Below are 57671 nucleotides of genomic sequence, written 5' to 3'. Positions count from 1 at the left end.
CTTCCAGTCCTGATGCGATAGGCAACGTCAAACGTGATAGACGTCGAGTACCTGACGGATATAGTCGTTCTTCAAAACGATCTTCTTGTTGGCGATCAACAGCGCATCGCCGGCCCGGCGCAACGTGACGAACATCGTGCCGAAGAATTGATCGGTCGCCCTGTAACGATGGCTGAGCGTGCTGAAGTTGTAGCGCACGTCAACCTCGTCATCGCGCTGCGCCAGCACTTCCACATTCGCGACCGTATGTGCGGTGCGGGGCTCGGGCATCGACGCGCTGCTACGCTCGGTCTTGATGCGGAACACGCGATCCTCCAGCCCCCCACGATCCGGGTAGTACATCAGCGAGATCTGGCTCTGCGGGTCGTCGGTCAGTCGATCGTCGTCGTCCCACGCCGGCATCCAGTACGTGACGTCGGCGGCGTAGCACGCCAGCCACTCGTCCCACTGACGATCGTCGAGCAGACGGGCTTCGCGATACAGCGCGGCGCAAATCGTTGCGTAATCGAAGCTCATGCCGTGGCCTCCGCTTGTTCTTTCTTCACGGCGTCGCGCATTACTTCGACCCAGTATTCGTGCTGGCAGACGAACAACCCTTCGTCTTCGCTGCGCTCGCCCGACAGGCGCGGCGTCAGTCCCATCTTTCTGGCGTTGTCGTCCGGTCCGTCGATCCAAAGCGGTGCGCCGCGCGACAGGTCATTCCAGAGTGCCGTGGTACCGGCATAACCCGCCTGGCAGGCGCGGAACTCTTCGAGGTCGTCGGCCGTGCCCATGCCCGTCACGTTGAAGAAGTCCTCGTACTGGCGGATGCGGTGGGCGCGCACTTCGGCACTTTCGCCCTTCGGCGCAAAGCAGAAGATCGAGACTTCCGTCTTGTCGACGGCGAGCGGACGCACCACGCGAATCTGCGTGCTGAACTGGTCCATCAGGAACACGTTCGGGTAGAGACAGAGGTTGCGCGTCTGGTTGACGATGAAATCGGCCTTGACGTCGCCGACGCGGGCCTTGATTTCGTCACGATGCGCGTAGACCGGACGAACTTCCGGATTCATCGTGTTGGTCCACAACAGAATGTGGCCATGATCGAAGCCATAGACGCCTGCCACCGACTTGCTCCAGCTGTTGGCGTCGACGGCCTTCGTACCCTCGTCCTTGCGTCGGCCCATGGTCGCCGCGTAGTTCCAGTGAACGGTGCTGACGTGATAGCCGTCGCAGCCGTTCTCCATCTGCATCTTCCAGTTGCCGTCGTAGACGTACGAGGAATTGCCGCGCACGACTTCCAGCCCTTCCGGGGCCTGGTCGACAATCTGATCGATGATCACGCGGGTCTCGCCGAGATAGTCCGCGAGCGGCATCGAATCGGGGTTGAGGCTGCCGAACAGGAAGCCGCGGTAGCTCTCGAAGCGCGCGACCTTGCGCAGGTCATGCGAGCCGTGCGTATTGAATTGCACCGGGTACTGCGTGGTCTTCTCTTCCTTCACCTTGAGCAGCTTGCCGGTATTGGAGAACGTCCAGCCGTGGAACGGGCAGGTGAAGCTGCCCTTGTTTCCGTGCTTGCGACGGCACAGCATGGCCCCCTTGTGCGCGCAGGCATTGATGACCGCGTGCAGCTCACCGTTCTTGTCGCGCGTGACAACCACCGGCTGACGGCCAATCCACGTCGTGTAGTAATCGTTGTTGTTCGGGATCTGGCTTTCATGCGCCAGATAGACCCAGTTGCCCTCGAAGATGTGCTTCATCTCGAGTTCGAACAATTCGGTGTTGGTGAAGATGTCGCGGCGGCAGCGGAAGACGCCGGCCTGCTTGTCGTCCTGGACGGCCGTGTCGAGCAGCGCGTCCAGTTGCGCTTGTGTTTGGGTGATGGAGGACATGGGGGCTCTCCCCGCGCGCGCACCCCGCCAGGGAGCGATCGCGCCGGTATCAAAGTTGGAACGATGAGAGAGGCGGCTGCGCGCCGGCGCCGCCGCCGTGGCGAACGGTTAGGCCGCCGCCGAAGCGCGCAGGCGATGGACGATCTGGTTGTCCTTGCCGTGCGTGAGCGGGCTCAACTGGATATCGAATACGATTTCCTTGTAGTCGTCCGCTTTCAGGCCGAGCTTGGCGCCACCGGTCTTCTCGATCACGTGCGGGATCAGATCCTCGCGCGTCGCGTACGCGAAGTCGTCCCAGATCAGCGGATCGCCTTCGATGTTGATCTGCGTCGTAAGCTTGCGATGCGGTTCGCTGGTCACGAAGAAGTGCACGTGGGCTGGGCGGTTGCCGTGCCGGGCCAATACGTCGAGCAGTTGCTGCGTGGCGCCTTGCGGCGGGCAACCGTAGCCCACCGGCATCAGCGTGCGAAATTCGTACTTGCCTTGCGCATCGGTGCGCACGGCGCCGCGCAAATTGAAAGGCGATTGCGCGCCGGTCGGATCGAAGTGCGAATAGAAGCCGTTCGAGTTGGCGTGCCAGCATTCGACGATGGCGTCCGCCACCGGTTGACCGTCAGGGCCGGTCACCGTGCCGCGAATCACCAGCGGGCCAGCGTCGGCATCTGCATCGAGGTCGATCTTCGACACCGCGTCGCGCAGCGGCGCACCGGCGACATAGAGCGGGCCTTCGATGGTGCGCGGCGTACCGCCTTCAATCTCGGCGGCCCGGTCCTCGGCGTCCATGCGCACGTCGAGATACTTCTCGAGGCCAAGACCCGCGGCCAGCAGTGCCGCCTCGCCATCCTGGCCCAGTTTGTTGAAATAGTTGACGCCAGCCCAGATCTCATCCGGCGTGATATCGAGGTCGTCGATCGCCTTGAAAAGGTCGCTCAGCAAGCGATGGACGATCTGCTTGGTGCGCGCATCGCCAGTGGGATTTCCGAGATTGGCAGCGGCGCTCAACAGCGCTTGCACTTCGCTCGTGTCGAATACTTTCACGCTCATGTCTTCTCCTACCTCTATTCGAATTTTGCTGGGGTTAACCCGTGCATCAAGCATTCATCGTCCATACGCGCTAGGTATAATCGAGCACTGATGCAGAGCATGAAGTCAGGATAATGACGGGGTATAGCACCGTCCAACACTGATTTAGTATCGGCGCGATATCTGAAAGGTATGAAATGAATATTGAGTTGCGTCATATGCGCTACTTCGTGGCGGTTGCCGAAGAACGCAACTTCACGCGCGCCGCCGCGCGACTGCATATCGCACAGCCGCCGCTCAGTCGCCAGATTCAGCAACTCGAGGAGTTGCTCGGCGTTCAACTGTTCGAGCGCGACTCGCGTCCGCTCAAACTGACCGATACAGGGCGCTTTTTCTATTCGCACGCCGTGCAGTTGCTCGCGCAAACCTCCGAACTCGAATCGATGACGCGGCGCGTGGGCAAGATCGATCGCAGTCTCTCGGTCGGTTTTGTCGGCTCGACGCTTTACGGCATGCTGCCGAAGATCATCCGACGTTTTCGCGAAGAGAACAGCACGGTCGCGTTGAGCCTGCACGAGATGTCGACGATGGATCAGATCCAGGCACTCAAGGAGGGTCGCATCGATGTCGGCTTCGGCCGCATTCGTCACGAAGATCCGAGCATTCGTCGTGTGGTGCTGCGCGAGGAACGCATGATCGTCGCCCTGCCGCTCGGGCATCCGTTGATCGAGAGCAAACTCGTGTTGTCGCTGCATGACCTCGTGTCGGAGACGCTGATCATTTTTCCTCAAGCCCCTCGCCCGAGCTACGCCGATCAGGTGCTTGCAGCCTTCCACGATCGCGCACTCAAACCGGAGCGCATCTACGAGACGCGGGAATTGCAGATTGCGCTGGGACTTGTCGCGGCCGGCGAAGGCATCGCCATCGTGCCGCAGAGCGTCAATGGCCTCAAGCGCGACGACATCGCCTATAAGGAACTCGACGATCCCAATCTCGTATCGCCCATTATCCTGAGCATGCGATTGCTCGACGAGTCGCTCGATATTCGCGCCATGCTCGAATTGATCTACGACCTCTACGCCGAGGGGAACATGGAGCACCTCCCGCCTTCGGACCTCGGCTCACCCTGATCGGCACCATACCCGGCAGGTATTGAACCAGACGCCATCGGTCTTGGACAGGGACATAACGCGGCTTGCATACTGCGATTCACTGTCCAACTGTACTTCCCGGGTATGAAACCAACCGTCAGCTCCATCGAGGCCATTCTGGTCGACCTGCCGACGATTCGCGCGCATCAGCTCGCGATGACGACGATGCAGAAGCAAACGCTGGTGATCGTCAGGCTGCGTTGCAGCGACGGCATCGAAGGCATCGGCGAGGCCACCACGATCGGCGGGCTGTCCTACGGCGAGGAAAGTCCGGAGGGCATCAAGCTCGCGATCGACACCTATCTCGCGCCAGCATTGAGCGAGGTCGACGCAACCAATGTGCACGCGGCCATGGTGCGTCTGGATAAGATCGCGCGCGGCAATCGCTTCGCCAAGTCCGCACTGGAAACGGCCCTGCTCGATGCGCAAGCGAAGCGTCTTGGCGTGCCGCTCGTCACGCTCCTGGGTGGCGCGGTGCGCGAGACGCTTCCGACGCTCTGGACGCTGGCCAGTGGCGATACCGCACGCGACATCGACGAAGCCGAGCGCCTGCTGGCCGAGCGTCGTCACAACACCTTCAAGCTCAAGATCGGGCGGCGCGCCGTAAGCGATGACGTGGCCCACGTTGCCGCGATCAAGCGCGCCCTGGGCGACCGTGCGCGCGTCACGGTGGACGTCAACCAGGCATGGAACGAAGCGGAAGCGGCCACGGGCATCGCCGCGCTCGAAGCCGCCGGCGTCGACCTGATCGAGCAACCGATCCCGCGCGAGCAGCGTGCCGGCCTGGCGCGCCTGGCCGCTCGCTTTGTCGTGCCGATCATGGCGGACGAAGCGATCCTCGGTGCCGAGGATGCCGTTGAACTCGTGCGCGGCGGTTGTGCCGATGTGTTCGCGTTGAAGATCGCGAAGGCCGGCGGCCTTTACGGCACGCTGCGTGCCGCGGCCGTTGGCGATGCGGCCGGTGTCTCGCTGTATGGCGGCACGATGCTCGAAGGCACGATCGGCTCGATCGCGGCGGCGCACTGCTTCTGCACGCTTCGCCAACTCGCCTGGGGCACCGAACTGTTCGGTCCGCTGTTGCTCAAGGACGATATCGTCGTCGAGCGGCCGACCTACCGCGAGTTCGCCCTGCATCTGCCCACCGGCGTGGGCCTGGGCGTCACGATCGACGAAGACAAGCTCGCTCACTATCGTCGCGACGCGCAGCGCGTCGTCACCGGCGCGCAATAAGCCGGGGGCTGCGAGCGACCTGCGCATTGCGGACCGTCAGGTGTTGCGACGGACCACACGCCTGCGAGCCAATGGCCTCCCATCCAAATCCTAAGGCGCATCGAATTGCGGCACACGGTTGCCGCAATTCGCGCCGATCCGAGAGAGACACCGTATGTCCGCCATCCTCGACACGGCGCGCGACACGCCTGGCGACACCCACATTGAAACGAGAAACGGCCGCTTTCGCGTCGCCATCTCCGGCCCGGCATCGGCACCGGTGCTGGTGCTGAGCAACTCGCTCGGCACGACGCTGGAGATGTGGGATGCGCAAGTGCCGGGTCTGGCGCGCGACTTCCGTGTCGTGCGCTATGACACGAGAGGGCATGGCGGCAGCGTTGTTACGCAGGGTCCTTACACGTTTGACCAATTGGGGGATGACGTCGTAGCGCTGCTCGACGCGCTCGATGTGCCTCACGCAAGCTTCTGCGGCGTGTCGATGGGCGGGCACACGGGCTTGTGGCTGGGGCTGCATGCGGCGGCGCGCTTCGATGCGATTGCCGTGTGCAACAGCGCGGCCCGGATCGGCACGACCGACGGGTGGACTACCCGCGCCACGCACGTCCGTGCGCATGGGAAGGCCGCGATGGCGGAGTTGGCCGCGTCCTCACCGTCGCGCTGGTTTACCGAGGGCTTCATCGCTCGCGAGCCGGAGTGTGTGACGCGCGCGCAGGCCGGGATTGCAGCGCTTGCACCGGAAGGCTACGCGTCATGCTGCGACGCTCTGGCGAGCTCGGATCTCAGAGATGAGATCTCGTCCATCAAGGTGCCGACGCTGCTGATCGCCGGCGAGTTCGATCCGGTGACGACGGTGTCCGATGCCGAGGCCATGCAACGCGCCATCGCCGGGTCGACGGTGGTGTCGGTGCCGGCTTCGCATCTGTCGAACATTGAAGTGCCGGCCCAGTTCGAGGCCGCGCTGTGCAAGTTCCTAGCCAAGGCGCTCGACTGACGCGAGGCGCATCGGCGGTCACGCCAAATTCGGGAAATGGATGCCACGGTCATCGCGGCGTGGCCCCACCTGTAACCGTCAAGGGCACTGCGCCCGCGATTCAAGGAGAGTGAAATGCTGTACCTGGTTCATATGATCGTTCGGATTCCCGATACGGTGCCGGCGGAAGAGGCTGCGCGTATCAAGGCGGCGGAAAAGGAGTATTCGCAATCGCTGCAACGCTCGGGCAAGTGGCCAAACATCTGGCGCGTGGTCGGGGAATATGCCAATTACAGCGTCTTCGATGTGGACAGCAACGACGAGTTGCACACGCTGCTGAGCCAGTTGCCCCTGTTCCCGTACATGGACATCTCGGTGACGCCCTTGGCTCGCCATCCGTCGGCGATTTGAGTCTGGGGCGGCAGCGCCGCCCCCTCCTCCTTCGGACAGGCCCCGGTATTAGGCTCGCTCGCCCAAGACCGTGGCTCGCGTGAATGCCTCGATGTTGTCCAACAGCGCATCGATTGCGTCGCCGGCACGTTTCACTTCGCCCGCGGCAATTGCTTCCGCGGCTTGCGCATGCAGGCGCGCCATCGTGGGTAGATCGGCCGCTTCCTTATAGTGGTAGTACCAGAACCGGCGCGCCAGTCCGTGCAACAAACGCATCGCGCCCTCGGCGAACTCGTTGCGCGCGGCGACCAGACACAATTCATTGAACTCGCGGTCGGCACGGATGAACTCCACATCCTTGCCGCCGCGCGCCGAACTCTTGAATTCCTTCGCCAGACGTGTGAAGTGCTCGCGCTGCTCGGCCGTGGCTTTCTTCGCGGCACTCCGGGCAATCAAGCGCTCCACCTCACGGCGCGTCTCCAGCAAGCGCAGTTGCTTGGCGACGTCCATCGGCGGAATGAGTAGCCCGCGCTGCGGCAGCACCACGATCAAGTGCTCACGGGCCAGGCGCTGGACGGCTTCCCGGATCGGCGTTCGGCCAAAGCCTGTCATCTCGCTCAGTTGCAGCTCCGACAAGGTCGAACCCGGTGCGAGCCGCAACGTCACGATCGCCTCTTCAATCCACTCGTAAGCCATGTCGACCATGCGACCTCGCGGGATGGATTCCCGCGCGTCATCCGGTGCGTTTGTCTCCGGCTTCCCCGTGCGTTGCGTCGCTTTTCTTGTCGCCATTTGGTCAATGCTTCAGAGCAAATATTAATTGTATATCACCTGCTCTCAAGCTTTCGATGGCGCACCGCGCTCAGCGCGCCCACGGTTCGGGCAGCCCTGCCCCTGCTCGACGCTTTCCCGCCCGCCCTCATCCCCCGAGTTTTCCCTCAGCCTCAGTGACTTGCTTCCATCGTCTGATATGCTATTATTAACCAACTAATATATTACTCACAGAGAGGGCACGCGGTGGATATTCGTCGGATAGGAAAGCCCGATGGCTTCCCGGTGGTTGCCCTGCATGGGATTCAAGGCACGAGCGACGCCTGGGTTCCGGTGGCAACCGCATTGGGGGACGCATTCGACTTCATCTTGCCCAACATGCCCGGTCGCGGCTACGCGGGTTCCCCAAGCGCCCCAAGCGCATGCAGCGCCGACGACTTCGCGCGAATTGCCAGCTTGGCAATTGAGCAGGAAGTCGGCGCACGTCCCTATGCGCTGGCCGGCTGGAGCATGGGCGTCTCGGTCATCCTCGCGTTGATGGCGCAGTTGGCGAACGGCACGGCGCGTCATTGCCCCCCAGCCGCCATCGTGCTCCTGTCCGGCACGGCGCAGTTGAACGAGGTTGCCTGGTTCAAGGCATCCGACGGGACAACCCTCATCGACGAAATCCGGCACAGGCAGATCCGTTTGGGCCTGACACACGCGGCTGACCCGCTCACTGTGTCATGGACATGGAATGCGTTGAAACGGATTTCCCATCTCCCGAATCTGGCGCACGTCGACGTGCCCGCGCTGCTGATCCACGGCGGCGAAGACGAAGACTGTCCCGTCGAACACGCACACCGCATGTGCGAGGGAATTCGAGGCGCAACGCTGCAAGTGATTCCGGGCGCGCGCCATTCGATCCTGTCGCAGAACACGCAAGAGGTCTGCATCGCCATGCGGCAATTTCTCACCCAATACAACACGGCATCCCGATGCCCGAGCACCCCGGAGAAGACTTCATGAGGCTGGACGATTGCATCCACTTTTGCGCCCCCTCCCGACTGATCATCGAACGTGGCTACCGTCAAAAGCTCCCGGGTCTTTTGCATAGCATCGGCTATCGGCGTGGATTGCTCGTCACCGATCGCTTCTTTGCCGAGCAGACCCCTTGGGTGAAGGATTACGTAACGGCGTGCGAACGCCTCGGCGTTCATGTCGAGGTCTTTGCCGGCGGTCAGCCCGACCCCACCACCGACCTGTGCGACCGTGCAACAGCCGAACTGCGCATCAAACTGGACGGTCGTCTGCCCGACCACATCGTGTCGCTGGGGGGCGGCAGCAACATCGATCTTGCCAAGGCGCTTTGCGTCACACTGGCGGCAGGTCGACCCGTTCGCGACTTCAGTGCCGGCATCATGAGCGATACACCGGTCATCGACCATATCTCAGTGCCCACGACGGCCGGCACAGGCTCGGAGCTGACACCCGGCACCATCCTGTTCGACACGAACACCGGCATCAAGATCGCCGTGATGGACAACCGGCTTCGCCCGGTCATCGCCGCCATTGACCCCGACCTCACCTTCACCTGCCCGCCAAAAGTCACGGCGGAATCCGGCATCGACGCCTTGACGCACGCCCTCGAGTCGTTTGTCACCCTTGACTCGAACCTGTTCGATCGGGGCGGCAGTGTCGACCCGGGCTACAGCGGCCGCAACAGCTTGACCATGATGTTTGCCCGCGAGTCGATCCAACTTTGCGTCCAATATCTTCTGCGTTGTTATCGGGACGGCAACGATGTCGAGGCGCGGGTCGGCATGTGCTACGCCAGCGTCTATGCAGCGATGTCCTATGGCAGCGCGGGTCTGAACGCGGTACATGGCATTGCCTACGGTGTGGCAGCGCTGACCCACAAGTCTCACGGCGCGACGAATGCCGTTGTGCTGCCCTATGTCATCGACGCCATGAGCGAGTCGCGGCACGCCGAACTTCTGGACGTTGCCCGAATGTTCGGCATTCAGACGACCGACGAAGTCCAGGCAGTGCGGGCGTTGCCGCACCAATTACGCGGCCTGGTCGGCAAGCTTGGGATTCCCACCGATCTCAACGCGTTCGGGATCGCACGGACATCTCTACAGAATTTGCTCACCGATGCGCTCGGCGTGACTCGGTTGGCGAAAGCGTTCCCGGTTGGGAATATTGAAGAAAGCTATGCGGACATCATCAATAACGCGTGGCATGGCCGTCTTCAAAACGAGACGACAGCGAGATTCGCGGCAGACTGAGCGCTTCGGCCCGGTGCTGTAGCGACGCAAAGACACTATTAGAATTCGGCCGGGCCAACCGGCCGCTTTGCGCCTCGATGTCTAACATGTTAGCTGATTATTAGCAGCATAGATTGGAGGAGACACAAACATGGATATGTCCACCGCCGCTTCGCGGCTGGGTGTTGGGGTCGCGGCGCGACTTGAGCGGCTGCCGATGACCCGCTACCAGAGAACCTTGTTCTCGATCATTGCCACCGCCTGGTTCTTCGATTCCATGGATCTGGGTCTGATGACCTTTGTCCTCGGGTCGATCAAGGCGGAGTTCGGCCTGTCGGCGTCGCAGACAGGGCTGCTGGCCAGCGCCAGCTTCCTTGGGATGTTCGCCGGCGCCGCGATCGCGGGCCTGCTCGCGGACAAGTTCGGTCGAAAGCCGGTATTTCAGATCAGCATGATTTTCTGGGGCGTCGGTAGTCTGATGTGCGGCTTCGCACACAACGTCGATTCGCTGATGCTGTACCGCGTGGTTCTCGGCTTCGGCATGGGCATGGAGTTCCCGATCGGTCTGTCGATGGTCTCGGAGATCGTGCCGGCCAAGAGCCGCGGCAAGTACGTGGCGATCCTTGAAGGCTTTTGGCCCATCGGGTTCATCGTTGCCGGCGCCCTCTCCTACTTCATGCTTCCGGTGATCGGCTGGCGGGGCATTTTCATCGCCTTGTCGGTCCCGGCCGTGTTTGTGTTCGTCATCCGGCGCATGGTGCCCGAGTCGCCGCGGTGGCTCGAAGACACCGGGCGTATGAAAGAAGCCTCGGATGTGATGAACAGCATCGAAGCCAAGGTGGAGAAAGCCTACGGACGCAAGTTGCCAGCGCCCACCCTGACGCAGAGCGCGCCTCGCGCCCAATCTGGCAGGAAGGCGCTCTTCGCCGAGCTTTGGACCGGCATTTATGCCAAACGGACTGTCATGCTCTGGACCACCTGGTTCTTCGCGCTGCTCGGCTACTACGGACTGACGACATGGCTAGGGGCCCTGCTGCAACAGGCCGGCTATGCGCAGACCAAATCGGTGCTCTACACGGTCTACATCTCGCTGGCGGGGATTCCCGGGTTCATGTTCTCGGCGTGGTTGCTGGAGAAGTGGGGCCGTAAGCCAACGTGCGCGCTGATGCTGCTGGGAAGTGCCGTGGCCGCCTATCTTTACGGTCAGGCCGCTGGCACCAAGGCCCCTATCGAACAATTGATTGCCGCCGGGCTGATGATGCAATTCTTCCTGTTCGGCATGTGGTCGGTGCTGTATGCCTACACGCCGGAGCTTTACCCGACCCGCACGCGCGCGACCGGCTCCGGCTTCGCGTCGTCCGTCGGACGCATCGGATCCCTGGCGGGTCCCTTTGCCATTGGCGTACTGCTTCCCACATGGGGCCAGGCGGGCGTTTTCACCATGGGTGCCCTCTCCTTCGTCATTGCAGCGCTCGCCGTGTTGCTGCTGGGCGTGGAAACCAAAGGCCGATCGCTTGAAGACGTTTCGCACTAACCCGCACTAGCCCGCACTGAACGGCGGGCTGCTCCTCGCGCCGATTCGCAGAGTCGCGCCCACCGTAGCGTTGCGTGACCGGCGGCCAGCCGACGCAGGCCGCCGCGTCTCCTCGCATATCGTCGAGCGGATCGCGGCCCAACTGAAAGGCGTTCACCGATTCCATCGCCATTCCGAACCATGCACGCAATCCGGTTGACTTTTATTTTCCGATAACTAATATGTTAGTTGTGTATTTGATGATTTCCATTCATTCAGACGCAGGAGACAAGCCATGATTACCGAGCGCCAACTGAAATTCCGAGAGCAGTACAAGTCCGACATCAGTCCGATGTACAACGGCCTGTTGCACATCGTCGTGATGTATATCGTGGCCATCGGCGCGGTCGTCTATGCGGTCAGCCGATTGCAGCACCCGACGTGGGAATGGCTGTTGATGATTCCCGTCTTCCTGGCAGGCAACTTCGTGGAGTGGTTCATGCATCGCTTTGTGATGCACCGCCGCGTGAATGTCTGGGGGTTGCGCGAGATCTACAATCGCCACACGCGCCAGCATCACCAATACTTCAGCGATCAATTGTCGACGATCGACACGACGCGCGAGTTCCGCATCGTCTTCTTTCCGTGGCGCGTATTGATGACGCTGGGCGTTGGCGGCGGTGCCCTGGGCTATGCGACTTCACTGTTCCTGGGCACGAACGCCGGCTGGATGGTCTTTCTCACGATGGTCGGCCAGTATTTGATTTATGAGACGTTCCATTACTGCTGCCACTGCCATGAAAATTGGTTCGTGCGCAACATGCCGTTCATCAATACGATTCGTCGGCATCACACTGCCCATCACAACATGGGCATCATGATGAAATACAACATGAACCTGACGTTCCCGATCGCCGACTGGTACATGGGGAGCAGCGACTTGCGCCGAGGCTTGCTTGGCCACTTGTTCAACGGCTACAGCGAAAAGCACATCAAGAGCGAGCTGAAGCCGATCATTGCGAAGTTCAAGGACGACCACTCGCAAGTTACCCTGGATGGTCCCATTCTCACGGCGGAAGAGCGAGAAGCGATGACGGCGATTTGACGTGTCGATGCTTATGGGGGGTTGTCCCCCGTCGTTTGATATCTGAGAACGGCTCGTCGCACGTCAACGTTTGACGAGGGCGACCACGTGGCTTGCCGATCCGCGTTCGGAAGTCCTTTGTCGTCACCCTCACGCATCAATCAATTCGGCATGTCAAAGCCATAAAGCTCCGCCGGATTATCGACAAGAATGCGATGCGACACAGCCGTGTCGGTAAACCACTCGCCGACAAGATCGAAAAGCCGGGCATCGTCCGGCTTGCGATCATGCTCCGTCGGGTGCGGCCAATCGCTGCCCCAAACGATTCGGTTTGGCGCAACGTCAACAAATGATTGAGCGATGGGTCTAGCATCCGCGTAATCAGGGGCACCCTGTTTTGAATTCAGATAGGCGCCTGACACCTTCACCCAGCAACGTCCTTGCTGTAGCAGCGACAGCATGACTCGATGAGCTTCGCTGCCAATGACCGGGTGGGGCAGTCGCCCCATGTGATCGATAACAACGGGGCAAGCCAACGTGCTGAGCATGCGTGCGTTCGCCACAATCAAATCGGCCCGCATCTGTAACTGAACGTGCCACCCCAGTGCCTGAATTCGCGGTGCAAGCGCGCCGATCATGTCGACATTCGTAATTGCGCCCGTTGGCTGAAACAGCGAGAACCTGACGCCACGAATGCCGCCATCATGCAGATGCTGAAGTTCTTCGTCGGTGACATCCGGCGTAACCACCGCAATGCCCCGGGTATTCTTTGCGCCCAGCGCCGAAATTGCTGCCAATGTCACGCGATTGTCCGTCTTGTAATTGGCGGGCTGAACGACGACAGTACGAGTCGTCCCCAGCCGCGCCTGTATCCTGCGGTAGGCTGCAACGTCCGCGTTCACGGGTTTGGCCGCTGCCGTGTTGAGCACGGGAAACGCGTCATCGTAAATGTGCACATGAGAATCGCACGCCAGTGCCGGCGCCTTGCTTTTAGGACGCTCGGCGCCGGCTGAATTTGGAAACTCCTCTGGCTGAGCCGCAAAGCCGAGCGGCGTCACGCCCACTCCCCCTGCGAGCGCGAGTCCCGCAACCAGTCGGCGTCGAATCACATTCACCATGATCTACTCTCCACGTACAGATAGGCCAAATTGTGAGCTGCCCTCAGGGAAGTCAGCCCAAGTATCGAAATGCCCGCGTTACTGCTTCGTCCAAGAGACGCGACGCGCAAACTTCGCAATTTCATCGGCCATCGCCTTCGGTTGCTCCGGCGCAAACGCATGACCGGCATTCGGCACGACCACTACGGTTACCCGATCCCCCAACATGGACTTGAGCACCATGGAGAAACGACGGGGAGCCACAGGATCGCTCTCTCCCTGCAAATCGAGAATCGGTGCACTGCCGGCCGCAAAGTAGTCATCCACCGGCGTGACGTTTCGCGCGTGCGATTCAGCCTCGTGGGTATCGTGATGCCAACCGTCCAGCCAAACGGTCGGGTCATTCCCCGGCGCAAAAAATGCTTCCTTCAGGTAAATCAGGCGCTGGGCACGCGATAGCCGAAGGTCTCCCGCACCGTCAATCGCCTTGCGCATTTCCGGACCAATCGGCTTCTCGGTCGAACCCGGCGGAACCTTGCCGGCGGATGCTGCGACGAGTACGACACCGCGAACCAAATCCGGGCGATCCGTCGCCACCTGGCGAGCCGGGAAGTTGCCCCATGCGTGCCCAACGACGACAGCTGGACCCGCATGCTCGTTCTCGATCACGGCAGCGACGTCACGCGCAAAGTCGTGCATGTTCAGAGATTCCATCGGGCCCACGCTTCGCCCAATTCCGCGCGGCTCAGGACGGACTACGCGGAAACCGTCTGCAACGAGTCGTGCCGCAACATCGTCGTAGTCGCGTGCCGAGCGGCCAAGCGATGGCAACATCACGATCAACGGACCCTTACCCTGGCGCATGACGTCAATCTGCACGTTGTCATGCTTGACGAGGGTGTGTTCCACGTTAGCGGCAAGCGCCCCAAAGCTCACGCCCAAGGCAACGACGGCAGCAGAGATGTTACGGATGCAGTTCATTTTCCAAATCCTCAGTGAATGGTCTGGCAGTCAGAATGAATAACGATGGGTGGCCTGGCGCTCCGGCCCAATTGCCCGAAGCGACAATAGAAACACCGTGTGCGACCCGCGGCGCAGGCTCAACAGCCGGGGCCATACTTTGACGTAGTGAACGGGCGAGTGACCCACGTCCGAATGGGCGCCCCCCCCCAGGCGATCAGCGATCGCACAGTTGAATGTTGCGCATGCGTCGTCTCGATGGCCGTTGAATCACCCGATCCCGCCGTTGCTTCGAGCAACGTGGGCAACAGCCAGCGAAGCGTGTCCGGCTGACCGGCAACGCCGAGAATGCGTGGGGGAGCCGCCTACTTCGCGATCGGGTCCAGCCCACTGCGCGCCATCAGGGCACGCGCTTCGGGCGTTCGCAGATAGTCGATGAACGCCTGACCCGCTGCGCGTTCTCCAGCGTGCACGCCAATGGCCGCAGCAATCACGCTGGCCTTCTGCACTTGCGCAGGCAGCGGCCCTACGTACTGAATGCCGGAGATAGCGCGCAACTCGCTGATTTGCTGCAGACCCAGCTCCGCGTCGCCGCGGGCCAGTGCCGTGCCGACGAGTTCCTTGCCGCGGATAAGCACGCTCTTCGATTTCATCTGCTGTGCCACCCCAAGTCTCTCGAACAACGTTTGCGTGATGTAGGTGCCGCTCGCACCTTCCGAGAACGCCACCGACTTCGCCGCCAACAACGTCTTGCGCAGATCGTCGACGGTGACCACGCTCGGCTTCGCCACACCGGGGGCAACGGCAACACCAATGCCGCTACTCATCAGATCCACTCGCGACGCGGGGTCGAAGTATCCTTGCTTGACGTGATCGGTAAGCGCTGCGCCGATCATGAAACAGACATCCATGGGCTCGCCGGCGCGAATCCGCGTCGGCAGTGCATCGGCTGACGTGCCGTACGATGGCCCCCACTCGATATCGACGTGATTGCCAGTCTCACGTTCGAACGCCGGTACGACCTGTGCAAAGGCAGCTCGCAACGCGCCGGTGGCGAGCACATGGACTTCCGCAGCCTGAGCAGCCACTGATGCCATACACATGGCAAACCCACAAATGCCAGAGGCAATAGCCGCGCGAGCGAATGGACGACGAATCATCAAGTTGTCTCCTACGTATCTCTTTTCTATTTATCGGTGGTCGGCGAGTCTGCTAGAAATCAGGTCATTCCGCGTGTGTTGATGAACAGGGAATATAGCGACGACGTCGCCGCCATGAAGAGACGATTGCGATGTCGACCACCGAAGCACAAGTTGGCACAACGCTCAGGCAAGTCGATGTGACCGATCGGCGATCCGTCAGGCGCGAATACCCGCACCCCATCGAGTTCGGCACTGCCTGTCCCCCACCCACACCAGAGGTTGCCGTCAACATCGACACGGAAGCCATCCGGCGTTCCGTCCTTCGCATCGATCAACACGCGCGGATGACGCAATGCCGCTCCACCCACTACATCAAACGCCATGATCGTTCGCGGACGCGCGCGTGACGCCACCACGTAAAGCATCGTCTCGTCGGGAGAGAACGCGAGCCCGTTGGGGCCCGGAATGTCGTCCGCCATACACGCGAGCTCACCGCTCTGCGGGTCCAACCGGTAGAGGCCCCCCGGCAGTTCGGCTTCCGCAATTTGCCCCATGTAGTCGCTTACCAGACCGAAAGGCGGATCGGTGAACCACACAGCGCCGTCACGCGAGACGACCACATCGTTGGGCGAGTTCAGTCGCTTACCCTGGTAGCGTTCGGCGAGCACCGTGATACTGCCGTCGTATTCGGTGCGCGTTACGCGACGCTCGCCATGCTCACAGGCAATCAGGCGTCCTTCGCGATCACGCGTCAGCCCGTTGGCCTTGGTCGATGGGGCGCGATAGGCGATGACGCTCTCGGTCACTTCGTCCCACCGCAGGATTCTGTCGTTGGGCAGATCGGTCCAGTACAGTGCGCGGGCGTCCCCAAACCAGACGGGGCCTTCCGCCCAGCGCGCGCCGGTCCACAAACGCTCGACGCGCGCGTGAGGCAAGCGGTAATGCGCGAATCGCTCGTCCAGGATCCGAATCGCCGGATCGGGGGTACGCAAGTTGGGCTGCCACGTATCGATCATGGTGTGTCAGGCCTCCTTGACCTGTGTTTTGAGATAGGCCGAGAGCAGCGTCGCGAGAACGAGCATCCCGCCCATCCCCGTCAAGCCGGCATTGAACGATCCGGTTACGTCCTTTTGCCAGCCGACCATGGCCGGCCCGACAAGGCCGCCCAGACTGCCCACTGCGTTGATGAATGCGACGCCACCGGCCGCTGCCTGCTTGTCGAGGAAGGTCGCCGGAATGCTGTAGAAGCAGGTCCGCACGGACGACAGGCCCACAATCGCCACTGTCAGGCCGAACATGGCGGGCAACAACGAGCTGGACGCCACCGACGCGAAAAAGCCGATGGCCGCCACGGCGCACGTCAGCACGAGATGCTTGACGTAGCGACGCTTCCTGGCGAGCACGCGCGCCCACGCCAGCATTGCCAGGCTGCCGACAATGTACGGAATGGCAGTTGCAAGGCCAACCTGCATGTCGGTGAGATGATGTGTTTTGAGGATCGTGGGCATCCACACGCCGATCCCCAGAATCCCGATGATGTAGCTGAAGAGAATCGCGGCGAGCAACCAAACGCGCGAATCCTTGAGCGATTTGCGGAAATCGCGCTCGTGCGTCGTTGAACGCTCGCGCTCCAATGCGTCCTGCAGCGCCCGCTGCTCGTCATCGGTAAGCCACTTTGCGTGCGCAGGCCCGTCGGGAAGCGCGAACAGACACACCACGCCAAGCACGCACGCGGGCAGACCTTGCAGAACGAAGAGCCACTGCCAACCGTGTAGTCCGAGCACGCCGTCGAGTTGCAGCATCGAGACGGAAAGCGGGCCGCTGAACACCGACGACAACGGAATGGCGGCTAGAAAAATGGCCATCATTCGTGTGCGAAACTGCGACGGAAACCAAAGCGTCAGATAGAAGATCACGCCGGGGAAAAAGCCGGCTTCGCCAATGCCGGCCATCAATCGGATAAAGGCGTAACTTGTCGGGCCGACGGCGAAGCTCGTGGCGGCCGCGAACAGCCCCCAAGTAATCATGATGCGAGCGAGCCAGCGACGCGCACCGTACCGATAAAGCGCCAGGTTGCTGGGCACTTCGAACAGGCAGTATCCGACGTAGAAAATCCCGGCGGCCAGTCCGAAGGCCGATGCACTCAGGCCCAGGTCCCGGTTCATGGTCAACGCGGCAAAGCCAACGTTGGTGCGATCCAGATAGTTGATGAAATAAGCAAACGCCAGCAGCGGGATCAACCGCCACGCGGCCTTTCGGCATGCGCTTTGCTCAGCGCTGTCTCTCGACGTGGAATTCAGAGCAATCGGTGTGGACATCGATATTCTCTCAGGCGTACAACTTCATCGGGTTATCGCAGAGCACCGCCTGCGCGGAAGCCTCGTCGGCGCACACCAGGCGAACGAATGCCAGTAGCGCAGCGTCGTCAGGCACATCCCCCCTAATATTCGGATGCGGCCAATCCGAGCCCCAGATCGCCCGATCGGGCGCCGCCGCGAGAAGGCGACGCGCGAGCGGCAAGGCGGCATCCCACGGAGGTGTCGCGCCTTGCATCAATCGGTCGACACCGGAGAGTTTGACCCAGCGCATTGGGTTTTCCAGGTGTCGTTCCAACGCCTTCATCGCGACTTCGTCGATCGGCAGCGTAGCGTCCTGCCGCCCCATGTGATCTACGACGATAGGAATATCCAGATCCGACCACGCGTCGAGCACAGGAAGGATCTGATCGAGACGACCGTGAACCAGAACGTGCCAATTCAATGCCTTCACACGCACCGCGGTCTCACGCAGTCGAGCGAAGTTGCGCTCGCCAGGCAGGTGCCCCATGAAGTTGAAACGAACGCCGCGCACGCCCCCTTGGTCGAGACGATGCAGTTCGGCGTCCGTGGTGGCATCGTCGACGAGCGCAACGCCGCGATACCGCCCCCCCCGTCATGGCGATACCGTCAAGCAAGGCGCTGTGATCGCGTCCATAACAAGCCGCTTGTACCAGCACGCCATGCGAAACGCCAATGCGGTCGTGCATGGCCAATAGATCGTCCATGGGCGCGAGGGCCGGCAGATAGGCGGCACCCTCAGGCAGCGGGAAGGCTTTCCAAGGTCCGTAGATATGGGTATGGCAATCCCAGACGCCGCGATGTGTCGACATACGTCTGCGCTACCTCAATCGCAACGTGCGGTCATGCCGCCGTCGACCACAAGTTCGGTTCCCGTCACAAAACGGGCCTCGTCGGAGGCAAGGAACAATGCGGCATAAGCGGTATCTCGACCGTCACCCATGAAGCCCAGCGGAATACGTGCAAGGCGGGCTTCCAGCAGCTTGTCGATATCGCCGCCCGTACGCTGACCGGCCAGACGGACTTCCACCATCGGCGTGTGCAATTGCCCAGGAACGACGGTATTCACACGAATGCCCTTCTTCGCATATTCGACCGCGACAACCTTCGAGAGCTGGATCACGCCAGCCTTGCAAGCGGCGTAGGCCACTTGCGCGGAGCCCGTCCAGCGAATGCCGGACGTCGATGCCGTATTGACGATGGCACCGCCCCCGGCACGTTCGAGTTCTGGAATAACGTGCTTACATGCCAGGAAGACGCTCTTCAGATTGAAGGCGACTTGGGCTTCCCACTTCTCTTCAGGCAGATCTACCGGACCACCGGAGGCGGAGCCGCCCACGTTATTGACGAGTACGTCGACCTTGCCGTAGGTTTCGACACACGCCGCCACCATGGCCTTGACGGCCACGGAATCGGTGACGTCACACGTGTAAGGCGTCACCTCTCCGCCGGCCTCACGCACGCGGCGAATGGTTTCCTCCATTGCGTCGAGACTCTTGTCGACGGCGAAAACGCGTGCGCCGGCCATTGCAAACAGCACGGTCACCGCACGACCGTTGCCCCAGCCCGGCCCGACGCATCCGGCGCCAGTCACAATTGCCACCTTGCCTTGCAGACGACCATTAGCAAGCGCGGCTTGCAGCTCAGTATTCGATTGCACGATTGATCCTTGTTACAGAGAAATGGGCAGTTCAGGCGCGGCACCAGCCGGCGCCGGCACGTTGAAGACCTTGATAGTCATGGAGATGAGCGTGTAGTAGCCCGCGATGCCGACAAGATCCACCAGGCCGTCCTGACCGATCTCATCGATCAGCGCGGCATACAACGCATCTCCGATGCTGCGTTGCGCGTGAAGCTGCGTCATGAATTCGTAGATCAGCGCCTCGTCCCGATTCACGAACTGCGGCGCCTTGCCGTCACGCAACGCATCAAGCACCTCGGGCGCAACCCCGGCTTCCAGCGCGAACGGCTTATGGGCGGCCCACTCATATTCGGCAAGCCAATATCGGCCCATGCACATGATGGCAAGCTCGGAGAGTCGCGGCGGCAGGCTGCTGTCATAACGGCAGTAGCGCCCCAATGCTTGCGCGCGATCAGCCAGAAGCGGTCGATGCAACCAGACCGCGAGCGGACCACGCACGCCCTTGCGGGGACCCGAGGCAATGGCGTCGTAGACGATGCGCTGCTCCGGCGAGAGTTGCGTCGGGTCGATGGCGGGAAGACGAAGTTCCATGATGATCAGTTCCGGCAGAATCAATTCGCCTGCGCAGCGGCTACCGAATCCGGCGCGCCAGCAGACAGTTTCAGAAGCGAGGGACGCACGTGACCGCCGGTTTCTTGAGCAAACGCGTCGGCATCGAATGCGCCTTCCCAGCGGGCGATGGCGAATACGGCGACGGTGTTGCCGACCACATTCACGAGCGCTGTGGCGATAGCCATGATCCGGTCAATCCCGAAGAGCAGGCCGAGGCCAGCTACCGGCAGCGTGCGCATCGATTGCAGCGTGGCTGCGAGCTTCACGAAAGCACCGCCCGCGACGGTGGTACCGCCCTTGGAGGTCAGGCTGAGAATCGCCAGCAGGCCGAGCTGCTGCCAGAGAGAAAACGGCGTATCAGTAGCCTGCGCAATGAAACCAACAGCGATAGCCATGTAGATGGAAGTGCCGTCGAGGTTGAAGCTGTAGCCCGCCGGCAGGACGAAGCCGACCACTGCCTCGTCACAGCCCGCACGACGCAGCTTCTCAATCAGTCGCGGGAAGGCCACTTCACTAGATGCAGTGCCGAAAATCAGCAGGATCTCGTCACGAATCAGGCGCAACACGCCGAAAAACGGCAGACCAATACCGGTGCTGATCGCGCCAAGGACGCCGAAGACGAAGATCAGGGATGCGGCGTAATACAGAATGATGACCTTGAGGAGGTACAGGAGCGTCGCGCCGCCGTAGCTGCCCACCGCTGCGGCCATCGCACCGAAGGCGCCGAGCGGGGCCAACTTCATGATGAAGCCGAGCATGCGGAACAGCACCGACGTGGCTTCGTCAATTCCGCGCAACAGCACCGAATCCGCACCGACCGACAGGTTCAGAGCCAAGCCGGCCAGCACCGAGATGATCAGCACCTGCACGATATCGCCCTTGGCAAATGCATCGACCAGCGTGTGCGGAATCAGGCTAAGCAGGTAACTGACTGCGGAGACGTTGTGCGCACCGGAAGTGACCTTGGCGGCGTCGGCGGCTTCGGCCAGATTGCTCGCGTGCAACCCGACGCCCGGTTGAAAGACGTTGACCAACACAAAGCCGAGCACCATCGCGATCGTGCTCACCACTTCGAAGTAGATCAGCGATTTGATGCCCATGCGTCCAAGCATGCGCAGATCACGCACGTGGGCCAACCCCTGGACGAGGGTGCAGAAGATGATCGGCGCCAACATCATCTTGAGCAGCGCGATAAAGGCAGTGCCGATCGGTTTCATGGCGATTGCCCACGCGGGCGCCACCAGGCCGAGCGCGATCGCGCACGCAAGCGCAATGAGGACCTGAATGTGTAGCTTCTTGAGATGCTTCATGTTGTCTCCTGAGCCGACAGTACGTTCTCGCGCAGCGATCGCTGCAAACGCCGTCCGACTTCTCATATCGTTAGGTGCGATCCGACCATCAAGCCAGGATCACTGCGGAACAGCGTCGTCAGCTTTGTGAACTACCACGCTGCTCGCCATTCTCGGTATTTGTTAAAAGCATAGTTCCACGTAGATCTGCTGACAAACACCGTATAATCATAAGAAGCTATAACATACGGGAATACCTTAGACGCTATGGAAATCAGGGAGCTGCGTAGCTTTATTCGGGTGGCCCGTGCCGGCAGCCTGAGCCGAGCGGCCGCCGAGCTTTATGTGGCTCAGCCAGCCCTCAGCCGACAGATCGCGAAGCTTGAGGCCGAAATTGGTGTTCCCTTGTTCGTGCGCCACGGTCGTGGGGTTCGGATGACAGCTGCCGGCGCTCGATTACTTGAGCGCGCAGAGATGATCGCGCACCTGCTCAACGAAACGGCCGAGGAGGTACGGGCAAGTGCCGATGAGGAGCGAGGTCACTTGGCAGTCGGCCTGCCTCCGACGATGAGCGCGCTGATCGGCGCAGAACTGACGCGCGAATTTCGCACGCAGTGGCCTAATGTGTCGTTGCATGTTCGCGAAGGGTTGAGTACTTCGTTGCAAGAGTGGGTAATGGACCGACGTGTAGATCTTGCCGTGGTCTACAACCAGCCGCCCCTTGAGGCATTTCAGATCCAGCCTCTCTATAGCGAACCCATGATGCTTATCGGACCGCCTGGAGACGGCGGCGGATCTCGCAGCTACCACATTCGAGATCTGGCAAACACGCCACTAATTCTTCCCGGCATGCCCCACAGCAACCGCCTTCTGGTTGAACAGGCAGCGGCTCAGCATGGCGTGAGGCTCAGAGTTGCACTCGAAGTGGACAGCGTTGCCCTTACCAAGCAGTTGGTGAAGTCTGGCGAGGGGTATTCGATACTTGCCTATATCGCGGTTCAGCAGGAAATAGCGTCAGGCGAGCTCGTTGCGCATCGCATTGAGCGACCGTCCATTCGGTCCAGCGTTGCCGTGACAACCCTGAGGGATACGTCTGCGTCGCGCTTCGCGCTGGCCTGGATCGAGTTGCTTCAGCGACACTTGAAGCGTTTTTTGGCGCTAGCACCGTGGGGTACGGAGGTGCAGTGGATGGGCGCTCCCCTTGAGAAGTGAATCAACACGGCATATGTCACCACTGGCGGGCGGGCTTCACAATGCTCCCAACGCCAAAGTCATCGCACGATCCGGGGGCGAACGTCGCGAGTCCTGGGGGTCGGAAAGCCGAAATACGGACACGGCTTCCCTCAGGTTTGACGCTTGCTCCTCAAGCGATTGTGCCGCCGCGGCGGCCTCTTCGACGAGAGCGGCGTTCTGCTGGGTGCTTTCATCCATCTGCATGAACGCCTGATTGGCCAGTTCTATGCGCTTGCCCTGATCCGACGAGGCGGCGGCGATCTCTCCGACAATATTGGACAACTCGTTTATCGCTTGCCTTACGCGCCCCATTGTCGTGCCGACGTCGTGCGCCTGCCGCGAGCCGTCTGCGACGAGCGTTGACGAAGTCTCTATCAGCGCTTTTATGTCGCGCGACGCACACGCGGCGCGCTGTGCCAATGCTCTCACTTCAGATGCAACGACGGCGAAGCCACGCCCGTGGGCGCCGGCGCGGGCCGACTCGACGGCGGCGTTTAGCGAAAGAATATTGGTTTGAAACGCAATCGCTTCTATCATTCCCGTAATCTCCGAGATCTTCGCCGAGCTTTCGCTGATTCGCCCGATCGTCTGGAGCATCGCGGCCACGGCCTGATCACCGGCATCAGCCAGACCGGCCACATTCGCAGCGAACATATCGGCGCGGCAGGCGTTATCGGCGTTATGTCTGATCGTACCGGCCAACTCGGCCATGTTGGCGACAGTCTGGTTGAGCGAGACTGCCTGCGCCTCGGTTCGGATCGACAAATCGATATTCCCGCCGGCGATTTCGTGTGCGGCAACAGACACCGACTCAGCAGACACGTTGATGACGCGAATCGTTTCCGCAAGGTGGTCCCGCATCCGCTTCATCGAGTGAAGCAAACTGCCGCTGCCCGCACGCTCGTCTTGCACTACAAACGCCAAGTCGTTTTCCGCGATGCGCGTGGCGATCTCAGCCGCGTACTTGGGCTCTCCGCCAAGCGAGCGCCATATCCCGCGGTTCACCCCGACGACGGCGATGCTCAGAAGCGTGCCGATGACGGCAAATACACCCAGGCTCCGCACGAGCGACGCGTAGAAAGCGGCATTGATGTCGTCGACATATACGCCCGTCATCAATATCCATTGCCATGGCCGATACGCGTCGTTGTAGGAGATCTTCGGAAAAATGCCGGTCGCGCCCGGCTTGCCGAAGGCGTATCGGGTAAAGCCGCTACCGTCCCGGTGGATCTGGTTCAGCACGTTCTGATTGAATGGTTCGCCATTTCGATCTCTGAAGCCACTGACGTTTCGCCCTTCGTCCTCCGGTTTCGTGGCACTCATGAGCAGGACACCGTCCGGGTTGAGGATCGTGAAATAGCCTTTCCCCCCGGCGTAACGCATCTTGCGGATCACACCTATCGCGCTGCGCTTGGCTTCATCGATCGTCAACGTCCCGGTGGCTGCCTGGTCCGCGTAGCTTTGGATGACGGACTTTGCAAGCTCCATCGCGTGAACGAGACCGGATTGCCTCTCTTCGAGACGAATTCCCCGACTACTAATGGCATCCGATATCGAAAGGCACGCAAAGCACGCGAGACTTAAAATCAGCGGCAGCCACAACTTCTGCGAAAACGACAACTTCATGTCTTCTCTCGAAAGGGAGTTTCAATCACAGAAGCAGGTCAGTCCTGCACCTTCGTGAGTCGTCGCTGCATGCGCACGCGAAAGCGCATGAACAATGAATCGGAACCCCACGCGAGATATGAGCCAGCCTGCCAGAACACGATGATTGCGCCGATTCCAAGGACGGTCGCGCTGATGGGGCGATTCACGAAGACTCCCAGATCTCCATGCGACAGCAGGAGCGCGCGGCGTACATTCGATTCCAGCATTGGGCCGAGCACGAAGCCCAACACAATGGGCGCGATGGGAAAATCCAGGACCATGAACAACGCGCCAATGAGACCAAACGCGGCAACGGAAGCGACGTCGAACAAGTCATTGCGCATGCTGTACACGCCGACGCAAACGAAAAAGACTGCGGCAGGATAAAGAATCCGGTAGGGGACCTGCAGCAGCTTGACCCACACCCCAATGAGCGGGACGTTCAAAATCATCAGGATGGCATTGCCGATCCAGAAGCTCGCGATCAAACCCCAGAAGATGTCGCGATGCTCGGTAATCAGCAATGGTCCGGGTTGGATGCCTTTCAGGATCAAGGCTCCCATGATCAGCGCCATAACGGCGTCGCCCGGGATACCCAGTGTCATCGTGGGGATGAAATCCACCTGTGTCTTTGAGTGCGAAGCTGCCTCCGGACTAGCGACGCCTTCAATGGCGCCCTTGCCGAACCGACTTGGATCCTTCGCGATCTTTCGTTCCAGCGCGTACGCGATGAAGGTCGTGATTGTCGGCCCCGTTCCCGGCATGCCACCGAACAGAACACCGACCAGCGTGCCACGAAGCGTAGGCGCCACCGCCTTGCGCAAATCGGCAAGCGAGGGGCGCATGTCACGCGCACGTACCTTCGCCCGCGTCACGACAATCTTCTCCCGATTAACGTGCATCAGAAAATCGGCGATAGCGAATACCCCCATGCAGATCGCGCCAAGTTCCACGCCGTCGTATAACGAAGCGCTGCCGAAGGTAAACCGGAACGTGCCTGTGATGAGGTCAGTCCCAACCGTTCCACACAGCAGCCCGAACAGCGTCATGGCGATACCCTTGAGCGGCGAGCCCCGCGACATGGTCGAGCCGGAGATCAGTCCGAGAACCATGATTGCGGCAATCTCGGTGGGGCCAAACTTGAATGCCACACTCACCAGCAGCGGGGACAGGAATATCATCACCAGAATGCCAACGGTGGCGGCAAAGAATGACGACAGCATGGCGACACCCAAGGCGGCGCCGCCCTTACCTGCACGCGTGAGCGGATAACCATCGATGCATGTGACCGCGTGAGGCGGATGACTTGGCAGATTCAGCAGGATTGCGCCAATTGCCCCACCGTACTGAGATCCATAGAAGATCCCGGCGAGCATGATGATCGATGGCACTGACGCCATAAAATAAGTCAGCGGCAGGAGGATCGAGATCGCGGTAATGGGCCCCATTCCAGGCAGCACGCCGATCAGGTTTCCCAACAGCACCCCAACGACAGCCCACATTAAATGAGTCGGCTGCAACGCGACGCTGAAGCCGTACATGAGATCCATGATGGTCTGGTGCATGATTACCACTCCCAGCGAAACGCCGGAAGTTGCAGGTGCAGCCCCCAACTGAAAACGACAAAGCAGAATACGGTAAGCACCGCGGCCATCAAAAACACGTCGCGCACGGGGTTACGCTGATCGGCAAAGCCCGCGATCACAACGGAGATGAACGTCGCCGGCAGCAAGCCCATGTGCGCGGCAACGCCAACAAATGCCAAAACAGACAACAACACAAGCCCGGCGCCTCGCCATGCCTTGGCAGACGGCTTCGCCAGTACTTCGGTGTTTTTCGACGTCGCTGCAATCAGCGTTCCGATCAGCAGCAACAGGACGCCCAGGGTGGCGGGAAAGAAGCCCGGCCCCATCTGACCAAGCGTGCCGAAGCCATAGCTCTTGCTCTCGAACAGTACCGCGCCCCCCAATAGAACGAGCAGCAATCCTGCCCACAAGTCCCGCCTTATCCACGCGTGTCTAGTCATTTGGTGTCTCCAATCTGTTCTGTATTACTATTCGGCACCAGGCCCTCGATCGGGGTCTACGGCGAAATTCAGGTATTTGACGCAATCGTCACCGAACCTATTGCGGCCGCGTTGCCGACAACGCGTGACGCGTTTCGCCCGACGCTTAAGCGCCCCCCATCCCAGCGACGTCGGGTCGATCTTGAAGCCCCCACAACTGGCCCAGCAAATTGCGGGCCGACACCGCGCCAACGACAGGCGACACCAGTTCCATGAACTTCGCGTTCAATTCTTCGTCGCTGAGCGGTAGCTCGGGATCTCCCCTACGGTGGCGCTGTACATGAACCAAACGCTCCCCCCCTTCCAACGTCACTTCCACACGTGCTGAACGCTCGCCCGGAAACGCGGCGTCCAATTCCGGACTCACGGTGACTTGTGTACAGGTCATCAACCGCCGAACAGTTGGGTCTGTCAGTTGCGCGGGCGAAAACGCCTGCTGGCGCACACTTCCATTGATCAGTGCTGATGCGACCATGTAGCGCATGCTGAAGCGGGCTTCATTGGGCGTCAGCGGGTTGACGTGGCACGCGATCTCGACGGCGGGGCGATACGTCTCGATGGCGATGCTGCGAACCTCATCAACGGCGAAGGACGCATTCCGGCGCAGTTCGATTGCCGCGTCCACTGCTGCAAACGTGTGACCGCACCCGACGTGGTTTTTGATCGTGAGTCGAGCGATGTGAAAATCGCGTCCCAAGGTCAGCGCAATGTCGGACCAGTCCGCCTGACCGCTCATTGCCACCCCAAGACCACTCTCCCCTTCCAGCACGTCTCGTCCGCCCGTAACACCAGCAGCGGCGAGCTGCGCTGCAAGATATCCCCCCTCGGCGGCCCGGCCGGTATGGAGGGGTTTTGACATAGAGTCTGTCCGGAACGCCTGCTGCAGTCCGGCTGCAAAGGTCGCAGCCGTCGCGAGTGCATGCCCATGGCCAGCTTCACCAAGCGACAGAGCGACCCCGGCGGCAGTCGCTGCGCCGAAGGTTCCCACTGTTCCGCTGTTATGCCAATAACGATAATGGGCACGTCCCAGCGCAACGCCGATGCGCGTCGATATCTCGTAGCCTGCAATCACGGCATGCAGAAAGCGCAGTCCGCTGCATCCTGACTGTTGAGCGGCGGCCAGTGCTGCGGCCACCGTCGCCGCACCGGGGTGATACATGGCATCCCGGAAGCTGTCGTCCACCTCTGCCGCGTGCGCTGCGGCGCCGTGAATCAATGCGGCAGCACGTGCCGTTGCCTTCCCGCCGTTCAGCAAACATGCTCTACCATGCCCGAGGTCATCCGCCAGGACCTGCGCGAGCATCGGCGTCGGCGGCGTGTCCAACCCCGCGAACGCGGATGCAAACCAATCGACAACGGCACGTTTCGCGTGATGGACGACCGCTTCCGGCGGGGGCGAAGTTTCCAGTGAGCTGGCATAGCGCGCCAGGGTTTCCGTCACCTGCATACAATCATCTCCTGCTAATCTCGATGCGCTCGCGCAACCGGCGCGGGGCGCAAAACCATTGCCGGCCGTGCGACACGCGTATGGAACGGTCGGATTTCACACGCGTTCGACGATGACGGCCACACCCTGCCCTACGCCGATGCACATGGTGCACAACGCATAACGCCCTCGAATTCGATGCAACTGTCTGATCGCGGTGGTCGCGAGGCGTGCGCCGGACGCGCCCAGCGGATGCCCCAGGGCGATCGCCCCACCGTTCGGATTGACACGCGGATCGTCGTCGGCAAGTCCCAAGTCACGCAGGACCGCCAGACCTTGTGCAGCGAATGCTTCGTTGAGCTCGATCACGTCAAGATCGTCCAAACGCAAGCCCGTCGCCTCAAGTACCTTTCGCGTGGCCGGGGCCGGCCCCATCCCCATGATTCTCGGAGGAACGCCCGCGGTCGCCATTCCCACGACACGTGCCAGCGGCGTGAGTCCATGCATCGCGGCGGCACGCTCGGTTGCGAGCAGTAGGGCGCAGGCACCATCGTTCACCCCTGACGAATTGCCCGCAGTCACAGTTCCATCCGAAGCAACCACGCCTTTAAGCCGCGACAACGCCTCCAAGCTCGTTTCCCGCGGATGCTCGTCATGCTCCACAACCACGGAGTCCCCCTTGCGCTGCGGGACAACGACCGGTGTAATCTCCTGGGACAGAATGCCCGACGCGCGGGCCGACAGCGCTTTGCGTTGTGACGCCAAGGCCATACGATCTTGGGCATCACGCTCAATGCCAAACTCTCGCGCTACGTTCTCCGCCGTCTGCGGCATCGAATCGACACCGAACCGCGCTCGCATCGCGGGATTGACGAACCGCCACCCAATCGTCGTATCTTCGATCGAGTTGGCGCGCGAGAACGCGGTGTCGGCTTTTGGTAGAACGAACGGCGCCCGGCTCATGCTCTCGACGCCGCCGGCAATCATCAGTCCCGCTTCGCCGGCCCTGATCGCTCGTGCCGCAGTTCCCAATGCGTCCAGCCCCGATCCGCACAGCCGGTTAATCGTCGACGCGGAGGTCTGCTCTGGCAGCCCGGCAAGCAGTGCGCTCATGCGCGCAACATTGCGGTTGTCCTCGCCGGCCTGATTGGCGCATCCGAAAATCACATCGTCTATGGCTCCCCAATCGACGTTGGGATTGCGCTCCATCAACGCCTTGATCGGGACCGCACCAAGGTCATCGGCGCGGATTGAGGCAAGTGCCCCGCCATAACGGCCGAAAGGGGTTCTAATTGCGTCGCAAATGTAGGCTTGCATGAGATTGACTCTCGCTCAATGGGGATGGGTGGATTGAAGCGGGCACCGAGGGCGCGCCAGTGTCGTTCTCCCGCCCCTTCAACTCTGCAAAACCGCGACGCCATCCACCGCACGCACGCCCCGCCCTGCCGGCAATACGATGACAGGATTGATCTCAGCCTCAACCAACCGTTCGCCCAGCTGCGCTACCATGCGCGAGAAGGCGACAATTGCCGCGACCATCATGTCGACGTCGGCTTTCTCAGCGCCGCGGTAGCCATCCAACAGCGGCCAGGTCTTGAGTTCGCGCAGCATGGCGCTGGCGTCTTCTTCCCTGAGTCCCCCTTGCGGCGGCATCAACCGAAGGGTGGTGTCTTGAAGCAATTCGGCGCCCGTGCCACCCGCTCCCAGCAGGATCGCCGTACCAAGCGCGTCTCGATGCATGCCCAGGATCAATTCGACACCACCACTCACCATCTCCTGCACGAGGAAACGCTCGGGGCGAAAACCGGCTCGTCGTTCCACTTCGGCGCGCATCGTTTCGAGGCGCCCTCCCACCTCGGTCGCACTCAGGTTGAGCGCGACGCCGCCGACATCACTCTTGTGCGAAGTCTCAGATGCCAAGAGCTTGAGTGCGACACGTCCGCCAATCTGCGCGGCGGCCTCCGCGGCCTCCGCCGCATTGGTCACCACGACTTCGCGCGGACCGGTAATCCCAAATTTGGCGAACAATGCCTTGGCCTGGGATTCGTCCAGCGCCCCCTTCGGCAGATCCTCAAGCGCGATGGGTTCGAGCGCCGGTTCGTCGTCGGCTCCCACCCACTGCGCATGCTGCAACATTGCGCCAAGCGCTGCCGCGCATCCTTCTGCGGTGGTGAGCGCGGGAACACCTCGGCGGTTAAGCAGTGCGCGAATCTCCGGCGCGTGCGGACTCACATACGCCAAGACCGGCTTGTCGGACGTGTGCATGCAATCCTGGATCGCACCGACCACCAGCTCGGGCATCGCCAGCGCCGACGACCCGACGATGCTGATGAGAGCGTCGTAGCTCGCGCTTTCCAGCAACGTGCGAATGGCCCCCCGCAGCAGATCGGGGCGCAATCCGGCCAACGTCACGTCGATGGGATTGCGATCGAGCACGGCGTGGTCGCCGGTCTGAAGCGCGCGCAACGCCTCGCTCGTGGGTTCGTCTGGGGCCGGCGTCTCGAACGCCGCCACACCGAGTTCGTCGGAGACCAAGGTCCCGGCACCGCCCGTCGAGGTCAGAACGGCCACGCGGCGGCCTTGCAATCGGCGCCCAACGGCCAACGCGGCGGACACGTCGAGGAGGTCGTCAAAACTCTTGGCTCTGATTATTCCGACTTGCTTGAACAATGCGTCATACATGCGATCGGCACCGGCCATTGCGCCGGTATGCGACACGGCCGCCTTTGCACCTGCCTCGGAACGGCCAATCTTGAACGCGACGATCGGTTTGCCGGCGTGGGCTGCGCGCAAGGCGGCCATCCGGAATTTGACCGGATTTCTTACCGTTTCCACGTACAGCGCAATTACGCGCGTCGCGTCGTCGTCAACGAGATGATCGATGAAATCGGCAAGCTCCAGATCGGCTTCGTTGCTCGTGGAGACCAATTTGGACAGTCCGATGCCCCGTGCCGCGGCGCGCGACAGGAACGAACCCAATATCCCGCCGCTTTGGGACACAACGCCAATGGACCCGACCGGGAATTGTTCCATTTCCAGCGCCCCCGTGGCCGATAGCACGATGCTGTCGGTCAGGTTGACGAGGCCAATCGTGTTGGGCCCGAGCAAGCGCATGCCACCGGCGGCATCCAGCAACTCCTGCTGCCGACGCTCCCCCTCTCCTCCCGCCTCCCTATAGCCGCTAGCGAGCACGATTGCCGCCGCAGTACCGCGACGCGACAGGTCGCGCACCGCTTCAAACGCGCGCTCGGCCCCGAGCAAAACGATGCCGACATCCGGGACGGCGGGAAGCGCGGCAATAGTCGGATAGCACGCCAGGTCTCCAATGTGGCTGACCTTGGGGTTTACCGGATAGATATCTCCAGCAAAGCGGTGCTTGAGCAAATAAGAGACCGGGCGGCCAGACGTCTTGGCGGGATCCGCCGAGGCACCGATGACGGCAACGCTGCGCGGCTTCAACAGGCGATCAATCGCATCCATGGTGGGTCATTCCTTAGTGGCGGTTTTAGAGAGAAATGCTTGCACCGCCTCTCTGTGTTCGGTACTCGTGTAGCAAATGCCTTGCGCCTGGCTTCCTTGCGCAAAGATTTCGTGCACGCCAGACTCATAAGACTTGTTAAGAATCCCCTTGGCCAAGGCAAGCGCGGTGGGGGACGCGGCGCTAAGCTCGGACGCCCAGGCCTTGGCGTCGGCCAGCAAGGTGTTGGCGCCCGACACACGGTCGGCAATGCCGAGCCGAAGCGCCTCGTCGGATGACACCTTGCGCCCCGTAAACACCAGTTCCTTAGCTTTGGCAGGCCCGACGCGACGCGGCAGGAAATACATCCCACCGCCGTCGGGAATGATTCCGCGAAGCGCGTACGACCACGCAAAGCTCGCATACTCGCTGGCCATAATGAAATCGCACGCCAGTGCAATATCGGCCCCCAACCCTGCGGCCGCGCCGTTGACGGCTGCAATGGTCGGCTTGGGCATCGAGTAGAGCAGCGTCTGCGCGTGATGGACACGCTGTTGACGGTGCCAGCCGTTGAACCCCACTTCGCCGGACGGCGCACTCATGCGACGTTGCATGCCGGCAATGTCCCCGCCAGCACAAAAGCCCTTGCCCGCGCCAGTCAGGATCAATGCCCGAATGCTCTTGTCGTTCGCCACCGCTTCGAGGGCGTCGATGAACTCGCTTCGCATTTCGTCGCTCATCGCGTTTCGCTTATCGGGACGATTGAACGTAATGGTGGCGACCGAAGCGTCGCACTGATAGTCAATGAGTTCGTAGTTCATGAGATGCTCGGCGATTCGACGCCGTCAGTTGGATTCGATGTGGTTTTCAACGATGACCTTGTGCCAACGTGCTTGTTCGGCTCGTACGAAACTCTCGAGCTCCTCGGGGGTACTCGCCGTAATGGACAACCCTTCATGCTTGGTTTTCTCGGCAAACTCGGGCGTGTGCGTGGCTTGCGCCGCCGCGGCGCGCAACTTTTCAACGACCTGGGGCGGCGTACCGGCCGGGGCGAACAGTCCGTACCAGGCCTCGATCGAATAGCCAGGGACCGTTTGGGCAACCGTGGGAATTCCCGGGAATGCAGGCGATGGACTGGGGGTCGTCACAGCCAACGCACGCAGCTTGCCGGCTTTCACCAGGTCGGATACTGCGGCCGCAGTGCCGAACATGATTTGCACGTGTCCGCCGAGCAGGTCCGTCAGTGCCGGACCGGCACCCTTGAAAGGCACCTGGGTCAACGAAACTTTGGCGAGGTTTTGGAGCAACTCGCCCGCCATGTCTGCCGATGTACCGATACCTTGCGTCGCAAATGTCACGCTGCCCGGATGCGATCTGGCGGCATCAACGATATCCTTCACCGACTTGAACGGACTGTTGACGGGAACCACAAGCACCGTCGGTCCACGGGCAATCAACGAGATCGGCGCGAAGCCTTTTTCGGTCGAATACGGCAACTGCTTGTGCAGACTGGGATTCACAACGAACGCGAACGTGTGCATCACGACCGTGTAACCGTCCGGCTTGCTGCGCGCAACCTCATTGGCGCCGATGATGGTGCCTGCCCCGGGACGATTGTCGATGACGACCGGTTGACCGAGCGTGCTTGCCATGCCGACACCGAGTGCTCTGGAGATCAAATCGGTGCCTCCGCCCGGAGAGAACGGTACGACGATGTGCACCGGCTGATCCGGGTACGCCGCGTGAGCCAAGGGAATAGCGACGCCGGTAGAAACGACCACGGCGCCCAGGCCAATCAGGGCCTTGCGCATCAATGCAAACATGCTTGTCTCCTATCTACGATTCGGTCTTATGCCTAAAGCCCCTCACGGTTCATGCACAGGCATGCCGAGTTGGGTAAAGCCAGTCTAGCTGCGGAGCCCACGAAATCCGATGGGTGATTTTCAAAGAGTGAAATTACAATGCAGTGTCGATGCTGTTGGGGCAAAATGCCGTTCAGGCGCGCAGAAGCGCAACAGTGACGCGCGGCACCAAAAATTGCGGGAGCCAGGATGCCTTCTGACGCCAACATCCACATCGATCCGTCGATCCGAGGCCGACGACGCTTCTTCCGATAAGGGATTGCCATCCATGACACGTCAGATCTCGCAAAGCGGGGCAAAGTCGCTCCAGCCCGGCAAGCCGGGGCGCTCACCGGCGAACCGCTCGCTTGAGCGCGGTATCGAAATCCTTCGCGCCTTTCGCCCGGGTTCTGAAGTTCTTGGCAATGGCGAACTCGCGGAGCGCACCGGGTTGTCGCGCGCGACGGTGACCCGCCTGACGCAGACACTGACCGGTGCCGGCTACCTGCAACTCGATCGCCATGCTCGAGCGTACCGACTGGCGCCCGCCGTCCTGAGCCTTGGACATGCAATGAAGACCGGCTCTGGGCTACTGAAGATCGCCGCCCCCTTTATGCGGACGTTAGCGGAAAGTCAGCGCATCAACGTGGGCATCGCAGCACCGGATCGTGACGAGATGGTCTATCTCGAGTCCATTCGGTACAGTCGCAGAGTGGCATTGCGCCAGGTGGTATCGGGCCAACGCGTGCCAATGGAGCTCACATCGCTCGGGCGCGCGTATCTGGCGACGCTCACCGACACGGAACGTCATGCGCTCCTTGGGTTCTTCGAGCGCAAGTGCGGAGCACATTGGTCAACGATTTCCAAGGGGATCGACTTGGCGGCCGAGCAAATTGCCGCTCACGGATACTGCGCGGTTTCGTGGCAACCCGAAGTCATTGCGGTGGCAAGTCCAATACGTTTGTCTGGCGCCATCTATGTGCTCAACGTCAGCACGTCCACCAGCGATGCAATGCAGCCTGAAATCGAGCGCCTGGCTTTTCATTTGTTGAAACTCATGCGGGACGTGCGCCAAGGACTGGAAATGGAGCATCCGGGAGACATCGGATGAAGGACGCCCCCCCATTCCGGAGATCGGGAAATGATATTTCCCGGCCGTTTTAGCCGGCTTGAACGCCCAAGACCCACACCGTTACCTCCGCCGCTTCCAGACGCCGGATCTGCCGAGTCAATTTCAATGTATGGAATTGATCTCTTGTAGACCGCCGCGCAGACGAACTAATAATGATCATGTGCGCTAAGCACATGACTCAAATAATGACGGAGACAAACGATGCACCCACCCAATTCCGGATCATCACGGCGAGCAATCCCATTCGTCCGTGCTTACCCCTCCATGGACAAGGCACACGCGCAGATGCGTGCTGCCACGATTCGCTGAAGGGGCTCCCATGAAAAACACGACCCGGTCTAGGATTCCGGCAATACTCCGCGTGGCGAGCGGAAACTTCATGGAGATGTTCGATTTCTTTCTCTATGGTTTTTACGCGCGATACATATCTGCCGCTTTCTTCCCTAGCGAAAATCACTACGCGTCGCTCCTTCTTACGTTCGCTACATTTGGCGCGGGATTCCTGGTTCGACCGATCGGCGCCATCGTACTTGGCAGTTACATCGACCGCGTGGGGCGCAGAAAGGGGTTGACCGTCACACTCGGCATCATGGCGATTGGCACTATCTCAATCGCCGCCGTGCCCAGCTATGCCAGTATCGGGATCATTGCGCCGATCCTTGTGGTGCTCGGACGGTTGATCCAGGGCTTTTCAGCAGGGGTGGAACTCGGCGGCGTGTCCGTCTACCTTTCCGAGATCGCACCGCCGGACCAAAAGGGATTCTATGTTGGCTGGCAAGCGTCTAGCTTGCAGGTCGCGACGATGGCCGCCGCAGGACTCGGTTACCTCTTGAACACGCTCCTGTCGCCCGAGATCATTCACGCGTGGGCTTGGCGCATCCCCTTCTTTATCGGCTGTCTGATCGTCCCGCTGATCTTTGTGCTGCGACGCTCGCTGGAAGAAACAGAAGCGTTTCTGGCCCGCAAGCGTCCACCGACGTTCGCGGAGATTACAACTTCGCTGATCACGAACTACCGACTGATTGTCATTGGGATGATGCTGGTGGTGATGACGACTGTGACGTTCTATCTGGTCGCTGTCTACACCCCAACGTTCGGGCGAAGTGTGCTTGGGTTGAGCGCCGCCGACAGCCTGCTCGCCACGTTCTGCGTCGGGTTGCTTAGCTTCTTTTGTGTCCCCGCCATGGGAGCGCTCTCCGATCGAATCGGCCGTCGACCGCTGCTGCTCGCCACCACCGGTTTGGCCATCGTGACGGCATACCCGCTGCTGTCGTGGTTGGTCTCGAACGTTAGTTTCGGCAATCTGTTGATGACGGAACTCTGGTTCGCGTTCCTCTACGCGGCCTACAACGGCGCCGCGATGGTAACGCTCACGGAAATCATGCCGCCGGAGGCCAGAACAGTCGGTTTTTCGTTTGCTTTCAGCCTGGCCGTCGCCATTTTCGGGGGATTCACTCCGTTGATTTCGACCTGGTTGATCCATGCGACCGGCGACAAGGCTTCGCCCGCGTATTGGCTGATCTTTGCGGCGATTTGCAGCGGCATCGCAACGTTCATGCTACCGAAATCGAAAGCCGCGGCCGTTACGCCGAATGATTCATTTTCCCAGTTGATTCCTTCCGCATCCCGGTCGGAAGATTAATCTAACGGAACAAGGCAACTCGACCGGGCTTTGCTCGGTCGCTTGCCAACTTCCGCCTTTTCCCGATCACACAATAATGAGCGACACTCTCGAGAACGAACTGAAGGTTCTGACAACCGGAATCCTCAAGCAGCCTTTACGCGAACTTGCAAAGCAATTCGAAGCCGATCACGGATGCCGGGTTGCGGCTTCCTGGGGACCCTCCGCCGGTAACTCTCCCGAGGCCAACCAGGTTCGAATCAGAAATGGTGAACACGTCGATGTCCTGTTAATGGTCACCACTGGCATGAACAATCTGATCCGAGAGGGCTATTTCACGCCCATCGTCCGCCAGGACGTAGTGACGTCGAAGATTGGTGTCGCGGTACGTCAGGGACATCCGAGCGTGGATGTCAGTAGCGTGGAGGCACTACGGCAGCTGCTTCTGAACGCACACTCCATCGGGTATTCCGAGGGCGCGAGTGGGAGCTATGTCGAGAACACGCTATTCAAGCGCCTTGGAATTCAGGCGGAACTTGCCGGCAAGATGCATCTCGTCTTGGGGCAGAAATTCGTCGGAGAAGCGGTCGCGAGCGGTGAGGTCGAAGTCGGAATACAACAGATCAGTGAATTGAAGCTCGTATCAGATATCACTATCTTGGGGCCGTTGCCCGACGCGGTTCAATACACGAGCGTGGTTTCCGGCGCGGTGTCGTCGAAAGCGCGCTGTCAGGACCTTGCCACGCGTTTCCTCGATTTTCTCTGCTCCGACGCCGCAACCGATACGTTGCTCAAAGCCGGGCTCGAAATTGCGCCGCGCCAGATCGCTCCGTAAGCGTCAGCGGGGGCGAATGTGATTTGCCGCCCCGCGCTTAGGGGCTCCCGGCCCCCACTGGGTTGACACGGCAACATGGCCCCAGCGAGCATCGCGCGAAATCACCCACTTGTCGGACGTATGCCGACGCCCACCGCCGGGGTGACGATCTAACCGTCATCCCGTATGCAGCAGGACTCCCCACGACCATGGATTCCAAAAATCTGATCCGTCATTTGGCTCAGCATGTGCACTCGACACGCTTCGAGGACCTGACGACAGCCGAAGTCGATCGCACTAAGCAATGCCTTCTCGATTGTCTCGGCAATATGCTGGCCGGGCGATTCAGCGGTAAAGCGGACGGATTTCTTCGACACGCTGCCAGTAGCATCCAGCCTGATGGCGCGACCATCTTCGGGTTCCAGAAAGTTACCCTTGAGAAGGCAGCCTTCTGCAACGCTGCCTTTTCCAGAGTCATGGACCTTGACGATGGACATCGCCGCGCAATGGGACATCCGGGTGTCGTCATCATTCCCACCGTGCTCGCCGTGGGCGAAGTACTACACGCCACCACCCAGGAAGCCATTTCGGCCATTGTTGCTGCCTACGACGTGTATATCGAAATCGGTATGGCGATCAATCCTTATTCATACACCGTGAAGGGCTTCGATACCACGGGTGTTGCTGGAACCGTTGCCGCTGCGGCGGCCATTGCGAAGCTGAAGCACCTCGATATGGAGACGACCAAGCACGCCATGGCCATCGCGGCCCTGCATAGCGGTGGCTTTATCGAATATCTAAGTGACGGCTCTTCGGGCAAGTTGCTTTGCCCTGCGTGGACCGCGGCAACCGGGCTCAGAAGTGTCGAAATGGCGGAATGCGGCTTCACTGGCCCCGACAGTGTGCTGGAGGGAACGCATGGGTTATTCCGATGCTTTTCCGAGAATGCCGACCTATCGAACTTCGGCGCGACGTTGGGTACGACGCGACACATCATGACGGCTTACTTCAAGGCACATGCGTGCCTGCGACGCCTTCATGCCGCAATCGACGCGCTGCTGGCCGCACGCAAGCAGCATGCGCTTTCACTGGAGAACGTTCGGCGAATTGTGGTTAATGCCGGCGACTTCGTCCTTAAGGCGGATGCACGGCGGCCATCAACGCTGGTGGCCGCGCAAGGCAGCATGCCATTCGTACTTGCGGTGGCGTTGAAACATGGCAAGGTATCGCGTGAGTCGCTACAGTCGTCCATGGGCGACCCCGAGCTTGAAGCGGTCCAGGACACTATCTCGCTCAAATTCTCGGAGGCAATCGCGGCGCGCCAGGCTTCCGATTCCAGTCTATGGGGGGAAGTTCAACTGGAGATCGAAACGACGGACGGCCTCGTCGTTACTCAACATGCGGCGTTCGGCTCGGGAGAACCTGAGGCCCCCATGTCATGGGACGAATTGCAAAGGAAGTTTGTGGATCAACTCCAGCGCACGCCCGCGGCGTCTGAAGCGCTCCGACTGGCGTCGTTTGTCGCCCGGTTCGACGCCATTGACGGCGTCGACACATTCGTTCAGACGATTTCGCTTGCGTGCCTCACCCCGAACGCTGCGAACCCGGCCATGGCGCAGGGCAGTTGACGACGTCAGTGCCCGCCGTCGACTTGCGTTGGCGATCATCGGGCGCGGGAACGTGACGACCGACGCTATCGCGGCGTGCTGAACCGCACGCCGCGACGAACCATCAACGCATCAGGACAGATTCGAGGTCGCCCAGGACGAATCCGTGCCCGGCCTCTTCCGCCAGTGCCTTTAGTTCCATTTCCATCGCTGTGCGGTCTTGCTGCTGAGCCCAGAATACAGGCCCACCTTCCCATCGAGGAAAGCCATAACCCTGCACCATCACCACATCGACATCGCTCGGGCGGCTTGCGACGCCTTCCGCCAGCAGCAGGGCAGCCTCATTCACCATCGATAGCAAGGCGCGCCGCTGGATTTCGAGCGGCGATAGTCCCCTACGGACAATGCCGCGCGCTGCGCTCGCCCGCTCAATCAGCGCTCGAACGTGACTATCGACCGTTCTCGATTGCTTGCCGTCAACGTAAGTGTAGTAGCCTGCCCCCGCCTTCCGACCGATGCGCCCCGCTTCGCACAGCTGGTCTGGAACGGTGACGTAGCGCTCGCGCGGATCGCGCGTCGATGCCCGTGCCTTGCGCATGCGCCACGCAATATCAAGTCCGGAGAGATCCGCGACCGCAAACGGTCCCATAGCAAAACCCATCGCCGTCAAAGCGTTGTCGATGTCCTCCGGCCATGCACCGTCCTCAAGCATGAACTCGCACTGTCGCCGATATGCACTGTAGATACGGTTGCCGATAAAGCCGAACGCGTTGCCTGTCATTACCGGGATCTTCTTGAGGGCAACGGCAAAATTCATACCGGTAGCGATCACGTCAGCAGCGGCGTCGCTGCCACGAACCACCTCGACCAGCTTCATAACCTGTGCGGGACTGAAGAAGTGCAATCCAAGCACGTCCCGAGGGCGCGATGTCACCGACGCGATCGCATCAACGTCCAGGTACGATGTATTTGTCGCCAGAATGGCGCCCGCTCGCGCGTGGGCGTCGATCTGGCGGAATACTTCCTGTTTGACTGCGAGATCCTCAAAGACCGCTTCTATCACGAGGTCTGCCTGCTCCAGCAGTGTCCATGACGTACTCGTGGAAAGTCGCTGTGCATTCGACGTCGCGGTCTCGCTCAGAAGTTTGCCGGCAACCACGCGCGATTCATAATGTTGGAGAATGCGCTCGCGGCCACGTGCAAGCGCTTCGTCATTCTGCTCAAGCAGTAGCACATTCAGACCGCAATCGAGTGCCGAGATCGCAATGCCGGAACCCATCGTTCCCGCGCCAATTATCGCAACACACTTTATCGGACGCGCAGTAACCTGAAGGTCAGGCGGTAGCCTTGCTGCGTCCCGTTCCGCCTTGAACTGGTAACAAAGCGCTTGCGCGGCGGTCGTTTGCATGAGCGCAAGGAACAGTTCGCGCTCCCGGTTCATGCCCTCATCGAAGGGCAATGACGACGCACTGAGCGCGTCAAGCAGCGCAGCGTACGCCGGCTGTAATCGTTGCCGCACCGTCAATTTTTCCCGCTGCGCCTCGATGACGTTCTGGACTACACACACATCAAGTGGGCGATCGCGTGCGCGCGGATAAGGGGTTCCTCGTTCGGCCATTTCGCTGGCCAGCGCAATGGCCGCGTCAATGACGTCGCTTGCCACAACCTCGTCAAACAGGCCGATGTTCGCAAGTTGACGAGCCAACCTGGGAATTCCGCTGGATACCAGCGCGTGAGCCTGTTCGATGCCAATCAGGCGAGGCAACCGTTGCGTCGCACCCGAGCCAGGGATAAGCCCCAAGTTAATCTCTGGCAAGCCAATCCGCGCGTTCTCTTGAGCGACGCGACCGTGACACCCGAGGGCGAGCTCCAGTCCACCGCCCAACGCCACGCCAGCGATGGCGGCAACGACGGGCTTCTTGCTCGTTTCGACGCGCGCAATCACCGTGCGCAGGATCGGTGCCTTCAGTTGAATTGGCTTCCCAAACTCACCAACGTCCGCACCCGCGGAGAAAGCCTTGTCATTGCCCGTCAGCACGATTCCACGAATCGCGGGATCTGCCAAAGCGGTGTCAAGTTCGTCGAGAATGCGCTGGCGCAGCGTGTGGGACAGACAATTGACAGGTGGATGATCGAGCGCGATGACCGCGATGCCGTTCAGGTTGTTGTACACGCTTACGCCCTCGTCATCGTGCGGAGGTGATGGCGCTCGCTTGCTCGCCCTCCATGTGGATCAAGTGCAGTCGTGGTGTTAGACGCGATAGTCATGAACCGCACGCGCGTGTCGGTTTTCCCATCGACAAGCAAACGCCCCACGCGAATTAAGTGCTGAGCGGTTTCAATTCCGATTTCGCCGGTTTCTATGGCAAATGGCATTACGTCTCCTTGTGAACCCAACGTATTCTTCACCCATCGATTCGACTTGACAATTACAAGGATCGTTAACAATATGTTCAAAATTTTTTACATATAGAGATGCGATGGATGCCCACTCGCTGGTACTTTTTGTCGCGATCGTGGAAGCGGGTAATCTCAGCCTTGCTGCGCGAAACATGAAGATGACGCGCGCCAATGTCAGTTACCACCTCACTCAGCTCGAGAGATCGGTCGGCATGCAATTGATGCGACGTACCACGCGGCGAGTGGAGCTCACGGAAGTCGGTCAGCGGCTTTATCAGCACGGCTTGGTCATTCGTGACGAAGTGTTGGCCGCCAAGGAGTCCGTAGCGATGTTTGGCAAGAGCTTGCATGGATCGGTGCGCCTGAGCGTGCCGACCGGATTCGGTCACGTCGTGATGTCGGCATGGTTGATCGAATTCAAACGTCGCTACCCCGAGATCTCGTTGGATTTGCTGTTCGACAACCGCGTTGACGACCTATTGCGAGAAGAAGTTGATATTGCCGTTAGAGTCATGTCGGAGCCGCCTCAGAACATGGTCGCTGTCGAGCTGGTGCAGGTCCGTCACATCATATGTGCCTCTGCGGATTATGCGCATGCACATCAAATGCCAGTTCGCCTGGACGACCTCCGCAACGTTCCTCTGATCACTTCATCCGTCGCCGGGCGCGACCTGCGAGTGTCTGCGTATGAGGGTGAAGAACGACGCGAATTGACGCTACATCCCACGTTGGCTTCCGAGAATTTTCAGTTTCTGAGGGAGGCGATCCTTGCCGGGCTTGGCATAGGGCTAGTCCCCGACTATGTCGTCGAGCCTGACGTGAATGAGGGGCGGATGGTGATAGGGCTGCAGAAATGGCGTCTCAGTGTATTCGGCGCTCGTATGTTCCTGCTTCGGATGCCGGGTAGATACCAGACACTTGCCGTTCGAACACTGATCGACTTTGTCGTTGAAAAGGCCAGGGCCTGGGGGAAGGGTAACGGTCCAATGAGTCCTGACACGGATTAACGCGAGAATGCTCGCCGAAAGTCACTGGCATACGCCATTTCGCATAGCAGATGACAGCATCTGCAATTACGATAGCCGAATTTGGCATTGAAACATATGAGCAACACCTTTATATGCCGATGGAGCGAACTGGAGCGTGTTAATTTCGCTGTCAATCGATGCGATCCGCGCCACCGGCAATTGGCGCAATGGTCGCACGTTCTACGTGCCGAAAATCGCGGACACAAGTAACGCATCGCAAACCGAAGTCCGCACAATCGAATGAAATTTCAAGGGAAACTGGCCTGCCCAGAGGGATTCGAACCCCCGACCGTCGGCTTAGAAGGCCGATGCTCTATCCAACTGAGCTATGGGCAGTGCGTGATGACGGCGACAAGACGTCGCCGCCGGCGGGACTTGCTGTGACGAGATAACCCATCACGTCCAAGCAATCAAAGATTATAACTCACGCGCATGCCAATTCCAGCGGCGCTGCTTCAGGACATGTTCCCCTTTGCGTGCCGTCTCGTTCGCCTTTAGACTGGTGACGTGGAGGAGCACGAGCATGAACGAAATCGAACGCGAACAACGCTTTGGTGCCCACAACTACGCGCCGCTGCCCGTCGTGCTCTCGCACGCCAAGGGTGTCTGGGTCTGGGATGTCGAGGGCAATCGCTATCTCGACATGATGAGCGCCTACTCCGCCGTCAGCCACGGCCACGCGCACCCTCGCCTGGTCGCCGCGCTCACCGCGCAGGCACAACGCCTCGCCGTCGTCTCCCGCGCCTTTTACACCGACCGGCTCGGCGCGTTCCTCGAACGGCTGTGCGACCTCACCACGCTCGGCGGCGCCCTGCCGATGAACACCGGCGCGGAAGCCGTCGAAACCGCCATCAAGGCTGCTCGCCGCTGGGGCTACAGCACCAAACGCATCCCCGCCGACAAAGCCGAAATCATCGTCGCCGACGGCAACTTCCACGGACGCACCACCACCATCGTCGGCTTCTCGTCCGAACCCGCCTATCGCGCCGACTTCGGCCCGTTCGCCCCCGGGTTCGTCCGCGTGCCCTTCGGCGATATCGACGCCGTGCGCGCCGCCATCACGCCCAACACCTGCGCCGTGCTGTTCGAAACGATCCAGGGCGAAGGCGGTATCGTGGTCCCGCCCGACGGCTTCCTGCGCGCTCTGCGACAGCTCTGCACAGAACACAACGTGCTAATGCTGCTCGATGAAATCCAGTCGGGCCTCGGACGCACCGGCCGCTGGTTCGCCTATCAACATGAAGACATCGTGCCTGATGGCGTCATGCTCGGGAAAGCGCTCGGCGGTGGCCTGCTGCCCGTGTCCGCCTTCGTGGCGCGACGCGACATCATCGACCTGTTCGAACCCGGTAGCCACGGCTCGACCTTCGGCGGCAACGCGCTCGCCGCAGCCGTCGCGCTCGAAGCGCTCGACGTCATGGCCGACGAAGACCTGCCAGGGCACAGTGCGGAGATGGGGGAATACCTGCTCTCGCGATTGCGCGCGATTCACTCGCCGCTCATTCGCGAAGTCCGGGGCCGCGGCCTCTGGGCCGGGATTGAAATCGATCCTGCACGCGCGGACGCACACGACCTGTCCATGCGCATGCTGCGCCGTCGTGTGCTCGCCAAGGAAACGCGCGCGACCGTGCTGCGCCTTGCGCCGCCGCTCGTCATCGAGCGCGCGGAGATCGACACCTGCATCTCCGCGCTCAAGGCCGTGCTGGCCGAAGCCGAAGACGAGTCCTGACACAAGGCCCGACATGAGGCCCGGCATTGGGCCCGGCCAGGTGCATGAGCGCTGGAGCACCTGAGCACCTGAGCATCGCGCCCCGTCAATGCGCCGATGACTTCGACCAGAGATTCATCACGAGGACGCCCCCGATGATGAGCGCCATGCCGATCACCGCGGGGGCGTCGAGCTTCTGACCGAATAGCACGCGCGCGGCGATCGAGATGAGCACGATGCCGAGCCCCGACCACATTGCATAAGCGACGCCCACGGGAATGGTGCGCAGCGTGAGCGACAACATATAGAACGCCACGCCGTAGCCCACGACAACCAGCGCCACCGGCCCAACGCGCGTGAATCCCTCCGAGGCCTTCAGCGCCGACGTGGCAATCACCTCCGCCACGATCGCCACCAGCAGGTACAGGTACGCCATCGACTCTCCTTTTCCTCGAACTCGCGGCCGACCATCATAACCGACGGGCTTTCCACATAGCCCCGCAAAATTCACTTGCCCAAGCGCCCGGCGTCGCGCTACAGTCACCGTCACGGTGTGGCCAGCACACCGGCGTCGCTCGGACGGTTCCGGGCGCTTACGTTCCAGGATTCTCATGTCCAGCTCTCAGGGCTCGCGCAGCTTCGCGCGCATCAATCGTCTTCCCCCATACGTTTTCAATATCACCGCCGAGCTGAAGATGGCCGCACGCCGACGTGGCGAGGACATCATCGATCTCTCGATGGGCAACCCCGACGGGGCCACCCCGCCGCACATCGTCAGCAAGCTCGTGGAAGTCGCACAACGCCCCGACACGCACGGTTATTCGACGTCGCGCGGCATTCCGCGTCTGCGCCGCGCGATTACGCGCTGGTACAAGGATCGTTACGACGTTGACCTCGATCCCGAGCGCGAAGCCATTGTCACGATCGGCTCGAAGGAAGGTCTCGCTCACCTGATGCTCGCCACGCTGGATCAGGGCGACACGGTGCTGGTGCCGAATCCGTCGTACCCGATCCATATCTACGGTGCCGTCATCGCGGGGGCGAACATTCGCTCCGTGCCGATGACGCCCGGCATCGACTTCTTCACCGAACTCGAGCGCGGCATTCGAGAAAGCCATCCGAAGCCGAAGATGGTGATCCTCGGCTTCCCCTCGAACCCCACCGCCCAGTGCGTCGAACTCGAATTCTTCGAGCGTGTGGTTGACCTCGCGCGCAAGCACGATATTCTCGTCGTGCACGATCTGGCCTACGCCGACATCGTCTACGACGGCTACAAGGCGCCCTCGATCATGCAAGTGCCCGGCGCACAAGACGTAGCGGTCGAATTCTTCACGCTCTCGAAGAGCTACAACATGGCCGGCTGGCGCATCGGCTTCATGGTCGGCAATGCCGAACTCGTCGCCGCGCTCGCCCGCATCAAGAGCTATCACGACTACGGCACGTTCACGCCGCTGCAGGTCGCCGCCATCGCAGCGCTTGAAGGCGATCAACACTGCGTCGAAGAAATTCGCGCACAGTATCAGCGCCGCCGCGACGTGCTCTACAAGGGGCTGACGGAAACCGGCTGGGACGTCGATCTGCCACGCGCGTCGATGTACATCTGGGCACGAATTCCCGAACCGTATCGCGCGCTCGGCTCACTCGAATTCGCCAAGAAGCTGCTCGCGCAGGCCAAGGTCTCGGTCTCGCCGGGCATCGGCTTCGGCGAGTACGGCGACGAGTATGTGCGCTTCGCCTTGATCGAGAACGAGTCGCGCATTCGTCAGGCCGTGCGCGGCATCAAGCACATGTTCCGCGAAGACGGACTGGTCCACCCGACGGTCGCCTGACCCGCGTCGGAACACGCCACAAAGCAACGGGGAGTCCGAAGACTCCCCGTTTGCCTTGCCCTGATCGATGCCTACGACCTCTATGCTGGCAACCACTCCTGCAACGTCACTTCAATGGTGATGAACGAGAGGTTGCCGCCGCGCACGAAGCGCCCGGCGAACATCCGCCCGTCGGTATCGGCGACCATGCCGTGCAGCGTGGGAAGCTCGCTCACGACATCGGACCGTACGTCGACCTCACCGAATACATTGAGGATTTCCACCCCGGGGCCGCTCACCCGCTGTTCGCGCCAGCCGTCGCCCGCGCGAAACGCCAGACGCGCGTCGACCAGGCTTCCCACGGCACCGCGCACGATGGCGCGCGAGATGGCATGCTCCGCACATAGCGCTTCGATGCTTTCCGTCAAGTCCTGATTGGGTTTGAGACGGGCCACGACCAACCTGCCCAGCGTGCCGTTCTCGATGTCGACCGAGATATCCAGTGCGGCGCTCATGAGAGATCTCCCGCGATGGGATGGAGCAGACGGAAACGCGTCTCCTCGTCATCCGCGCTCACGTAGCCGCCGCGCTCGAATAAACATAGGCGAATCACGACCGGCTCGTCGCCGGCCCATGTGTGATCGAGAATCAGATGGCCGCCATGCAACTCGCCGCTCGGGTCGGAAAACCCCGCATGGCAATGCAGCAGCGTGGCGCCGTCGGCCGTGCGGCCCACCGTGATCGCGCCGCCGATCAGATCCACCTCCCGGATTTCGTCCACCGGCGCCCCATAGCCAAAGGGTCGCTCCGAGTCCGCGGTGGTCTCGATCATGTGATACCGCAGACCACGCGCGGTGCCCGCGCAGAAACGGCCGACGCCGCCACCATACGCATAGCGGGATAACGCTTCGCGTAAGGACTCGCCGAGATTCGCACCCGACCGGATCGTGACGCGCAGTTCGTGCTGCCCGCTCAACACGCAGTCTTCCACACGGGGTAACGTGGGGGCGCCTGCATGTCGATAGATCCGTGAAAGCGCAGGTTTCATAGTCGATAGTCTCCTTGCTCTTCGAGCATCGTCTTGATTTGCTTCTTCACGATCTTGCCGTAGCCCGACTTGGGCATGGCATTCCAGAATACGAAGCGCCGCGGCCACTTGTAGCGGGCGATACGCGCCTCGAGATGTCCGAGTAGTTCATCGGCCTGAGTGGCCATGCCTTCCCGGGCGACCACCACGGCAAGCCCGCTCTCGCCCCACTTGGGGTCGGGCACGCCAAGCACCGCGCACTCCGACACGGCCGGGTGCGTGAGCAACGCTTCCTCGATCTCGCGCGGATAGACGTTCGAGCCGCCCGAGATGTACATGTCCGACGCGCGGCCCGTGATGTACAGGAACCCCTGCGCATCGACATGTCCGAGATCGCCGGTGTGAAACCAGTCGTCCTTGAACGCCTTGGCATTCGCCTCCGGATTGTTGTGATATCCCATGAAGACGGCCGGACCGCGCACGCAGATCTCGCCCGACGCGAACGGCGGCTGACGCTCGCCACGCTCGTCGAGAATCGCCACTTCCATACCGGTACGCGGCACGCCGCAGGTGCCCACGCGCGCGTCGGGTGCGTCGTCGTCATCGGTGTGCAGCCACGGCGGCAACACGGTGATGTTGCCCGTCACCTCGCCCAGCCCGTAGTACTGCACCAGTACCTTGCCCAGCTTATGCAGCGCGTATTTCTGATCGGCACGATACATCGGTGCTCCGGCGTAAATCACGAAGCGCAGCGAGCGATGGTCGTAGCGATCCACCGCCGGGTCTTCGACCAGCATCTTGACGATAGTCGGCACCGTGAACATGTTGTCGACGCCATGGCGCTCGATCGCCTGCCAGACTTGTTCGGCATCCATCCTCTCGCCCGGCAGCAGCACGCTGGCCGCCCCGCGCGCCGTATTGACGATGGCGTGAATGCCCGCGCCGTGCGAGAGCGGCGCCACCACCATCGAGCGGCTGCGATAGGTAATGCCCGGCATCAGGTCGGCCAGATGATTCGTCACGACGAACGCCATCTGCCCATGCGAGAGCACGCCCGCCTTCGGATGCCCGGTCGTGCCCGACGTGTAGAAGAACCACAATGGATCTTCGTACTCGACTTCCGCCTCGTAGCCGGGCGCGCCGCGGTGATCCGCGATCAGCGCCTCGTAATGCAGCTCCCCTGCGCGCGGCTCGCCCAGCGCAATCACATGGCGCAACGCGGGCGACGCGGCACGCACGGCGTCGACGTGTCCCTCGAAGCCGGCGTCGTAGATCATCACGCACGCACCGCTCGATTGGCCCAGATACGCCGCTTCCGGTGCGGTAATACGGAAGTTCGTCGGCACCCACACCGCGCCCAGCCGAAAAGCGACCCATGCGCTCTCGAAGATGGGCAGGTTGTTGCGCGAGTGCACCAGCAGCTTGTCTCCCTTGCCGACACCGAGCTTGCGCAGCGCATCGACGGCAGCGTTCACGCGCGCATCGATCTCGCCCCATGTGCTGACCTTGTCGCCGACGATCAGACCGGGCTCGTCCGGATGACGTCGGGCAACGTCGGCCAGCAGGCGGCCGAGATTCATGACCTTCTTGAGCATGTCGCTCGTCTCCTCGTTCTTTTCGCTCAGTCCCGCCCGGCAAATGCCGGGCAGCCTGCCTCACCACCGTTCAAGCGAAGCATCAGCGCGCTTCGAGGATGCTCACGTAATTGGCCACCGCCGCGCCGCCCATGTTGAACACGCCCGCGAGCCGCGCATTGGGAATTTGCATCTCGCCCGCGGTCCCCGTCAGTTGCATCGCGGCCATCACGTGCATAGACACGCCTGTGGCGCCGACCGGATGGCCCTTCGCCTTCAGGCCACCCGACGGATTGACCGGCAGCAGACCGTTCTTCTCCGTCACGCCCTCGGCCACCAGACTCGCACCCTGCCCCGGTTTGGCCAGGCCCATCGCCTCGTACTCAATCAGCTCGGCGATCGTGAAGCAATCATGCGTCTCGACCAGCGACAGATCCTTCAACGAGACACCGGCCACCCCCAATGCCTGACGCCACGCATGCTGGCCGCCTTCGAACGCCAGCGGATCGCGACGCGAGAGCGGCAGGTAGTCGTTGACCTGCACCGCCGCGCGGAAGCCGACCGCCTTGGGCATCGTGCGCGCCACGTCGGCCTTCGAGATCACGAGCGCCGCGGCGCCGTCCGACACCATGGAACAGTCGGTGCGCTTGAGCGGCCCGGCCACGAACGGATTCTTCTCGGAGACGTTGCGGCAGAAGTCGTAACCGAAGTCGCGGCGCATATGCGCGTAAGGATTGACCGACCCATTGCGATGGTTCTTCGCCGCGATGCGTGCCAGGGCATCGGACTGATCGCCATAGCGGTCGAAATAGGCCTGCGCGATCGTGCCGAAAACGCCGGCGAAGCCGCCCGGAATGTCCGCCTCTTCGCGTGCGTACGAACACTTGAGCAGGACTTCGCCAACCTGCGGCGTCGCCAACTCGGTCATCTTCTCGAAGCCGATCACGAGCACGTGGGTGGCCTTGCCCGCCTCGATGGACTGCAAACCGCCGTGCACGGCCGCCGACCCCGTTGCGCACGCATTTTCGTAGCGCGTGGCAGGCTTGAAACGTAGTCCGGGAATGCGATTGAAAACGAGCGACGACGGAAAGTCCTGGTAAAGAAAGCCGCCGTTGAACGTACCGACGTGAATGGAATCGATCTGCTCGGGCGCGAGGCCCGCGTCGTCGAGCGCGGCCTGGGCGATATCGGCCAGCAGAACTTCGGCATCGACATTATCGAGTTTTCCGAACTGGGAGTGAGCCCAGCCGGTGAGGCATGCAGCAACCATGAAGTGTCTCCGGAAAAATTAGGTCATTCAGACTCCGGTGAGCAATTTCGATGCCAGACCGATGCCGCACCGTCTCGGTGTGCCCGCCGCACGAGCGCCCACGGCACAGTGCCGACTCATTGCGTCCTCATCGCCTTGTCCGCTCGCGTGGCGCACTCGCCGTTGACGTAAGCGTAAAGCCGCCATCGCCGGCCCATCAAGCAAACTTGTCGACGCGCGGGGTCGCCACGACATGCTGCACCGCAACGCGATATCTCGCCCCTGAAGCCCAGCGACACCTGTCGCATCGTTGTCGTCCGCCGCATGCGACAGGTGTCGCAGCACGGGCAGCCGATGCGACAGGTGTCGCACGATCTGTCGGTCAACCAAGCAATGCCCACGGCGCGAGAGCTCAACAATGCTTAATAACGTAAGGGTTTTCCCGTCCGGACGGCGAACTGGCACTCGATTTGCGTAAGATAGCCAAGCCACTTGCGAGCCGCGTCACGCTCGCCTTACGAGATGGCCGAGGCGTTGCAGGGCAACACGTCCGCCCACCTCGCGCTTCAGACGCAGTCACCAAACCTAAAATCAGGAGACATGCAGTATGAGCAACATGGATCGCCGCCACTTCATCAAAGTCGTGGCCGCCACGTCGGCCGCCGCCGCCACGGGCTTGTATCAGACGCAAGCGCACGCTGCCGAATTCACGCTGAAGTTCGCCAACAATCTTCCCGTCAGCCACCCGATGAACGTTCGCGCCAAAGAGATGGCGCAGAAGATCGCGGAGCAGTCGAAAGGTCGCATCGACTTCCAGATCTACCCGAACAACCAGTTGGGCAGCGACAGCGACATGCTGAGCCAGGTTCGCTCGGGCGCCATCGACTACTTCACGCTCTCGCCGCTGATTCTCGGCACGCTCGTGCCCTCGGCGCAGATCTCCGGCGTGGGCTTCGCGTTCAAGGACTACGGTCAGGTATGGGCCGCGATGGACGGCGACCTGGGCGCCCACGTACGCAGCCAGATCGCAAAGACCTCCGTGTTCGCCTTCGACAAGATCTGGGAAAACGGGTATCGCCAGATCACCACCAGCAGCCGCCCGATCAATTCGCCGGCCGACCTCAAGGGCCTGAAGATCCGCGTGCCGACGAGCCCGCTGTGGACGTCGATGTTCCGCGCGTTCGACGCCGCGCCCACGTCGATCAACTTCTCCGAAGTGTATTCGGCCCTGCAGACGCACATCGTCGAAGCCCAGGAAAATCCGCTGGCCATTCTGACCACGGCCAAGCTGTACGAAGTGCAGAAGTACGTGTCGATGACGAACCACATGTGGGACGGCTTCTGGTTCCTGGGCAACAAGCAGAAGTGGGACAAGCTGCCGAAGGACCTGCAGGCGATCGTCACCGCCAACGTGAACGCCGCGGCGCTCGCGCAACGCGACGATGTGCGCAAGCTCAACGACAGCGTGACGACTGAACTCAAGCAGAAGGGCCTCGTGTTCAACGCACCGAACAACGAGCAGTTCCGCGACAAGCTTCGCGCCGCCGGGTTCTATGCCGAATGGCACAAGAAGTTCGGCGACGAGGCGTGGTCGATGCTCGAAAAGTACACCGGGAAGCTTGCGTAAATGGAAACGTTGACGATGACGGCCGAGCCGACGCACGCGCTTGCCCGCCTCTTCTGCCACGTCAACCGCGCGGTGATGAAAGTCACCGAAGCGGTTGCCGTGCTGCTGGTGGTGGCCGAGACGCTCATCCTGCTCGCGGGGGTGATCTCGCGTTATGGGTTCGATAATCCGCTCACCTGGTCGGACGAACTGGCGCAGATCCTGTTCATCTGGCTATCGATGCTCGGTGCCGTGCTCGCGCTCGACCGGGGCGAGCACATGCGGCTGTCCGCCATCGTCAACAAACTCCCGGCGGCATGGCGTGACTGGTTTCAGACCATGGCCGCGCTCACGGTCTGCGTATTCGTCGCGCTCATTATCGTGCCCGCGTATTCGCATGCCATCGAGCAGATGGACATCACCACGCCCGCGCTGGAAATTCCCGACGGGCTGCGCGCCGCGGCCCTGCCCGTGGGCGCGGTGCTGATGCTCATCGCCGCCGTCTCGCGCCTGGCGCGCTGCTCGAGCCTGCGCCAGCTCGGACTCGGTGTGCTGGTGGTGGCCGCGCTGGGTGCCGCGCTCTGGCTTGGGCGCCCCGCGCTCATCGCCATGGGCAATTACAACCTGCTGGTGTTCTTCGTGCTGATCGTCGGCGTCTGCGTGGCTGGCGGCATTCCGATTGCGTTTGCGTTCGGGACGGCAACACTGGCGTATCTGGCGCTCGTAACCGACGCCCCGCTGCAGATCGTCGTCAGCCGCATGGACGAAGGGATGTCAGGCCTCATCCTGCTGTCGGTGCCGCTGTTCGTGCTGCTCGGCGCGCTCATCGAAATGAGCGGGCTGGCACGCAGCCTGATCGAATTCATGGCCGCGCTGCTCGGTCACGTGCGCGGTGGCCTGCAATATGTGCTGCTCGGTGCCATGTTCCTGGTCTCGGGCATTTCCGGATCGAAAGCGGCCGACATGGCGGCCGTTGCGCCCGCGCTCTTCCCCGAGATGCAGCGACGCGGTTCGAAGCCGGAAGATCTCGTGGCGCTGCTCGCGTCGACCGGCGCCATGACGGAGACGATCCCGCCGAGCCTCGTACTCATCACGATCGGCGCCGTGTGCGGTGTATCGATCACCTCGCTCTTCATCGGCGGCCTGCTGCCCGCGGTCATCGCCACGCTTGCCATCGTCGTGGTGTGTTTCGCGCGTTCGCGCAAGGAAGCGCCGAGTGCGGCCCGCCGCGCGCCGTGGCGCGTGATCGGCAAGACGTTCATCGTGGCCTTGCCGGCGCTCGCCCTGCCGATTCTCATCCGCACGGCCGTGATCGAGGGGGCTGCCACGGCCACCGAAGTCTCGACCGTCGGTATCGCCTACACGGTCGTGATCGGCCTGATCGTGCATGCGTTCAAGAAGCACCTGAACTTCAAGCGCCTGTATCCGCTGTTGACGGAAACGGCCGCGCTCTCCGGCGCGATCCTGCTGATTATCGGCATGGCCACGGCCATGGCCTGGGCGCTCACGCAATCCGGGTTCTCCGCCGCGCTGGTCAGTCTGATGCACGGCATGCCCGGCGGTCAGGTCGGCTTCCTGCTCATCTCGATGGTCGTCTTCATCATCCTGGGCAGCGTGCTCGAAGGCATTCCGGCCATCGTGCTGTTCGGACCGCTGCTCTTCCCGGTCGCGCGCTCGCTGGGCATTCACGACGTGCATTACGCCATGGTCGTGATCCTCTCGATGGGCATGGGACTGTTCGCCCCGCCGCTGGGTGTCGGCTTCTACGCCGCGTGCGCCATCGGCAAGACATCGCCGGACAAGGTATTCAACCGGATGTGGACCTACATGGGCGCGCTGTTCGTCGCGCTGCTCCTCGTGGTGCTCGTTCCCTGGATCTCGATCGGCTTCCTGAAGTAAGGCAAATCCGCTAGCGGTTTCGCAATATCACCGACGGGCTCCGCCGCACTGCTGGCGGCGGAGCCCGATCTGTAAAAATCATTGAATTTAGGAGTCCATAGCATGACGGAGAAAGTGGCGGTAGTGACGGGCGGTGGAATGGGCATTGGCGCCGCCATCTGCGAGCGCTTGATGCATGACGGCATGACCGTGGTGGTCGCCGACCTGAACGAAGGCGCCGCCGCCGAAACGGCGGAAAAACTGAACGCGGCGGGCGGCACGGCGTGGGCGCTGGCCATGAATGTGGGCGACGCGGCGTCGATTGCCGACGGCTTCGCAAAGATTGCGCAGCGCCATGGCCGCTGCGACGTGCTCGTGAACAATGCCGGTATCGCCAAGACGTTTCCGTTTCTCGACTATCCACTCGATCACTGGCATCAGGTCATGGCCGTGAACCTCACGGGCACGCTGCTGTGCGGCCAGCACGCCGCGCGACTCATGCGTGAGCAACGCTGGGGGCGCGTCGTCAATCTGGCGTCGGTGGCGGGCATTCTGGCCAGCGCCGGACGCACCGCCTACGGCACGTCGAAGGCCGCCGTCATCGGGCTCACGCGTCAGATGGCCATCGAACTCGCGCCGTTCGGCATCACCGCCAACGCGATCGCTCCCGGTCCCGTCGACACGCCGCTCACGCAGGCGCTGCATTCCGACATTTCGCGTCGTCACTATACGGAGACGACACCGCTCGGCCGTTATGGGCAGCCGCGTGAGATCGCTGGCGCCGTGAGCTTTCTCGCGTCGGACGACGCCTCGTATGTGACCGGCCACATCCTGCCGGTCGACGGCGGCTTCGTGGCCGCCGGCATTCTGGAAATCTGACAGCGCGCTTGTCTCTCGCGCCGCCTTCAGCGCGCGCTGGTGTCCGGCCCATCGGGCACCAGCCGTGCGCCCGGTGCGCGCTGCATATCGCGCCACACCGCTCGCGCGTTCTCCACAAACGTCTCGACGCACGGATTGTGATTGTCGCGGCTCCACAGGAGCGCCACTTCCGCCACCGGTGCATTGCGCAATGGTCTGAAAACCGCATTGCCGAACGCGCTCGTGCTGCTCATCGACATCGGCACCATCGCCACGCCCAGCCCTTCGCCCACCAGGTTGATGATGGTCTGCTGCAGGTTGGTTTCGAGCCGGATATGCGGCGAGAAGCCCGCGCGACGGCAATGGTCGACGACCAGATCATAGACAAGCGGGGCGATCTCGCGCGGAATGCTCACGAACGACTCTTCGGCCAGTTGCGCGGCGTCGAGCACCCGCGCCTTCCCCAACGGGTGCGTGCGTGGGAGCACCGCCACCATCTCCTCGCGAAACACGGTCGCCGTACCGAGCCCGGTCAGGTCTTCAGGGCGATACATGATGCCGACGTCGGTCTGCCCAGCCCGCACGGATTCGGCGAGCAGATTCGGTAACGTTTCCGCCAATTTCATGTCGACGCGCGAATACGCGGCGGCATACGTGCGCGTGAGCGCGGGCAGGATGTTGTACGCGGAGGACATCATGAAGCCGACTGTGATCGCGCCATCCTCTCCCCGGCTCGCCGCCACGACATTGCGGCGCGCCCGATCGACCGAGTTGAGAATTTCCACCGCGTCCTGATAAAGACGAGCGCCGGCACGCGTGAGGCGCACGCTGCGGCGCGTTCGCTCGAAAAGCTGCACACCCAGCTCTGCCTCCATTAGCGCGATCTGGCGCGACAGGGGCGGCTGGGAGATATGCAATTGCTGGGCGGCTCGGCCGAAGTGAAGGGTCTCGGCGAGCACCACAAAGTACTGGAAATGGCGCAGCTCAATCATCTGATACCCCAAAGGTATTAATGGCGCATCTATATTGTATTGGATGTTATGACTGGGCAGTCGTATCCTGCATCAGCGGTTGGCCACCCGAGCCGGCTGCGACATAAAGAGACGTCAGGAATCGCCAGGCCACAAGCCACCGACGGCGCCCTTTCGTACCGATACGAGAAGGAGACAAGTCATGCCCGCTCACCTTGCTGTAGCGTCAGCCCCCGCTCGACCTGTCGGCCCCGCCGCCCCCCTCGGCGCCGCCACTGCCAGTACCGCCGCCTTCAGCCACATCGCCACGCTCGCCGAGCGCATCCATCGGGTACCGGCCGCGCCCGCCGCCGCACCTCAAATGCGCCCCGACTATCTCGCCATTGACGATCTGTGCGGCACCGACGCCCGAATGCGCGCGTTGCTCTCGCGCGGCAAGCGCTTCGTCGATCGCGGACTGCCGGTGCTGATCCTCGGTGAGACGGGAACGGGCAAGGAGTTTCTGGCCCGCGCGCTGCACGAGTACAGCGAACGGCGCGCGCAAGCGTTTGTCGCGATCAATACGGCATCGCTGCCGGAACATCTCGTCGAGAGCGAATTGTTCGGCTATCAGCGCGGCGCGTTTTCGGGCGCCCTGCCCGGCGGAATGAAAGGGAAGTTGCAGCAGGCCGACGGCGGCACGCTGTTCCTCGACGAGATCGGCGACATGCCTTATGCGCTGCAAACGCGGCTACTGCGCGTGCTCTCGGAGCAGGAAGTCACGCCGCTGGGCGCGAGTCATCCGGTGCCCGTCAACGTTCAGCTCATCTGCGCCACGCATCAGGATCTCGCCGGCGCGGTGGCACAGGGCACGTTCCGCGAAGATCTTTACTACCGCATCGCCGTGGGCGTACTCACGCTGCCGACACTGCGCGAGCGCGACGACAAGCGCGAGTTGATCGCGCGCATGTTGTGCGACGAATGGCCGGGATTGCGCGCCGATCAGGCATTGGCTCGCGTAGCGCCGCACGCCATGTCGTGCCTGCTCGCCCACGCGTGGCCGGGCAATCTGCGCCAGATGCGCGCCGCATTGCGTTACGCGTGCGCGGTAATGGCTGGCGATATGCTGGGGATGGACGACCTGCCGCCGGAACTCGTCATGCCGTCGCCGGCGCGCAATGTGGATGGCCATGTCGCGATGCGTGTCCTGGAAGCGCGAGATGTCGTGGCGTCGAGCCCCGTCGCCGCCCCGAACGAAGCAAGTGCGCAGGCATCGCCGCACGACCACCGCGAGCGCGACCGCATTCTGCAGGCGCTCGCGCAACACCGCTGGAACATTTCCGCAGCGGCGCGCACCCTCGGCTTCTGCCGAGCGTCGCTGTATCGCAAGCTCAAGCAGTTGCGCATTCCGCACGTGCGCGATTGCGGCGACGCCTTCGGCGCGAGCCCTTACGCGTAGCCCAACATGCGGCAAAAAACGCAGACAAAAAAAGCGCGGCCAATGAGGCCGCGCCAAGGTTTGGAGACTTTTCACTCAACGCAAAAGTCTACTTCTCGCGGAACGTAGTATAGGGTCTGGCCTCCCGAATCATTCTCATCATTCGGCGCAATGCATTATTCGGCGACTCGCAATAGTCCGTAAAACGCTATCAATAAAGGACTTTTAGGCGCGAGTCGATGTTTTACGCCTGTCGGCATCTCGGATTTTCCTCATCGCATGGGCTTCAGTACGCGCGCTGACGTGATCATGACGGCTACCCGCACCGCCCCCCCGACACCTCTGCATATCGCCCCCACAAAACCTCACCGATGATGCAACGGAAGGTGCCTCTATCGACGGCATTATTTCGTTCGGCGCGTGACGTGGGTCAATGATCGCCATCGCGGCGATCATCTGTCGCCGGAACTTAACGCCTTGCCCCATGTCGCGTGTAGATCCAGTGCTGGCAACGCTTCGCGAGCGATGCCGCTTGCCCTCTGCACTGTGTCCCAAGCGCAACACACGTCGCTTGCGTGGTCATTTATCGCCTAGGCTTAATCAAGCCAATCCCTTATTGGACAACGCTTTTCGGCACATTCGGCGGATTCTTCCCGTATCCGCAATAGATTCTTGCGGATTCTGAAATAGGCGCGGGTCTCGCTCACTCATACACTGCCCCCTGTCAACAGAGCAGTGCCGATACCTGATCGGGTCCGCGAATGACAAACCGTCACCTCGACATGTTCTGTTTCGCCGCGTTCTGTTTTCACGCGAATTCTGCGATTCGTGTCACGTTACTGGAGCTTAAACCATGAAAAAAACTCTTCTTGCCGCTGCCGTTGTCGGCGCGTTCTCCGCGAGCGCCCAAGCGCAAAGCAGCGTCACCCTGTATGGCTTGATCGACGCTGGCGTCGCTTACACCAGCAACTCGACGACCTCGACGGCTTCGGGTTCGAAGAACTTCCGCGCAACGAGCGGCCTGATCAACGGCAGCCGTTGGGGCCTGAAGGGCGCGGAAGATCTGGGTGGCGGTAACAAGGCCATCTTCGTGCTGGAAAACGGCTTCTCGATCAACAACGGCACGTCGGGCCAAAACGGCCGCATGTTCGGTCGTCAGGCGTTTGTTGGCCTGCAGAACGACAAGTTCGGCTCGGTGACGATCGGTCGTCAATACGACTCGCTGGTTGACTACCTGGCACCGCTGACCCTGAACGGTTCGTCGTTCGGTGGCACGATCGCAGCGCACCCGTACGATAACGACAACACGAACAACTCGTTCCGTGTGAACAACTCGGTCAAGTACTCGAGCGCCAACTACAACGGCCTGACCTTCGGCGGCCTGTATGGCTTCTCGAACAAGGCTGGCGATTTCGCCAACAACCGCGCCTTCAGCGCTGGCGTGAACTACGCGAACGGCCCGCTGACCGTGGCCGCAGCCTACCTGGAACGCCAAGGCAACACGGGCGCCAACAACACCAGCGGCGCAGTCGACACGTCGACTGGCGGTGACTCGGTGTTCAGCGCCTCGAAGCAACGCGTCTGGGGTATCGGTGGTAACTACGCCTTCGGCCCGGCAACCGTCGGCCTGGTGTACACGCACACGCAACTCCAAGGCCTGACCGGCCTGAACTTCAACAGCACGTCGGTTGCCTTCGGCAACGACGGCCTGAAGTTCGACAACTTCGAAGTCAACGGTCGCTACATGCTGACCCCGGCAGTCTCGCTGTCCGCCGCGTACACGTACACGATGGCCAAGCAAGATTCGACGGACAAGAAGCCGAAGTTCCACACCGTGACGCTGCAAGCCGACTACCGTCTGTCGAAGCGTACCGATGTGTACCTGACCGGTTCGTACCAGCACATCTCCGACAACGAAGGCACGGGCCTCCAAGCCGGTGTCGGCGCTGCCGGCGGTATGTCGTCGACCAGCTC

Annotated in this window: 50 protein-coding genes and 1 tRNA gene (1 of these 51 cut by a window edge); 21 read left to right on the top strand and 30 right to left on the bottom strand. The window is 61.3% G+C overall.

Going from position 1 to position 57671, the window contains the following annotated elements:
- Window positions 1-27: 27 nt before the first annotated feature.
- The 3 genes from benB to catA all read right to left on the bottom strand — a co-directional run bounded on the left by benB (window position 28) and on the right by catA (window position 2915).
- Complete coding sequence (benB, locus tag PCE31107_RS07960) at window positions 28-516, bottom strand: benzoate 1,2-dioxygenase small subunit (RefSeq protein ID WP_130026737.1); 489 nt, start codon at window positions 514-516, stop codon at window positions 28-30.
- Window positions 513-1871, bottom strand: a complete 1359-nt coding sequence (locus tag PCE31107_RS07955; protein ID WP_150607556.1) for a Rieske 2Fe-2S domain-containing protein — start codon at window positions 1869-1871, stop codon at window positions 513-515. The genes benB and PCE31107_RS07955 overlap by 4 nt, the downstream gene beginning before the upstream one ends.
- A 108-nt stretch (window positions 1872-1979) precedes the next feature.
- Entirely contained in the window at window positions 1980-2915 is a 936-nt protein-coding gene (gene catA / locus PCE31107_RS07950) for a catechol 1,2-dioxygenase (protein ID WP_130026739.1), read from the bottom strand.
- A gap of 182 nt (window positions 2916-3097) precedes the next feature.
- Here catA and PCE31107_RS07945 point away from each other — a divergent pair, with 182 nt between their 5' ends.
- The 4 genes from PCE31107_RS07945 to catC all read left to right on the top strand — a co-directional run bounded on the left by PCE31107_RS07945 (window position 3098) and on the right by catC (window position 6656).
- On the top strand, window positions 3098-4024 hold the full coding sequence (locus tag PCE31107_RS07945; protein WP_150607676.1) for a LysR family transcriptional regulator: 927 nt from the start codon (window positions 3098-3100) through the stop codon (window positions 4022-4024).
- Window positions 4025-4129: 105 nt separating this feature from the next.
- Window positions 4130-5275 carry a muconate/chloromuconate family cycloisomerase gene (locus PCE31107_RS07940; protein ID WP_150607554.1) on the top strand — a complete coding sequence of 382 codons (1146 nt, stop codon included), beginning with the start codon at window positions 4130-4132 and terminating at the stop codon, window positions 5273-5275.
- A 154-nt stretch (window positions 5276-5429) separates the two neighbouring features.
- Window positions 5430-6266: a 3-oxoadipate enol-lactonase gene (pcaD, locus tag PCE31107_RS07935; RefSeq protein ID WP_150607552.1), complete on the top strand. Its 837-nt coding sequence runs from the start codon at window positions 5430-5432 to the stop codon at window positions 6264-6266.
- A gap of 114 nt (window positions 6267-6380) precedes the next feature.
- On the top strand, window positions 6381-6656 hold the full coding sequence (catC, locus tag PCE31107_RS07930) for a muconolactone Delta-isomerase (RefSeq protein WP_150607550.1): 276 nt from the start codon (window positions 6381-6383) through the stop codon (window positions 6654-6656).
- Between the two features lie 48 nt (window positions 6657-6704).
- Here catC and PCE31107_RS07925 read toward each other — a convergent pair whose 3' ends face one another.
- A complete protein-coding gene (locus PCE31107_RS07925; RefSeq protein ID WP_150607548.1) occupies window positions 6705-7340 on the bottom strand; it encodes a GntR family transcriptional regulator in 636 nt (211 codons plus the stop codon).
- 312 nt (window positions 7341-7652) lie between these two features.
- Between PCE31107_RS07925 and PCE31107_RS07920 the strand changes: the two genes are divergently transcribed.
- The 4 genes from PCE31107_RS07920 (at window position 7653) to PCE31107_RS07905 (ending at window position 12273) form a co-directional block, all read left to right on the top strand.
- Window positions 7653-8414, top strand: coding sequence for an alpha/beta fold hydrolase (locus PCE31107_RS07920; RefSeq protein WP_174966578.1), 762 nt, complete (start codon window positions 7653-7655; stop codon window positions 8412-8414).
- Window positions 8411-9676, top strand: a complete 1266-nt coding sequence (locus tag PCE31107_RS07915; RefSeq protein ID WP_150607544.1) for an iron-containing alcohol dehydrogenase — start codon at window positions 8411-8413, stop codon at window positions 9674-9676. The genes PCE31107_RS07920 and PCE31107_RS07915 overlap by 4 nt, the downstream gene beginning before the upstream one ends.
- Window positions 9677-9806: 130 nt before the next feature.
- Window positions 9807-11189 carry an MFS transporter gene (locus PCE31107_RS07910; protein WP_150607542.1) on the top strand — a complete coding sequence of 461 codons (1383 nt, stop codon included), beginning with the start codon at window positions 9807-9809 and terminating at the stop codon, window positions 11187-11189.
- A 274-nt stretch (window positions 11190-11463) separates the two neighbouring features.
- Window positions 11464-12273, top strand: coding sequence for a sterol desaturase family protein (locus tag PCE31107_RS07905; RefSeq protein WP_150607540.1), 810 nt, complete (start codon window positions 11464-11466; stop codon window positions 12271-12273).
- A gap of 140 nt (window positions 12274-12413) precedes the next feature.
- Here PCE31107_RS07905 and PCE31107_RS07900 read toward each other — a convergent pair whose 3' ends face one another.
- The 10 genes from PCE31107_RS07900 to PCE31107_RS07860 form a co-directional block, all read right to left on the bottom strand.
- Window positions 12414-13370, bottom strand: a complete 957-nt coding sequence (locus PCE31107_RS07900; RefSeq protein ID WP_130026747.1) for an amidohydrolase family protein — start codon at window positions 13368-13370, stop codon at window positions 12414-12416.
- Between the two features lie 78 nt (window positions 13371-13448).
- On the bottom strand, window positions 13449-14330 hold the full coding sequence (locus tag PCE31107_RS07895) for an alpha/beta fold hydrolase (RefSeq protein ID WP_150607537.1): 882 nt from the start codon (window positions 14328-14330) through the stop codon (window positions 13449-13451).
- Window positions 14331-14674: 344 nt separating this feature from the next.
- On the bottom strand, window positions 14675-15406 hold the full coding sequence (locus tag PCE31107_RS07890) for a substrate-binding domain-containing protein (protein ID WP_240756032.1): 732 nt from the start codon (window positions 15404-15406) through the stop codon (window positions 14675-14677).
- 122 nt (window positions 15407-15528) lie between these two features.
- A complete protein-coding gene (locus tag PCE31107_RS07885) occupies window positions 15529-16467 on the bottom strand; it encodes an SMP-30/gluconolactonase/LRE family protein (protein WP_150607535.1) in 939 nt (312 codons plus the stop codon).
- Window positions 16468-16473: 6 nt separating this feature from the next.
- Window positions 16474-17769 carry an MFS transporter gene (locus PCE31107_RS07880; RefSeq protein WP_150607533.1) on the bottom strand — a complete coding sequence of 432 codons (1296 nt, stop codon included), beginning with the start codon at window positions 17767-17769 and terminating at the stop codon, window positions 16474-16476.
- A 10-nt stretch (window positions 17770-17779) separates the two neighbouring features.
- Complete coding sequence (locus PCE31107_RS23625) at window positions 17780-18325, bottom strand: amidohydrolase family protein (RefSeq protein WP_281352561.1); 546 nt, start codon at window positions 18323-18325, stop codon at window positions 17780-17782.
- Window positions 18234-18599 carry an amidohydrolase family protein gene (locus PCE31107_RS23900; RefSeq protein WP_217425190.1) on the bottom strand — a complete coding sequence of 122 codons (366 nt, stop codon included), beginning with the start codon at window positions 18597-18599 and terminating at the stop codon, window positions 18234-18236. Before PCE31107_RS23900 ends, PCE31107_RS23625 begins: the two co-directional genes overlap by 92 nt.
- A gap of 14 nt (window positions 18600-18613) precedes the next feature.
- Entirely contained in the window at window positions 18614-19447 is an 834-nt protein-coding gene (locus tag PCE31107_RS07870; protein ID WP_246181750.1) for an SDR family NAD(P)-dependent oxidoreductase, read from the bottom strand.
- A 12-nt stretch (window positions 19448-19459) separates the two neighbouring features.
- On the bottom strand, window positions 19460-20020 hold the full coding sequence (locus PCE31107_RS07865) for a carboxymuconolactone decarboxylase family protein (protein ID WP_150607531.1): 561 nt from the start codon (window positions 20018-20020) through the stop codon (window positions 19460-19462).
- Between the two features lie 20 nt (window positions 20021-20040).
- Window positions 20041-21351, bottom strand: a complete 1311-nt coding sequence (locus PCE31107_RS07860) for a cation:dicarboxylate symporter family transporter (RefSeq protein ID WP_150607529.1) — start codon at window positions 21349-21351, stop codon at window positions 20041-20043.
- Between the two features lie 246 nt (window positions 21352-21597).
- On the opposite strand from PCE31107_RS07860, the gene PCE31107_RS07855 reads away from it, so the two are divergent.
- Window positions 21598-22542, top strand: a complete 945-nt coding sequence (locus tag PCE31107_RS07855) for a LysR family transcriptional regulator (protein ID WP_130026752.1) — start codon at window positions 21598-21600, stop codon at window positions 22540-22542.
- Window positions 22543-22578: 36 nt separating this feature from the next.
- On the opposite strand, the gene PCE31107_RS07850 is transcribed toward PCE31107_RS07855, so the two are convergent.
- The 8 genes from PCE31107_RS07850 to PCE31107_RS07815 form a co-directional block, all read right to left on the bottom strand.
- Window positions 22579-24189 carry a methyl-accepting chemotaxis protein gene (locus PCE31107_RS07850; protein WP_150607527.1) on the bottom strand — a complete coding sequence of 537 codons (1611 nt, stop codon included), beginning with the start codon at window positions 24187-24189 and terminating at the stop codon, window positions 22579-22581.
- Between the two features lie 38 nt (window positions 24190-24227).
- Window positions 24228-25775 carry a tripartite tricarboxylate transporter permease gene (locus PCE31107_RS07845; protein ID WP_174966577.1) on the bottom strand — a complete coding sequence of 516 codons (1548 nt, stop codon included), beginning with the start codon at window positions 25773-25775 and terminating at the stop codon, window positions 24228-24230.
- Between the two features lie 2 nt (window positions 25776-25777).
- A complete protein-coding gene (locus PCE31107_RS07840) occupies window positions 25778-26206 on the bottom strand; it encodes a tripartite tricarboxylate transporter TctB family protein (protein WP_165385353.1) in 429 nt (142 codons plus the stop codon).
- Between the two features lie 175 nt (window positions 26207-26381).
- On the bottom strand, window positions 26382-27722 hold the full coding sequence (locus PCE31107_RS07835; RefSeq protein WP_150607525.1) for an MmgE/PrpD family protein: 1341 nt from the start codon (window positions 27720-27722) through the stop codon (window positions 26382-26384).
- Between the two features lie 96 nt (window positions 27723-27818).
- Window positions 27819-29018, bottom strand: a complete 1200-nt coding sequence (gene pcaF / locus PCE31107_RS07830; protein WP_150607523.1) for a 3-oxoadipyl-CoA thiolase — start codon at window positions 29016-29018, stop codon at window positions 27819-27821.
- A gap of 78 nt (window positions 29019-29096) precedes the next feature.
- On the bottom strand, window positions 29097-31181 hold the full coding sequence (locus tag PCE31107_RS07825; protein WP_150607521.1) for an acetate--CoA ligase family protein: 2085 nt from the start codon (window positions 31179-31181) through the stop codon (window positions 29097-29099).
- Window positions 31182-31187: 6 nt separating this feature from the next.
- Complete coding sequence (locus PCE31107_RS07820; RefSeq protein ID WP_150607519.1) at window positions 31188-31979, bottom strand: enoyl-CoA hydratase/isomerase family protein; 792 nt, start codon at window positions 31977-31979, stop codon at window positions 31188-31190.
- Window positions 31980-32003: 24 nt separating this feature from the next.
- Complete coding sequence (locus PCE31107_RS07815) at window positions 32004-32981, bottom strand: Bug family tripartite tricarboxylate transporter substrate binding protein (protein ID WP_150607517.1); 978 nt, start codon at window positions 32979-32981, stop codon at window positions 32004-32006.
- A 109-nt stretch (window positions 32982-33090) separates the two neighbouring features.
- On the opposite strand from PCE31107_RS07815, the gene PCE31107_RS07810 reads away from it, so the two are divergent.
- The 4 genes from PCE31107_RS07810 to PCE31107_RS07795 all read left to right on the top strand — a co-directional run bounded on the left by PCE31107_RS07810 (window position 33091) and on the right by PCE31107_RS07795 (window position 38194).
- Window positions 33091-34110, top strand: a complete 1020-nt coding sequence (locus PCE31107_RS07810; protein ID WP_370363103.1) for an IclR family transcriptional regulator — start codon at window positions 33091-33093, stop codon at window positions 34108-34110.
- 340 nt (window positions 34111-34450) lie between these two features.
- Window positions 34451-35773, top strand: a complete 1323-nt coding sequence (gene tcuC, locus PCE31107_RS07805) for an MFS transporter (protein WP_150607515.1) — start codon at window positions 34451-34453, stop codon at window positions 35771-35773.
- A gap of 76 nt (window positions 35774-35849) precedes the next feature.
- Window positions 35850-36587, top strand: a complete 738-nt coding sequence (locus tag PCE31107_RS07800) for a substrate-binding domain-containing protein (RefSeq protein ID WP_130026759.1) — start codon at window positions 35850-35852, stop codon at window positions 36585-36587.
- A 188-nt stretch (window positions 36588-36775) separates the two neighbouring features.
- A complete protein-coding gene (locus PCE31107_RS07795; protein ID WP_150607513.1) occupies window positions 36776-38194 on the top strand; it encodes an MmgE/PrpD family protein in 1419 nt (472 codons plus the stop codon).
- 103 nt (window positions 38195-38297) lie between these two features.
- Here the strand turns inward: PCE31107_RS07795 and PCE31107_RS07790 are convergent, their stop codons facing one another.
- On the bottom strand, window positions 38298-40346 hold the full coding sequence (locus PCE31107_RS07790; RefSeq protein WP_150607511.1) for a 3-hydroxyacyl-CoA dehydrogenase NAD-binding domain-containing protein: 2049 nt from the start codon (window positions 40344-40346) through the stop codon (window positions 38298-38300).
- A 307-nt stretch (window positions 40347-40653) separates the two neighbouring features.
- Here PCE31107_RS07790 and PCE31107_RS07785 point away from each other — a divergent pair, with 307 nt between their 5' ends.
- A complete protein-coding gene (locus tag PCE31107_RS07785) occupies window positions 40654-41580 on the top strand; it encodes a LysR family transcriptional regulator (protein ID WP_130026762.1) in 927 nt (308 codons plus the stop codon).
- Between the two features lie 280 nt (window positions 41581-41860).
- Here the strand turns inward: PCE31107_RS07785 and PCE31107_RS07780 are convergent.
- Window positions 41861-41937 (bottom strand) — tRNA-Arg (locus PCE31107_RS07780).
- Between the two features lie 187 nt (window positions 41938-42124).
- On the opposite strand from PCE31107_RS07780, the gene rocD reads away from it, so the two are divergent.
- The gene (gene rocD / locus PCE31107_RS07775; protein ID WP_150607509.1) at window positions 42125-43330 is read left to right on the top strand and encodes an ornithine--oxo-acid transaminase; all 1206 of its coding nucleotides are present in this window, start codon (window positions 42125-42127) and stop codon (window positions 43328-43330) included.
- An 85-nt stretch (window positions 43331-43415) separates the two neighbouring features.
- On the opposite strand, the gene PCE31107_RS07770 is transcribed toward rocD, so the two are convergent.
- On the bottom strand, window positions 43416-43745 hold the full coding sequence (locus PCE31107_RS07770; RefSeq protein ID WP_150607507.1) for a DMT family transporter: 330 nt from the start codon (window positions 43743-43745) through the stop codon (window positions 43416-43418).
- A gap of 175 nt (window positions 43746-43920) precedes the next feature.
- Between PCE31107_RS07770 and alaC the strand changes: the two genes are divergently transcribed.
- A complete protein-coding gene (alaC, locus tag PCE31107_RS07765; protein ID WP_150607505.1) occupies window positions 43921-45138 on the top strand; it encodes an alanine transaminase in 1218 nt (405 codons plus the stop codon).
- A gap of 80 nt (window positions 45139-45218) precedes the next feature.
- On the opposite strand, the gene PCE31107_RS07760 is transcribed toward alaC, so the two are convergent.
- Genes PCE31107_RS07760 through PCE31107_RS07745 form a run of 4 tightly spaced genes read right to left on the bottom strand, consistent with a single transcriptional unit; the run spans window position 45219 to window position 48988 of the window.
- Window positions 45219-45632, bottom strand: a complete 414-nt coding sequence (locus tag PCE31107_RS07760; RefSeq protein WP_130026765.1) for a PPC domain-containing DNA-binding protein — start codon at window positions 45630-45632, stop codon at window positions 45219-45221.
- The gene (locus PCE31107_RS07755; RefSeq protein WP_240756038.1) at window positions 45629-46165 is read right to left on the bottom strand and encodes a PPC domain-containing DNA-binding protein; all 537 of its coding nucleotides are present in this window, start codon (window positions 46163-46165) and stop codon (window positions 45629-45631) included. The genes PCE31107_RS07760 and PCE31107_RS07755 overlap by 4 nt, the downstream gene beginning before the upstream one ends.
- Window positions 46162-47769, bottom strand: coding sequence for an acyl-CoA synthetase (locus PCE31107_RS07750; protein ID WP_281352560.1), 1608 nt, complete (start codon window positions 47767-47769; stop codon window positions 46162-46164). The genes PCE31107_RS07755 and PCE31107_RS07750 overlap by 4 nt, the downstream gene beginning before the upstream one ends.
- A 52-nt stretch (window positions 47770-47821) precedes the next feature.
- Window positions 47822-48988 (bottom strand): acetyl-CoA acetyltransferase, encoded by a 1167-nt coding sequence (locus tag PCE31107_RS07745; protein ID WP_130026767.1) that lies wholly within the window; start codon window positions 48986-48988, stop codon window positions 47822-47824.
- A gap of 586 nt (window positions 48989-49574) precedes the next feature.
- Between PCE31107_RS07745 and PCE31107_RS07740 the strand changes: the two genes are divergently transcribed.
- The 3 genes from PCE31107_RS07740 (at window position 49575) to PCE31107_RS07730 (ending at window position 53330) form a co-directional block, all read left to right on the top strand.
- Entirely contained in the window at window positions 49575-50594 is a 1020-nt protein-coding gene (locus PCE31107_RS07740; protein ID WP_017233946.1) for a TRAP transporter substrate-binding protein, read from the top strand.
- 15 nt (window positions 50595-50609) lie between these two features.
- A complete protein-coding gene (locus tag PCE31107_RS07735; protein WP_246181760.1) occupies window positions 50610-52472 on the top strand; it encodes a TRAP transporter large permease in 1863 nt (620 codons plus the stop codon).
- A gap of 102 nt (window positions 52473-52574) precedes the next feature.
- Window positions 52575-53330: an SDR family NAD(P)-dependent oxidoreductase gene (locus PCE31107_RS07730; RefSeq protein WP_130026769.1), complete on the top strand. Its 756-nt coding sequence runs from the start codon at window positions 52575-52577 to the stop codon at window positions 53328-53330.
- 26 nt (window positions 53331-53356) lie between these two features.
- Here the strand turns inward: PCE31107_RS07730 and PCE31107_RS07725 are convergent, their stop codons facing one another.
- Entirely contained in the window at window positions 53357-54301 is a 945-nt protein-coding gene (locus PCE31107_RS07725) for a LysR family transcriptional regulator (RefSeq protein WP_130026770.1), read from the bottom strand.
- 181 nt (window positions 54302-54482) lie between these two features.
- On the opposite strand from PCE31107_RS07725, the gene PCE31107_RS07720 reads away from it, so the two are divergent.
- Both PCE31107_RS07720 and PCE31107_RS07715 read left to right on the top strand, forming a co-directional pair.
- Window positions 54483-55718, top strand: coding sequence for a sigma-54-dependent Fis family transcriptional regulator (locus tag PCE31107_RS07720; RefSeq protein ID WP_343032337.1), 1236 nt, complete (start codon window positions 54483-54485; stop codon window positions 55716-55718).
- A gap of 832 nt (window positions 55719-56550) precedes the next feature.
- Window positions 56551-57671, top strand: the 5' portion of a protein-coding gene (locus PCE31107_RS07715; protein ID WP_130026771.1) for a porin. Its footprint extends 40 nt past the window's final position; only the first 1121 of its 1161 coding nucleotides appear in the window; the start codon lies at window positions 56551-56553; its stop codon lies off the right edge, out of view.

It is taken from the genome of Pandoraea cepalis, from assembly GCF_902459625.1.
In the GTDB taxonomy this organism is placed as follows: Bacteria; Pseudomonadota; Gammaproteobacteria; order Burkholderiales; family Burkholderiaceae; genus Pandoraea; species Pandoraea cepalis.
Note: the sequence above shows the minus strand (reverse complement) of the source record. Positions and strands in the feature narration are given on the sequence as shown.

Coding starts and splice junctions, on each gene's coding strand:
- benB (WP_130026737.1), bottom strand. CDS start 516: ATGAGCTTCGATTACGCAACGATTTGCGCCGCGCTGTATCGCGAAGCC.
- PCE31107_RS07955 (WP_150607556.1), bottom strand. CDS start 1,871: ATGTCCTCCATCACCCAAACACAAGCGCAACTGGACGCGCTGCTCGAC.
- catA (WP_130026739.1), bottom strand. CDS start 2,915: ATGAGCGTGAAAGTATTCGACACGAGCGAAGTGCAAGCGCTGTTGAGC.
- PCE31107_RS07940 (WP_150607554.1), top strand. CDS start 4,130: ATGAAACCAACCGTCAGCTCCATCGAGGCCATTCTGGTCGACCTGCCG.
- pcaD (WP_150607552.1), top strand. CDS start 5,430: ATGTCCGCCATCCTCGACACGGCGCGCGACACGCCTGGCGACACCCAC.
- catC (WP_150607550.1), top strand. CDS start 6,381: ATGCTGTACCTGGTTCATATGATCGTTCGGATTCCCGATACGGTGCCG.
- PCE31107_RS07925 (WP_150607548.1), bottom strand. CDS start 7,340: ATGGTCGACATGGCTTACGAGTGGATTGAAGAGGCGATCGTGACGTTG.
- PCE31107_RS07915 (WP_150607544.1), top strand. CDS start 8,411: ATGAGGCTGGACGATTGCATCCACTTTTGCGCCCCCTCCCGACTGATC.
- PCE31107_RS07910 (WP_150607542.1), top strand. CDS start 9,807: ATGGATATGTCCACCGCCGCTTCGCGGCTGGGTGTTGGGGTCGCGGCG.
- PCE31107_RS07905 (WP_150607540.1), top strand. CDS start 11,464: ATGATTACCGAGCGCCAACTGAAATTCCGAGAGCAGTACAAGTCCGAC.
- PCE31107_RS07900 (WP_130026747.1), bottom strand. CDS start 13,370: ATGGTGAATGTGATTCGACGCCGACTGGTTGCGGGACTCGCGCTCGCA.
- PCE31107_RS07895 (WP_150607537.1), bottom strand. CDS start 14,330: ATGAACTGCATCCGTAACATCTCTGCTGCCGTCGTTGCCTTGGGCGTG.
- PCE31107_RS07890 (WP_240756032.1), bottom strand. CDS start 15,406: ATGGCATCAGTGGCTGCTCAGGCTGCGGAAGTCCATGTGCTCGCCACC.
- PCE31107_RS07885 (WP_150607535.1), bottom strand. CDS start 16,467: ATGATCGATACGTGGCAGCCCAACTTGCGTACCCCCGATCCGGCGATT.
- PCE31107_RS07880 (WP_150607533.1), bottom strand. CDS start 17,769: ATGTCCACACCGATTGCTCTGAATTCCACGTCGAGAGACAGCGCTGAG.
- PCE31107_RS23900 (WP_217425190.1), bottom strand. CDS start 18,599: ATGTCGACACATCGCGGCGTCTGGGATTGCCATACCCATATCTACGGA.
- PCE31107_RS07865 (WP_150607531.1), bottom strand. CDS start 20,020: ATGGAACTTCGTCTTCCCGCCATCGACCCGACGCAACTCTCGCCGGAG.
- PCE31107_RS07860 (WP_150607529.1), bottom strand. CDS start 21,351: ATGAAGCATCTCAAGAAGCTACACATTCAGGTCCTCATTGCGCTTGCG.
- PCE31107_RS07855 (WP_130026752.1), top strand. CDS start 21,598: ATGGAAATCAGGGAGCTGCGTAGCTTTATTCGGGTGGCCCGTGCCGGC.
- PCE31107_RS07850 (WP_150607527.1), bottom strand. CDS start 24,189: ATGAAGTTGTCGTTTTCGCAGAAGTTGTGGCTGCCGCTGATTTTAAGT.
- PCE31107_RS07845 (WP_174966577.1), bottom strand. CDS start 25,775: ATGCACCAGACCATCATGGATCTCATGTACGGCTTCAGCGTCGCGTTG.
- PCE31107_RS07835 (WP_150607525.1), bottom strand. CDS start 27,722: ATGCAGGTGACGGAAACCCTGGCGCGCTATGCCAGCTCACTGGAAACT.
- pcaF (WP_150607523.1), bottom strand. CDS start 29,018: ATGCAAGCCTACATTTGCGACGCAATTAGAACCCCTTTCGGCCGTTAT.
- PCE31107_RS07825 (WP_150607521.1), bottom strand. CDS start 31,181: ATGGATGCGATTGATCGCCTGTTGAAGCCGCGCAGCGTTGCCGTCATC.
- PCE31107_RS07820 (WP_150607519.1), bottom strand. CDS start 31,979: ATGAACTACGAACTCATTGACTATCAGTGCGACGCTTCGGTCGCCACC.
- PCE31107_RS07815 (WP_150607517.1), bottom strand. CDS start 32,981: ATGTTTGCATTGATGCGCAAGGCCCTGATTGGCCTGGGCGCCGTGGTC.
- PCE31107_RS07810 (WP_370363103.1), top strand. CDS start 33,091: ATGGGTGATTTTCAAAGAGTGAAATTACAATGCAGTGTCGATGCTGTT.
- tcuC (WP_150607515.1), top strand. CDS start 34,451: ATGAAAAACACGACCCGGTCTAGGATTCCGGCAATACTCCGCGTGGCG.
- PCE31107_RS07800 (WP_130026759.1), top strand. CDS start 35,850: ATGAGCGACACTCTCGAGAACGAACTGAAGGTTCTGACAACCGGAATC.
- PCE31107_RS07795 (WP_150607513.1), top strand. CDS start 36,776: ATGGATTCCAAAAATCTGATCCGTCATTTGGCTCAGCATGTGCACTCG.
- PCE31107_RS07785 (WP_130026762.1), top strand. CDS start 40,654: ATGGATGCCCACTCGCTGGTACTTTTTGTCGCGATCGTGGAAGCGGGT.
- rocD (WP_150607509.1), top strand. CDS start 42,125: ATGAACGAAATCGAACGCGAACAACGCTTTGGTGCCCACAACTACGCG.
- PCE31107_RS07770 (WP_150607507.1), bottom strand. CDS start 43,745: ATGGCGTACCTGTACCTGCTGGTGGCGATCGTGGCGGAGGTGATTGCC.
- alaC (WP_150607505.1), top strand. CDS start 43,921: ATGTCCAGCTCTCAGGGCTCGCGCAGCTTCGCGCGCATCAATCGTCTT.
- PCE31107_RS07760 (WP_130026765.1), bottom strand. CDS start 45,632: ATGAGCGCCGCACTGGATATCTCGGTCGACATCGAGAACGGCACGCTG.
- PCE31107_RS07755 (WP_240756038.1), bottom strand. CDS start 46,165: ATGAAACCTGCGCTTTCACGGATCTATCGACATGCAGGCGCCCCCACG.
- PCE31107_RS07745 (WP_130026767.1), bottom strand. CDS start 48,988: ATGGTTGCTGCATGCCTCACCGGCTGGGCTCACTCCCAGTTCGGAAAA.
- PCE31107_RS07740 (WP_017233946.1), top strand. CDS start 49,575: ATGAGCAACATGGATCGCCGCCACTTCATCAAAGTCGTGGCCGCCACG.
- PCE31107_RS07735 (WP_246181760.1), top strand. CDS start 50,610: ATGACGGCCGAGCCGACGCACGCGCTTGCCCGCCTCTTCTGCCACGTC.
- PCE31107_RS07730 (WP_130026769.1), top strand. CDS start 52,575: ATGACGGAGAAAGTGGCGGTAGTGACGGGCGGTGGAATGGGCATTGGC.
- PCE31107_RS07725 (WP_130026770.1), bottom strand. CDS start 54,301: ATGATTGAGCTGCGCCATTTCCAGTACTTTGTGGTGCTCGCCGAGACC.
- PCE31107_RS07720 (WP_343032337.1), top strand. CDS start 54,483: ATGCCCGCTCACCTTGCTGTAGCGTCAGCCCCCGCTCGACCTGTCGGC.